This window comes from Stenotrophomonas sp. STEN147 (genome assembly GCF_056757995.1).
The window spans coordinates 1-57,671 of record NZ_JBRRCG010000021.1 but is presented as its reverse complement, the minus strand read 5'-3'; the positions used below and the strand labels follow the sequence as shown (position 1 = coordinate 57,671).

At 67.7% G+C, this 57,671-nt stretch carries 45 protein-coding genes (1 of these 45 running past the window's edge); 21 read left to right on the top strand and 24 right to left on the bottom strand.

Features of this window, described 5'->3' with window-relative positions; translation table 11 throughout:
- Positions 1-2,771 carry the 3' portion of an aminomethyl-transferring glycine dehydrogenase gene (gene gcvP / locus ACVOKU_RS16765; protein ID WP_481560437.1) on the top strand. 97 nt of this gene lie to the left of the window's left edge, so 2,771 of the gene's 2,868 nt are visible here — the last part of the coding sequence; its start codon lies beyond the left edge, outside the window; it ends in the stop codon at positions 2,769-2,771.
- 83 nt (positions 2,772-2,854) lie between these two features.
- Here the strand turns inward: gcvP and ACVOKU_RS16760 are convergent, their stop codons facing one another.
- From ACVOKU_RS16760 to ACVOKU_RS16750, 3 genes are all read right to left on the bottom strand, one after another.
- Positions 2,855-3,265, bottom strand: coding sequence for a VOC family protein (locus tag ACVOKU_RS16760; RefSeq protein WP_053519027.1), 411 nt, complete (start codon positions 3,263-3,265; stop codon positions 2,855-2,857).
- Positions 3,266-3,366: 101 nt separating this feature from the next.
- A complete protein-coding gene (locus ACVOKU_RS16755) occupies positions 3,367-4,737 on the bottom strand; it encodes an amino acid permease (RefSeq protein WP_065174823.1) in 1,371 nt (456 codons plus the stop codon).
- Positions 4,738-4,819: 82 nt separating this feature from the next.
- Positions 4,820-5,530 carry an AraC family transcriptional regulator gene (locus ACVOKU_RS16750; RefSeq protein WP_053519032.1) on the bottom strand — a complete coding sequence of 237 codons (711 nt, stop codon included), beginning with the start codon at positions 5,528-5,530 and terminating at the stop codon, positions 4,820-4,822.
- A 113-nt stretch (positions 5,531-5,643) separates the two neighbouring features.
- Between ACVOKU_RS16750 and ACVOKU_RS16745 the strand changes: the two genes are divergently transcribed.
- Both ACVOKU_RS16745 and ACVOKU_RS16740 read left to right on the top strand, forming a co-directional pair.
- Positions 5,644-7,734, top strand: a complete 2,091-nt coding sequence (locus tag ACVOKU_RS16745; RefSeq protein ID WP_481560436.1) for a catalase — start codon at positions 5,644-5,646, stop codon at positions 7,732-7,734.
- Positions 7,735-7,769: 35 nt separating this feature from the next.
- Entirely contained in the window at positions 7,770-8,135 is a 366-nt protein-coding gene (locus tag ACVOKU_RS16740) for a hypothetical protein (protein ID WP_481560435.1), read from the top strand.
- 100 nt (positions 8,136-8,235) lie between these two features.
- On the opposite strand, the gene ACVOKU_RS16735 is transcribed toward ACVOKU_RS16740, so the two are convergent.
- Both ACVOKU_RS16735 and ACVOKU_RS16730 read right to left on the bottom strand, forming a co-directional pair.
- On the bottom strand, positions 8,236-9,027 hold the full coding sequence (locus ACVOKU_RS16735) for a hypothetical protein (protein ID WP_481560434.1): 792 nt from the start codon (positions 9,025-9,027) through the stop codon (positions 8,236-8,238).
- A gap of 128 nt (positions 9,028-9,155) precedes the next feature.
- Positions 9,156-11,282, bottom strand: coding sequence for a methyl-accepting chemotaxis protein (locus ACVOKU_RS16730; RefSeq protein WP_481560433.1), 2,127 nt, complete (start codon positions 11,280-11,282; stop codon positions 9,156-9,158).
- Positions 11,283-11,517: 235 nt separating this feature from the next.
- On the opposite strand from ACVOKU_RS16730, the gene ACVOKU_RS16725 reads away from it, so the two are divergent.
- The gene (locus tag ACVOKU_RS16725; RefSeq protein ID WP_128988002.1) at positions 11,518-12,477 is read left to right on the top strand and encodes a L,D-transpeptidase family protein; all 960 of its coding nucleotides are present in this window, start codon (positions 11,518-11,520) and stop codon (positions 12,475-12,477) included.
- A gap of 4 nt (positions 12,478-12,481) precedes the next feature.
- Positions 12,482-13,129 (top strand): M23 family metallopeptidase, encoded by a 648-nt coding sequence (locus tag ACVOKU_RS16720; protein ID WP_481560432.1) that lies wholly within the window; start codon positions 12,482-12,484, stop codon positions 13,127-13,129.
- A 361-nt stretch (positions 13,130-13,490) separates the two neighbouring features.
- Here the strand turns inward: ACVOKU_RS16720 and ACVOKU_RS16715 are convergent, their stop codons facing one another.
- From ACVOKU_RS16715 to hflK, 5 genes are all read right to left on the bottom strand, one after another.
- Entirely contained in the window at positions 13,491-13,847 is a 357-nt protein-coding gene (locus tag ACVOKU_RS16715; RefSeq protein WP_481560431.1) for a hypothetical protein, read from the bottom strand.
- A 150-nt stretch (positions 13,848-13,997) separates the two neighbouring features.
- Entirely contained in the window at positions 13,998-15,290 is a 1,293-nt protein-coding gene (locus ACVOKU_RS16710) for an adenylosuccinate synthase (RefSeq protein ID WP_053518619.1), read from the bottom strand.
- A gap of 276 nt (positions 15,291-15,566) precedes the next feature.
- Complete coding sequence (locus tag ACVOKU_RS16705) at positions 15,567-15,752, bottom strand: DUF2065 domain-containing protein (RefSeq protein WP_053518621.1); 186 nt, start codon at positions 15,750-15,752, stop codon at positions 15,567-15,569.
- Between the two features lie 65 nt (positions 15,753-15,817).
- On the bottom strand, positions 15,818-16,681 hold the full coding sequence (gene hflC, locus ACVOKU_RS16700; RefSeq protein ID WP_053518623.1) for a protease modulator HflC: 864 nt from the start codon (positions 16,679-16,681) through the stop codon (positions 15,818-15,820).
- Positions 16,678-17,811: an FtsH protease activity modulator HflK gene (hflK, locus tag ACVOKU_RS16695; protein ID WP_481560430.1), complete on the bottom strand. Its 1,134-nt coding sequence runs from the start codon at positions 17,809-17,811 to the stop codon at positions 16,678-16,680. The genes hflC and hflK overlap by 4 nt, the downstream gene beginning before the upstream one ends.
- Before the next feature lie 151 nt (positions 17,812-17,962).
- Between hflK and ACVOKU_RS16690 the strand changes: the two genes are divergently transcribed.
- The gene (locus tag ACVOKU_RS16690) at positions 17,963-18,958 is read left to right on the top strand and encodes a YhdH/YhfP family quinone oxidoreductase (RefSeq protein WP_053518628.1); all 996 of its coding nucleotides are present in this window, start codon (positions 17,963-17,965) and stop codon (positions 18,956-18,958) included.
- Between the two features lie 88 nt (positions 18,959-19,046).
- A complete protein-coding gene (pilH, locus tag ACVOKU_RS16685) occupies positions 19,047-19,418 on the top strand; it encodes a twitching motility response regulator PilH (protein WP_053518630.1) in 372 nt (123 codons plus the stop codon).
- 118 nt (positions 19,419-19,536) lie between these two features.
- On the opposite strand, the gene ACVOKU_RS16680 is transcribed toward pilH, so the two are convergent.
- Complete coding sequence (locus ACVOKU_RS16680; protein ID WP_053518631.1) at positions 19,537-20,421, bottom strand: DnaJ C-terminal domain-containing protein; 885 nt, start codon at positions 20,419-20,421, stop codon at positions 19,537-19,539.
- A gap of 261 nt (positions 20,422-20,682) precedes the next feature.
- Here ACVOKU_RS16680 and ACVOKU_RS16675 point away from each other — a divergent pair, with 261 nt between their 5' ends.
- A complete protein-coding gene (locus ACVOKU_RS16675) occupies positions 20,683-21,165 on the top strand; it encodes a peroxiredoxin (protein ID WP_065182640.1) in 483 nt (160 codons plus the stop codon).
- Between the two features lie 29 nt (positions 21,166-21,194).
- On the top strand, positions 21,195-21,770 hold the full coding sequence (locus ACVOKU_RS16670; RefSeq protein ID WP_053518636.1) for a ferritin-like domain-containing protein: 576 nt from the start codon (positions 21,195-21,197) through the stop codon (positions 21,768-21,770).
- Positions 21,771-21,813: 43 nt separating this feature from the next.
- Here the strand turns inward: ACVOKU_RS16670 and pbpC are convergent, their stop codons facing one another.
- The 7 genes from pbpC to prpB form a co-directional block, all read right to left on the bottom strand.
- On the bottom strand, positions 21,814-24,195 hold the full coding sequence (gene pbpC / locus ACVOKU_RS16665) for a penicillin-binding protein 1C (protein ID WP_481560429.1): 2,382 nt from the start codon (positions 24,193-24,195) through the stop codon (positions 21,814-21,816).
- 49 nt (positions 24,196-24,244) lie between these two features.
- Entirely contained in the window at positions 24,245-29,152 is a 4,908-nt protein-coding gene (locus tag ACVOKU_RS16660) for an alpha-2-macroglobulin family protein (RefSeq protein ID WP_481560428.1), read from the bottom strand.
- Positions 29,153-29,331: 179 nt separating this feature from the next.
- Positions 29,332-30,792, bottom strand: coding sequence for a bifunctional 2-methylcitrate dehydratase/aconitate hydratase (locus tag ACVOKU_RS16655; RefSeq protein ID WP_481560427.1), 1,461 nt, complete (start codon positions 30,790-30,792; stop codon positions 29,332-29,334).
- 99 nt (positions 30,793-30,891) lie between these two features.
- A complete protein-coding gene (gene prpF, locus ACVOKU_RS16650) occupies positions 30,892-32,076 on the bottom strand; it encodes a 2-methylaconitate cis-trans isomerase PrpF (protein WP_481560426.1) in 1,185 nt (394 codons plus the stop codon).
- A 51-nt stretch (positions 32,077-32,127) separates the two neighbouring features.
- Positions 32,128-34,746, bottom strand: a complete 2,619-nt coding sequence (gene acnD, locus ACVOKU_RS16645; protein ID WP_481560425.1) for a Fe/S-dependent 2-methylisocitrate dehydratase AcnD — start codon at positions 34,744-34,746, stop codon at positions 32,128-32,130.
- Between the two features lie 98 nt (positions 34,747-34,844).
- Complete coding sequence (gene prpC, locus ACVOKU_RS16640) at positions 34,845-36,002, bottom strand: bifunctional 2-methylcitrate synthase/citrate synthase (protein ID WP_053518648.1); 1,158 nt, start codon at positions 36,000-36,002, stop codon at positions 34,845-34,847.
- Positions 36,003-36,038: 36 nt separating this feature from the next.
- Positions 36,039-36,932, bottom strand: coding sequence for a methylisocitrate lyase (prpB, locus tag ACVOKU_RS16635; protein WP_065182634.1), 894 nt, complete (start codon positions 36,930-36,932; stop codon positions 36,039-36,041).
- Between the two features lie 153 nt (positions 36,933-37,085).
- Between prpB and prpR the strand changes: the two genes are divergently transcribed.
- Positions 37,086-38,669: a propionate catabolism operon regulatory protein PrpR gene (gene prpR, locus ACVOKU_RS16630; RefSeq protein ID WP_481560424.1), complete on the top strand. Its 1,584-nt coding sequence runs from the start codon at positions 37,086-37,088 to the stop codon at positions 38,667-38,669.
- 47 nt (positions 38,670-38,716) lie between these two features.
- Here the strand turns inward: prpR and aacA are convergent, their stop codons facing one another.
- Positions 38,717-39,184 (bottom strand): aminoglycoside 6'-N-acetyltransferase, encoded by a 468-nt coding sequence (aacA, locus tag ACVOKU_RS16625; protein WP_481560423.1) that lies wholly within the window; start codon positions 39,182-39,184, stop codon positions 38,717-38,719.
- A complete protein-coding gene (gene pdxH / locus ACVOKU_RS16620; protein ID WP_481560422.1) occupies positions 39,181-39,780 on the bottom strand; it encodes a pyridoxamine 5'-phosphate oxidase in 600 nt (199 codons plus the stop codon). Before pdxH ends, aacA begins: the two co-directional genes overlap by 4 nt.
- 40 nt (positions 39,781-39,820) lie before the next feature.
- On the opposite strand from pdxH, the gene ACVOKU_RS16615 reads away from it, so the two are divergent.
- The gene (locus ACVOKU_RS16615; RefSeq protein ID WP_481560421.1) at positions 39,821-40,648 is read left to right on the top strand and encodes a kinase; all 828 of its coding nucleotides are present in this window, start codon (positions 39,821-39,823) and stop codon (positions 40,646-40,648) included.
- Between the two features lie 6 nt (positions 40,649-40,654).
- On the opposite strand, the gene ACVOKU_RS16610 is transcribed toward ACVOKU_RS16615, so the two are convergent.
- Positions 40,655-40,858: a dodecin family protein gene (locus ACVOKU_RS16610; RefSeq protein ID WP_053518657.1), complete on the bottom strand. Its 204-nt coding sequence runs from the start codon at positions 40,856-40,858 to the stop codon at positions 40,655-40,657.
- A gap of 98 nt (positions 40,859-40,956) precedes the next feature.
- Between ACVOKU_RS16610 and ACVOKU_RS16605 the strand changes: the two genes are divergently transcribed.
- The 5 genes from ACVOKU_RS16605 to mdtD all read left to right on the top strand — a co-directional run bounded on the left by ACVOKU_RS16605 (position 40,957) and on the right by mdtD (position 45,579).
- Entirely contained in the window at positions 40,957-41,499 is a 543-nt protein-coding gene (locus ACVOKU_RS16605) for a shikimate kinase (RefSeq protein WP_481560420.1), read from the top strand.
- Entirely contained in the window at positions 41,496-42,608 is a 1,113-nt protein-coding gene (aroB, locus tag ACVOKU_RS16600) for a 3-dehydroquinate synthase (RefSeq protein ID WP_128987990.1), read from the top strand. The genes ACVOKU_RS16605 and aroB overlap by 4 nt, the downstream gene beginning before the upstream one ends.
- A 120-nt stretch (positions 42,609-42,728) precedes the next feature.
- Positions 42,729-42,968 (top strand): WGR domain-containing protein, encoded by a 240-nt coding sequence (locus ACVOKU_RS16595; protein ID WP_053518663.1) that lies wholly within the window; start codon positions 42,729-42,731, stop codon positions 42,966-42,968.
- A gap of 36 nt (positions 42,969-43,004) precedes the next feature.
- Positions 43,005-44,078, top strand: coding sequence for a uroporphyrinogen decarboxylase (gene hemE / locus ACVOKU_RS16590; protein WP_053518664.1), 1,074 nt, complete (start codon positions 43,005-43,007; stop codon positions 44,076-44,078).
- Positions 44,079-44,169: 91 nt separating this feature from the next.
- Positions 44,170-45,579: a multidrug transporter subunit MdtD gene (gene mdtD, locus ACVOKU_RS16585; protein WP_481560419.1), complete on the top strand. Its 1,410-nt coding sequence runs from the start codon at positions 44,170-44,172 to the stop codon at positions 45,577-45,579.
- 21 nt (positions 45,580-45,600) lie between these two features.
- Here the strand turns inward: mdtD and ACVOKU_RS16580 are convergent, their stop codons facing one another.
- Both ACVOKU_RS16580 and ACVOKU_RS16575 read right to left on the bottom strand, forming a co-directional pair.
- On the bottom strand, positions 45,601-49,131 hold the full coding sequence (locus tag ACVOKU_RS16580) for a hybrid sensor histidine kinase/response regulator (RefSeq protein WP_481560418.1): 3,531 nt from the start codon (positions 49,129-49,131) through the stop codon (positions 45,601-45,603).
- Between the two features lie 96 nt (positions 49,132-49,227).
- Positions 49,228-52,776 carry a sensor histidine kinase gene (locus ACVOKU_RS16575; protein WP_481560417.1) on the bottom strand — a complete coding sequence of 1,183 codons (3,549 nt, stop codon included), beginning with the start codon at positions 52,774-52,776 and terminating at the stop codon, positions 49,228-49,230.
- A gap of 164 nt (positions 52,777-52,940) precedes the next feature.
- Here ACVOKU_RS16575 and ACVOKU_RS16570 point away from each other — a divergent pair, with 164 nt between their 5' ends.
- From ACVOKU_RS16570 to ACVOKU_RS16560, 3 genes are read left to right on the top strand one after another with little or no spacing between them, the layout of a single operon-like run.
- Complete coding sequence (locus tag ACVOKU_RS16570; RefSeq protein WP_053519879.1) at positions 52,941-53,585, top strand: YceI family protein; 645 nt, start codon at positions 52,941-52,943, stop codon at positions 53,583-53,585.
- Entirely contained in the window at positions 53,582-54,154 is a 573-nt protein-coding gene (locus ACVOKU_RS16565; RefSeq protein ID WP_481560416.1) for a cytochrome b, read from the top strand. Before ACVOKU_RS16570 ends, ACVOKU_RS16565 begins: the two co-directional genes overlap by 4 nt.
- 3 nt (positions 54,155-54,157) lie before the next feature.
- On the top strand, positions 54,158-54,730 hold the full coding sequence (locus tag ACVOKU_RS16560; RefSeq protein WP_481560415.1) for a YceI family protein: 573 nt from the start codon (positions 54,158-54,160) through the stop codon (positions 54,728-54,730).
- A 69-nt stretch (positions 54,731-54,799) separates the two neighbouring features.
- On the opposite strand, the gene ACVOKU_RS16555 is transcribed toward ACVOKU_RS16560, so the two are convergent.
- Positions 54,800-54,985, bottom strand: coding sequence for a thioredoxin domain-containing protein (locus ACVOKU_RS16555; protein WP_053519891.1), 186 nt, complete (start codon positions 54,983-54,985; stop codon positions 54,800-54,802).
- 141 nt (positions 54,986-55,126) lie between these two features.
- Here ACVOKU_RS16555 and ACVOKU_RS16550 point away from each other — a divergent pair, with 141 nt between their 5' ends.
- Together ACVOKU_RS16550 and ACVOKU_RS16545 are read left to right on the top strand one after the other, a co-directional pair.
- On the top strand, positions 55,127-56,509 hold the full coding sequence (locus tag ACVOKU_RS16550; RefSeq protein ID WP_074899552.1) for an L-serine ammonia-lyase: 1,383 nt from the start codon (positions 55,127-55,129) through the stop codon (positions 56,507-56,509).
- A 74-nt stretch (positions 56,510-56,583) separates the two neighbouring features.
- Positions 56,584-57,579, top strand: coding sequence for an alpha/beta fold hydrolase (locus ACVOKU_RS16545; protein WP_481560414.1), 996 nt, complete (start codon positions 56,584-56,586; stop codon positions 57,577-57,579).
- Positions 57,580-57,671: the final 92 nt, after the last annotated feature.

Here is a 57,671-nt window from a genome sequence, read left to right as displayed (position 1 = left end):
TCGACGTCGTCGGCCACGCGTCGCTGGATGCGATGACCGATGCCATCGTGCCGGCCAAGATCAAGTCGCCGGCAGCGCTGGCGCTGCCGGAGTCGATCACCGAAGTGGAGGCACTGGCGAAGATCCGCGCGATCGCCGACAAGAACACCGTGCTGCGCAGCTTCATCGGCCAGGGGTATTACGGCACCCACACGCCGAACGTGATCCTGCGCAACATCCTGGAAAACCCGGCCTGGTACACCGCCTACACCCCGTACCAGGCGGAGATCTCGCAGGGCCGCATGGAAGCGCTGATCAACTTCCAGACCCTGTGCGCCGACCTGACCGGCATGGAGATCGCCAACGCCTCGCTGCTGGACGAAGCCACCGCAGCGGCCGAAGCAATGACCCTGGCCAAGCGTTCGGCCAAGTCGAAGTCGGACACCTTCTTCGTGCACGATGCCGTGCACCCGCAGACCCTGGAGCTGCTGCGCACCCGCGCCGAGCCCATGGGCATCGTGCTGCGCGTCGGCACCCCGGCCGAAGCGCTGGAAGCGGACAGCTTCGGCGTGCTGCTGCAGTATCCGGATACGTTCGGCCAGGTGGCCGACTACCGCGCACTGGTCGAGGCCGTGCATGCACGCGGGGGCCTGGTCGCCGTGGCCACCGATCTGCTGGCGCTGACCCTGCTCGCCGCACCGGGCGAATGGGGCGCGGACATCGTGGTCGGCAACAGCCAGCGTTTCGGCGTGCCGTTCGGCTTCGGTGGCCCGCACGCGGCGTTCATGGCCTGCCGCGACGCCTACAAGCGCTCGATGCCCGGCCGCCTGATCGGCGTCTCGATCGATGCGCAGGGCAACCCGGCCTACCGCCTGACCCTGCAGACCCGCGAGCAGCATATCCGCCGCGAGAAGGCCACCTCCAACATCTGTACCGCACAGGTCCTGCTGGCGGTGATGGCCTCGATGTACGCCGTCTACCACGGTCCGGAAGGCCTGACCCGCATCGCCCGCCGCACGCACCGCCTGGCCGCGATCCTCGCCGCCGCACTGCGCAAGGCCGGCGTGCAGGTTGCTGGCGACTTCTTCGACACCCTGCACGTCACCGGCGTGCACGCCGATGAGATCCATGCCAAGGCGCGCGCCGCCGGCTACAACCTGCGCGCGATCGACAGCGACTCGGTCGGCATCAGCCTGGACGAGACCGCCACCCGCGCCGATGTGGTCGCGCTGGCCGCCGTCTTCGGTGCCGATGCCGATGTCGATGCACTGGATGCCAGCACCGCCGACGCGCTGCCGGCCGGGCTGCTGCGCCAGTCCGCGTTCCTGACCCATCCGGTGTTCAACACGCACCACAGCGAGCACGAACTGCTGCGCTACCTGCGTTCGCTGGCCGACAAGGACCTGGCGATGGACCGCACGATGATCCCGCTGGGCTCGTGCACCATGAAGCTCAACGCCACCGCCGAGATGATCCCGGTGACCTGGCCGGAGTTCTCGCAGATCCATCCGCTGGTGCCGGCCGACCAGGCACTGGGCTACAAGGAACTGATCGAGTCGCTGGAAGCGATGCTGGTCGAATGCACCGGCTACGATGCGGTCAGCCTGCAGCCGAACTCGGGTGCACAGGGCGAGTACGCCGGCCTGCTGGCGATCCGCGCCTACCACCGCTCGCGTGGTGAGGAGCATCGCGACATCTGCCTGATTCCGGATTCGGCCCACGGTACCAACCCGGCCTCGGCACAGATGTGCGGCATGAAGGTGGTGGTCACCAAGACCGATGCCAACGGCAATGTCGATGTCGAGGACATCCGCCTCAACGCCGAGAAGTACAGCGACCGCCTGGCCGCGATCATGATGACCTACCCGTCCACGCACGGCGTGTTCGAGGAGGAGGTGGTCGAGATCTGCGAGATCATCCACAAGCACGGCGGCCAGGTGTACACCGACGGTGCCAACATGAACGCCCTGGTCGGCGTGGCCAAGCCGGGCAAGTGGGGTTCGGACGTTTCCCACCTGAACCTGCACAAGACCTTCTGCATCCCGCACGGCGGCGGCGGCCCGGGCGTCGGCCCGTGCGCGGTCAAGGCGCACCTGGCCCCGTTCCTGCCGGGCAAGCTGGGTGACAACGGCCCCGTCGGCATGGTCAGCGCCGCCAGCTTCGGCAGCGCCTCGATCCTGCCGATCAGCTGGATGTACATCGCGATGATGGGCCGCGAGGGCCTGCGCAAGGCGACCCAGGTCGCGCAGCTCAATGCCAACTACATCGCCAAGCGCCTGGCGCCGCACTTCAGGACGCTGTACACCGGCCGCAATGGCCTGGTGGCGCATGAGTGCATCCTCGATGTGCGCCCGCTGGAGAAGAGCAGCGGCATCGGCGCCGAGGACGTGGCCAAGCGCCTGATCGACTTCGGCTTCCACGCGCCGACGCTGAGCTTCCCGGTGGCCGGCACGCTGATGGTCGAGCCCACCGAAAGCGAGTCGCTGCATGAGCTGGACCGCTTCATCGACGCCATGATCCAGATCCGCGAGGAAATCCGTGCGATCGAGGATGGACGCCTGGACCGCGAGGACAATCCGCTGAAGAACGCGCCGCACACCGCCACCGCGGTGACGGCCAGCGAGTGGACCCACGCCTATCCGCGCGAGCTGGCCGCCTTCCCGCTGCCCAGCCTGAAGCTGCAGAAGTACTGGCCGCCGGTGGCCCGCGTCGACAACGTCTACGGCGACAAGAACGTGATGTGCGCCTGCATCCCGGTCGACGCCTACAAGGATGATGAAGTCGAAGCGTGATTGACGGAACGGCCCGCGCAAGCGGGCCGTTTTCGTTTACGGTAGCGCCGGGCCATGCCCGGCGAGCGCAGCGGCTGAACCGATCACGGATCCGGCATCTGCCCCAGGCTCAACTGCCAGGACACACCGAACCGGTCCTGCACCCAGCCGTAGCGGTTGCTGAAATCGTAGTCGCCCACCGGCATCAGCCAGTGCCCGCCCTCGCCCAGCACGCGCGCCGCGCGCTCGAACTGTTCGGCGCCACCGCACTCGACGAACAGCGAGATCGACGGACTGAAGGTGAAGTCGTGCACATCCAGGCTGTCGAAGCACAGATAGTTGGTGCCGCCGAGCATGAAGGTCGCCTGCCGCACCTGGCCGGGTACTCCCGCCCCTGCGCCGTCGGGATGGCGTTGCAGGGCAAGCAGCCGGAAATCGGCGAACGCCTCGGCGTACAGGGCCAGGGCCGCCTCGGCCTGGCCGGTGAACATCAGGAACGGACGACTGCGCAACATGGGGTGCTCCAGTTCAGCGGGCCGATGACGGCCCCGCGAACAGGATGGCACGCAGGATGTATGCCCGCTGTAGAGCCGAGCCCACGCTCGGCAGTACGGGATCAGGCCTCGCGCATGCGGCGCGCGATGGCACTGCCGGCCGCGATCGTGGCGGTCAGGGCCACCATCGACAGGAACTGCAGGCGCGTATGCGCCTCGCTCAGCAGCAGGCCGAAGATCAGTGCCAGGATCGCCAGGGCGCAGCAGGTCAGCCACGGAAAACCGGCCATGCGGAACGGCAGGCGCGAGCCGAGGCGGTCCGCACGGCGGCGCAGCACCAGTTGGGAGAGCAGCGACAGCGTCCACACCAGCAGGCAGGTCGAGCCGACGATGTTCAGCAGCACCGGCAGCACCTTGTCCGGGAACAGCAGTTCCATCACCGTCGCGGCAAAGCCGAACAGCACGCTGGCCAGAACGGCGATCACCGGCACCTGCCGCGGGTCGGTCCAGCCGAGCACGGCCGGTGCCTCGCGGCGCTGCGCCAGCGAATACATCATCCGCGACGCGCCGTAGAGGTTGGCGTTGAGGGCCGACAGCAGGGCGATCACTGCGATCAGCGTGATGGCCGTGCCCGCCCCCGGGATGCGGGCCGCATCCAGCACCGCAGCGAACGGCGACTTCAGCGCTTCGCTGGTCCACGGCACCACCGCGATGATCACGCTCAGCGAGCCGATGTAGAACACCAGGATGCGCCAGGCCACGGTGCGGATGGCGCGGGCGATGCTGCGCTCGGGATCCTCGGTCTCGGCCGCGGCAACGGCCACGATCTCGGTGCCGCCGAAGGCGAACACCACCACCAGCAGGGCTGCGCCGATGCCGGCCAGGCCCTGCGGTGCAAAACCGCCGTGCGCGGTGAAATTGCTCAGTCCCGGAGAGGTCACCTGCGGCAGCCAGCCCATCAGCAGCGCGAAACCGATGGCGATGAACGCCAGGATCGCCACCACCTTGAGAATGGCGAACCAGAACTCGAACTCACCGAAATTCCGGACCCCCAGCAGGTTGATCGCGGTGAAGAACAGCATGAACGCCAGGGCGGCCATCGGCACCGGAATGGCAGGCCAGACCGTGGCCAGCAGACCCGCCGCTCCCACGGCCTCGGCGGCGATCACGATCACCAGCTGTACCCACCAGAGCCAGCCGACAGTGGCCCCTGCCGTGGCGCCCATGGCGTCGGCGGCATAGACCGAGAACGCGCCGCTGGTCGGCTTGGCCGCCGCCATTTCGCCCAGTGCGTTCATCACGATGATCACCAGTGCGCCGGCCACCAGGTACGACACCAGCACCGCCGGGCCGGCCGCCTGTACGCCCACACCGGACCCCAGGAACAGGCCCGCGCCGATGGCGCTGCCCAACCCCATCATGATCAGCTGGCGTGGCTTGAGCGAATGGCCCAGGCGGGAGGGCGAGGCAGGCGTAACGGGGCTGGCGGGCATCGGCAGGAGTGGGCGGCGGCTACAGGGGCGTCACCTTACCCTGTCCCGCGCCTGTGGGGATAGGCACAGTGCAGCAGGCCGCTCAGGCCAGCGCCGGCTCGCCGATGCGGGCGCGGTAGGCGCGCGGCGAGAAACCGGTTTCGGCCTTGAACTTGCGGGTGAACGCGCTCTGGTCACTGAACCCGCAGGCCTGGCCGATGCAGGCGATGCTGTCGTCGCCATGCAGCAGATGCATGGCCATCTGGATCCGCAGCCGCGTCAGCACCTGCTGCGGGGTCATCTGGAACACCTTGCGGAAGCTGCGCTCCAGCTTGGACAGCGAGAACCCGGTGATGTCCAGCAACGTCTGCATGCGCACGTTCTCGGCGTAGTGCGCGTTGAGATGGGCCAGGGCCAGCCGCAGCTGCTCGTACTGGGTTCCCAGGCTGTCTTTCTGGCCCAGGTCGCGCGAGATGCCGATCAGGCCCTCGATGCTGCCATCGACCACCAGCGGCCGCTTGCAGGTCAGGCACCAGCCCGGCTCGCGGTTGGCGAACAGGTGCAGCTCCATCAGGTTCTCGATCACCTCGCCGGACAACACGCGTGCGTCCTGGTCGACATAGTCCGCACTGAGGCCGGTCGGGTAGATCTCGGCCGCGGTACGCCCGATCACGTCCTTGCGCGCGCGCAGGCCCAGCCGCCGCAGCATGGTCTGGTTGACGTGGGTGTAACGGCCCTGGCGGTCCTTGATGAAGAACAGCACGTCCGGGATGGCGTCGAACAGGGCTTCGATGTCGGCGGGCTCGACTCGCATGCGCCAAGCATAGCCGAGGCGCCCTTGTCCGCGCGATCACCTGCGCGGGACCGGGGCTTAACGTCTGGCGAGCGAGGGTAGAGGTTGACTTCCCCGCTACAGGACCTGGACCCATGGCCGCCAGCAAGCCCACCGGCAAGCGCGCACCCGCCCCCTCCCCCGACCATCGCCGTGGCGACGGCGACGAACTGCACCTGCACGCCGGCGGCACGCACCCGCCGATGACCACGGCCCAGGGCATCCCCGTCGCCGACAACCAGAACTCGCTGCGCCAGGGCCCACGAGGCCCCACCCTGCTGGAGGACTTCATCCTCCGCGAGAAGATCACCCACTTCGACCATGAGCGCATCCCGGAGCGCATCGTGCATGCCCGCGGCAGCGCCGCTCACGGCTATTTCGAACTTAATCACTCGCTGGCCAAGTACACCCGTGCGCGCATCCTTGGCGAAGTCGGAAAGAAGACGCCGGTGTTCACCCGCTTTTCCACCGTGGCCGGCGGTGCCGGGTCGGTCGACACCCCCCGCGACGTGCGGGGTTTCGCGGTGAAGTTCTACACCCCTGAAGGCAACTGGGACCTGGTGGGCAACAACATCCCGGTGTTCTTCATCCAGGACGCAATGAAGTTTCCCGACCTGGTGCATGCGGTGAAGATGGAACCGGACCGCGCGTTCCCGCAGGCAGCGAGCGCGCACGACACGTTCTGGGACTTCATTTCGTTGATGCCCGAATCGATGCACATGATCATGTGGGCGATGAGCGACCGCGCCATTCCACGCTCGCTGCGCATGATCGAAGGCTTCGGCGTGCACAGCTTCCGCCTGTTGAACGAGGCCGGCGACTCCACCTTCGTCAAATTCCACTGGCGGCCGAAGCTGGGCATCCAGTCCACGGTATGGGACGAGGCGTTGAAGCTGCAGGCCGCGGACAACGATTTCCATCGGCGCGACCTGTTCGAGGCGATCGAGCGTGGCGACTTCCCCGAATGGGAACTGGCCGTGCAGCTGTTCACGGAAGAGGAGGCCGACGCATTTCCGTTCGATCACCTGGACCCGACCAAGATCATTCCCGAATCGCTGGTGCCGCTGAAGGTGATCGGGCGCATGGTGCTGGATCGCTGGCCGGACAACTTCTTCGCCGAAACCGAGCAGGTGGCCTTCTGCCCGGCCAACGTGCCGCCCGGCATCGACTTCAGCAACGACCCGCTGCTGCAGGGCCGGCTGTTCTCCTACCTGGATACCCAGCTGATCCGCCTGGGCGGACCCAACTTCCACCAGATCCCGGTGAATGCGCCGAAGTGCCCGTTTGCCAACCACCAGCGCGATGGGCATATGCAGATGCAGGTGCCCAAGGGCCGCGTGGCCTACGACCCCAGTTCGCTGGAGGACGACAGCCCGCGCGAGACACCGGCCGGATTCCGCAGCCATGCCAGCGCGGATGACGGACGCAAGGGGCGCACGCGTGCCGAGAGCTTCGCCGACCATTACAGCCAGGCACGGATGTTCTTCCGCAGCCTGGAAGCACCCGAGCAGGCCCATCTGGCCTCGGCACTGGTGTTCGAGCTGTCCAAGGTGGAAACGCTGAAGGTGCGGGTTCGTACCGTCAGCCACCTGCGCAACATCGACGAAACCCTCGCGCAGCGGGTGGCGGAAGGACTGGCGCTGCCCGCCCTGCCCGACCCGGCGCCCACTGCTACGCCGGCACAGGACATGCCCCCCGCACCGGAAGTCCGCGTGATTGGCCGCAACAAACCCACCCTGCAAGGGCGCTGCATCGGCATCCTGTTTGATGAAGGCTCCGATGCCGGTGTCATCAGCAGCCTGCGCAAGGCCGCCGAGAAGGCTGGCGCGGCGGTGAAGCTGGTGGCTCCCAAGGTGGGCGGCGCCACCCTGAGCAACGGCAAGGTGCAGGCGGCCGACGGCCAACTGGCGGGGACTCCATCGGCGGTGTTCGATGCGGTGGCGATCGTGCTCAGCGAGGAAGCCGGCAAGCGGCTTTCCAGGGACAGCGCGGGGCTGGAATTTGCCAGCACCGCGTGGGCACACCTGAAGGCCATCGGCAGCGATGAAGGCGGCCAGGTGCTGCTCAAGGCGGCGCGCGTCGGCAAGGACGCAGGCATCGTCGACGCGGGCGATGCCGGCGCTTTCCTCGCCGTCGCCGCCACCCGCCAGTGGGCCCGCGAACCGAAGCTGCGGCAACTGGCCTGACGGCCTCACCCCCATCGCCTGCAAGGAGACGTGTCATGCCCCGTGGAGACAAATCCGCCTATACCGACAAGCAGAAGCGCCAGGCTGAACACATCGAGGAAAGCGAGCGCGAGCGTGGTGCCAGTGAAAGCACCGCCGAGCGCATCGCGTGGGCCACCGTGAACAAGCAGGATGGGGGAGGCAAGCGCAGTGGCAGTGCCCGCAAGGGCGCCAAGAAAACTGCGAAGAAGGCGGCGAAGAAGGTCGCAAAGAAGGCAGCCGCGAAGAAGGCGCCCGCGAAGAAGTCCACCGCCAGCACGCGCAGTGCAGCCGCGAAGAAGGCAGCGGCAACCCGGGCGGCAAAGAAGGCGGCACGTTCGACCGCCGCGAAGAAGGCCGCGCGGACCCGCGCAGGCGGTTGAGATGCACCCGGCAGCGCAGCGGGCACACGGTGCCTGCGGCCCTGCACGGTGACGTGGCGCACGCGGGGCAGCATCAGCACCCGGCGGCGCCACGGCTCAGTCAATCGCCGGCCCGGCCCTTGGGCGCGGGTGCCGTCACGGCCACCGCCTGCAGCTTGCGCACCGCAGCGATCGGAATCGCTTCGGCCCGTCGCTGCTGCGGCCACCAGACGAACAGGAATGCGCTGCTGGAGCCCAGCAGGCGCGCGGTGCCGGGCAAGGGTGCCGCATCGCCGTTCAACTGCAGGCGGATCACTTCCCCACGTTCCTCGTTGCGGATCTGCTGCCCCCGCACCTGCACGTAGTTGGCCGCGCCGATGGCCATGAATGCGGCCACGGCCAGGGTCATCGCCGTCAGCGGCCGCAGACCTACGCCCTCCCAGCTGGTCAGTACCGAGCGCATGAGCACCGCCCGCCATGCCCAGTTGCGTGCGCGCAGTTGCTCGAGCTTGGCCGCATTGCGCATCCGCAGCGTTTCCGGCCAGCTCACCAGCAGCACCAGCAGCACGCCCGCAGCCAGCAGCAGTGCATAGGCCGGGTCACGGATGCCGGCCACCAGGAAATCGCTGGGCTGCATGTAATCCAGAATCGACAGCTCGAATCCCCGGTAGAACCAGAAGCTGCACCACAGCCCCAGCAGTGACACCAGCAGATAGGCGGTGGTGAACAGCAGTGCGGGCTCACGGCGCATGCGGGACAGCGCCTGCATCACCACCGAGTCATCATCGCCACGGGTCAGCGGCAGCATCGACCAGTCGGTCGCTGCTGCCGGCTCCGGTGGCGCCGCAGCCACCTCGATGCCCTGCACCCGCGGCACATCGCCATAGGTCCCTTCCGGTTCCCTGTTGTCCATGCCCGCTCCCCTTTTCAGCGAGCATCGCCGAAAAAGGTGCCGCGCGGTAGACCACCGGCCTGCGGCATACTCCACGGTGCCGCAGGACGCAGGGGAGAACCCGTCATGAGGCGACGGGCTGGCGTGGATCAGGCCGCGCGTGCTGCCACCGCGCGGACTGCACCGCTCTGCTCGATATGGAACACCGCGACCGACGCGGTCAGCGCATTGGCCTGCTCTTCCAGCGCGCGGCTGGCGGCAGTGGCTTCTTCCACCAGTGCGGCATTCTGCTGGGTCACCTGATCCATCTGCACCACCACCTGGTTGACCTGTTCGATGCCGGCCGCCTGTTCCTTGCTCGCCGCAGCGATGTCACTCATCAGCTGGTTGGTGCGTGCGCTCGCCTGTGCCAGGCGGGCAATGGCCGCTTCCGACTCGACGGTGACCGCCAGGCCGCTCTGCACCTTGCCTGCCGCCTCTTCGATGAGTTCCTTGATCTCCTTGGCGGCGATGCCCGCACGCTGCGCCAGGGTGCGCACTTCACTGGCGACCACGGCAAAGCCACGGCCCTGCTCACCCGCGCGTGCAGCTTCCACCGCAGCGTTCAAGGCCAGGATGTTGGTCTGGAAGGCGATGCCATCGATGACCGTGGAGATTTCCGAGATGCGCGCCGAGGACTGATCGATCTCCCCCATCACAGATGCCATCTGTGCCATTGCCTGTTCGGTGGCCCGCACCGCCGCGCCGGCAGCGTGTGCCTCGCTGTCGGCCTGGCGGGCCAGCTCGGCATTCTGGCGGACGGTCGAGGTCAGTTCTTCCATCGATGCCGCCGCTTCTTCCAGGTTGGCGGCCTGCTGTTCGGTACGGCGCGACAGGTCGCTGTTGCCGGCGGCGAGCTCCTGCGCGGCAGTGTTGATGCTGTCGGCAGCGTCCTGGATGCCGCGCACGATGCCGGTCAGCTGGGCCGTGGTGGTGTTGGCATCGTCGCGCATGCGGGCGAATACGCCGTCGTAGTGACCGTCCATGCGCGCAGTGAGGTCGCCCCCGGAGATCGCGCGCAGCACATCGGAGACGTCGGCGATGCTGGCCTGCGAACTGGCCATCATGCCGTTGAGCTGCTCGACCATCGCCTTGAACTGATACTGGAACGCACTGGCATCCCCACGCACGCTGAAATCTCCGGCGCGTGCCGCGCGGACCAGGTCGTCAATCTGGGTGTTGACTGCCAGCAGGCTCTGTTTCACTGCGGCCAGGGTGCGGGTCAGCGTACCCTTTTCGCCGGGATAGTCCGGAAGGTCGCGGCTGAGGTCGCCGATGGCATAGCGCTGCATGACCTCGGCCATCAGCAGTTCCACCTGCACGTGTGATTCCACCAGGCTGTTGGTGGCCTGCACCATGCGCCCGAAATCGCCCGGAAACGCGCTGGCGTCCATGCGATAGCGGATCGCACCCGCCTCGTGCTGCTCGGCCATGTGCATCTGCGCCCCGATGGCGGCCTGCACGCTCTGCCGCACGCTGGCCATCGCCTCGCCCAGCCGGGTCAGCTCGTCACGGCCGCCGAGGCGGAACTCCTGGTCCAGCTGACCCTTGGACAGGCGCTCGGCCAGGTTTACCGCACGTGCCAGCGGACCGGTCAGGCTGCGACCGATCATCACCGAGGCGGCGATGCCGACCAGCAGGGCCACGCCTCCCAGCGCCAGCAACTGCAGCAGACTGCGTTCGCCCAGACGGATCGCCTCGGCGGCCGCATCGCGGCTTTCCTTCTCTTCGAAGTCGACTCCCTCGGCCAACGCCTTGTTCCAGCCGTTGGCCGCGTCCTGCACCGGCCCCAGGGTCAGTGCCACGGCAGCGGGGTAATCGCCCTGCTCCATCAGTTCGCTGGTCTGCTTGTTGAGCGGGCGCGCAAGGGCGCGCTTGGCCGCGATGGTTTCAGCGATGGCCTTGCCCTCGGCATCGCCTGGCAGGGCCTGGTAGGCGGACCAACTCGCCTCGTAGCGCTTGACCAGGTCGGCAATGCGCTTCTCGTCGCTGCCGCGGTCTTCGCCCTCGCGGATCAGCATTTCGCGGCGCACCACCATCATCTGATTGTTGGCATCGAGCATCTGTGACAGCAGACGCACCTTGGCCACACTGACGTCGACCACCTGCTGCATCGCGCGCTTCTGCACGACACTGGCGGTGGCGCCGGTGGCCACCACGGCGGCGACCAGCAGCAGCAACAGGCCAAAGCCCAGCCCAAGACGCCAGGCAACCCTGACATTCCTCAAGTAATCCATGGGTACATCCAAAACGGGGGGATGCGCCCGTATCGGCCGCGCCACCGGCAATCTTGATCGGCAACATGCACGGGCGTCGGCAGCCGTTCACCTTGGTGAGGCCCCGCCCCTTACTTCTGCGACAAGGGCCTGAGCCACGCCGGGGCTGCCCTGCTCATGCCGGCATCAGGTTGCTTTCACGGAGGCTGCGCAGCCTCTGTGGGCAGGGTGGAGCTGCCATCTGCCGGAGATCTCCATGCCCGTGTACCGCCCCGCCCTGCTCGCCCTGTCCTTGCTGGTGTCGCCCGCCTTCGCGCAGGTACCGCCGCCGGCCCAGCTGCCGGAGCCCATTGCCGAGAAGGCCGGACCCGATACAGCGGCCCGCTCGCCGCTGCACGCCCAAGTGTTGCTGGATCGCGCCAATTTCTCCCCGGGCGAGATCGACGGTGAAGTCGGCAGCAACCAGCATCGGGCCGTGGCCGGCTTCCAGGCGGCACACGGCCTGACGGTGAGCGGAGAGCTGGACGACAGCACCTGGGAGGCTCTCCAGGCCGAGACGATCGCGCCGCTGGCCAGCTACACGCTGACGGCCGAGGATGTTGCCGGTCCGTTCCAGTCCATTCCCAAGAAACCCGCCGCACAGGCAAAGCTGAAGTCGCTGGGTTACAGCAGCGTCGAGGAAGCGCTTGGTGAACGCTTCCACGCGTCCCCCGCCCTTCTGAAGTTGCTCAACCCCGGCGTCGATCTGGCCAAGGCCGGCAGCCGCATCCAGGTGCCCAACATCGCCCCCGCGGCATTGCCGAAGGCGGCGAAGATCGTGGTCGACAAGTCCGATTCCACTCTTCAGTTGCTGGATGCGCAGGGCAAGGTGATCGCACAGGTGCCGGTTTCGTCCGGCAGCCAGCACGATCCGCTGCCGATCGGTGAATGGAAGATTCTCGGCGTCCATCGCGACCCGCCGTTCCACTACAACCCCAAGCTGTTCTGGGATGCGCGCAAAGGCGAGAAGAAGGCCACGCTGCCGCCCGGTCCGAACAATCCGGTCGGCCGGGTCTGGATCGATCTGTCCAAACCCCACTATGGCCTGCACGGAACGCCGGTACCCGGGCATGTCGGCAAGACCGAATCGCATGGCTGCGTGCGCATGACCAACTGGGATGCACTGCGCGTGGCCGATGCGGTGGATACCTCCGTCCCCGTGGTGATGCAGGAGTGAGCCGATGCGACTTTCGCAGTTGATCGTGCTGGGCGTGCTGGTGGGTGTGGGAATGGGCTGGTGGCTGCGCCGCGATGCGGGTGAGCCAGTAGCGGTTGCCCGGCCTGCAGCACCACCTGCGGTGGCTGCGGCGCCGGAGGTTGCGGCTGCAACGCCGCGTGTGCGCGCTGCGGCTCCCACGGCGGTGCCGCCGTCCAGCGCCACCGCCACCGATGCGCCAAGCGGCCTGCTGCTGCCGGTACAGGGCGTACTGCCTTCGCAGCTGCGCGATACCTTCACCGATGCCCGCAGCGAAGGGCGCGTGCATGATGCAATCGACATCATGGCCGACGCAGGAACCCCGGTGCTGGCAGTGGCCGATGGGACGGTGGAAAAGCTGTTCGACAGCAAGCGTGGGGGGCTGACGATCTACCAGTTCGAGCCGAGCGGGCACTGGTGCTACTACTACGCCCACCTGCAACGCTATGCCGATGGCCTGGCCGAAAAGCAGGTGATCAAGCGCGGCGAGGTGATTGGCTACGTAGGCAGCACCGGCAACGCCAGCGCCGAGGCCCCGCACCTGCATTTCGAAGTGCACGTGCTGGGGCCGGAGAAGCAGTGGTGGAAGGGGGAATCGATCAATCCGTACCCGCTGTTGCACGCGGGAGGCTAGCGCGTGTGCCGCGTGGCAGAGCCAGTCGCAGTGATGCCCGATTTGGGCACGATCCTACCCGTATTGGGTTTCTGACAAGTACCCCGCCGGGCATGGCCCGGCGCTGCCGGCGTCGCCACCGCCGCAGCGCGATGCTGGCGGTCGCCAGCCCGCCACCGGCAAGCAGTAACAGCAGTGCCAGGGGCTGCCGGAAGAAGAACGGCCACAGCCACATAGTCCAGTTCGGTCAGCTTGAGCACATCCAAGGGTGGCAGCAGTTCCACCGAGGCCGCCCGCCCGGCCAGCGTGGGATCGACCTCCAGCACGGTCAGGCGCAGCCAGGAACGCCCGCGCGGTCTGTCGGAGTTCATGCGGAAGGAGGTCAGGCCGGCCTGACTTCTCTGCAGACCCGCTCGGCAAGTTCGCGGCAGGCGAAGAACAGCCCTTCCACCCCACCTTCGTCCAGGTGCCTGCGCGGCGTCGCCATGGTGGCGCAACGGTTGGCCGCATGCAGCATCTCCACCGCGGTGAGGATGCCCACGGCCGCACGGTCGATCCGCGCCAAGGACTGACGTCGTCCGTCGGACAGGTTCTCCTCCGGCCACAACATGCCATGGGAGCCCTCGCCATCACGGATGCGGGTGAGGCAGCCCTGGAACGTGCTGAGATCGTCGGCGGGATTGGCGTCGTCGTTGATGGGCTCAACAACATGGAACGGCGGGGTCTTGCGAGCGGTCATGGTGTCGGCTTCCGTGGCTGTACTTGACAGCGCCACCGCCGAAAGATGAAACCGGCCCAAACTGAAGCGCCGCGACTCCACCGGGAGTCGCGGCGCTCTTTTTTCAATTGAACAGCGTTACCACCACGCCGGACATGGCCCGGCGCTACCTCAGGCGAACGGATCCTGCAGGACCATGGTGTGGTCGCGATCGGGGCCGGTGGAGACGATGCTGATCGGGCAGCCCGCCAGCTCCTCCAGCGAACGCAGGTAGGCGCGCGCGGCCGGCGGCAGGTCATCCCATTGGGTGATGCCGTGGGTGTTCTCGCTCCAGCCCGGGAACTCCAGGTACACCGGGGTGCACTCTTCCCAGCCCTGCGCGTCCAGCGGCGCGTACTCGGTACGCTTGCCGCGGTATTCGTAGGCGATGCAGACCTTCAGCTTCTCCATGCCGTCCAGCACGTCCAGCTTGGTGATGCACAGGCCGCTGATGCCGTTGATGGCCACGGCGCGCTTGAGCGCGACGATGTCCATCCAGCCGCAGCGACGCGGACGGCCGGTGGAGGCGCCGTACTCGGCACCGCGGTCGCGGATGCCCTGGCCGATCTCATCGTCCAGTTCGGTCGGGAACGGACCGCCGCCGACGCGGGTGGCGTAGGCCTTGGCGATGCCCAGCACGTAGTCGATCGCATCGGCACCCACGCCGGCACCGGCCAGTGCGCCGCCGACGGTGGTGTTGGAGCTGGTGACGTACGGATAGGTGCCGTGGTCGATGTCCAGCAGCGCGCCCTGCGCACCTTCGAACAGCACGCGCTTACCCTGCTTGCGCAGGTCGTGCAGGATGCCGGCGACATCGGACTTCATCGGCTCGACGTACTCGCCGAAGGCCAGTGCCTCGTCGTAGGTCTTCTGGAAGTCGATCGCGTCGGTGTTGAGGTACTTGGTCAGCACGAAGTTGTGGTAATCCAGCGCGGTGCGCAGGAGTTCTTCCAGCTGCTTGGGGTAATGCAGGTCGGCGATGCGGATGCCACGACGCGCCACCTTGTCTTCGTAGGCCGGGCCGATGCCACGCCCGGTGGTGCCGATCGCCTTGCCGCCGGCAGCGCGTTCGCGCGCCTGGTCCAGGGCGATGTGGTACGGCATGATCAGCGGCGCGGCCGGGGAGATCTTCAGGCGCGAACGCACTTCCACGCCGGAGGTTTCCAGCTCGGCGATTTCCTTCTGCAGTGCGGCCGGCGAGATCACCACGCCGTTGCCGATCAGGCACAGTGCGTCGTCGCGCAGGATGCCGGACGGGATCAGGTGCAGGACGGTCTTCTTGCCGTTGATGACCAGCGTGTGGCCGGCATTGTGGCCGCCCTGGAAGCGCACGACCGCGCCGATTTCCTCAGTGAGCAGATCGACGATCTTGCCCTTGCCTTCATCGCCCCACTGGGCACCCAACACTACGACAGACTGACCCATGACGGGCTCCTCGATTTGTTGCGGCCATCGGGGCCGCGGACGGGTAAACCGTGGCGGGGGTGGCCAGCGCGGTCATGGCGGCTCCAAACGGGGAGCAGCCGGCGATGGATGGCCCAGACACGGAAAAAGCCGAACGGGGGAGGCCCGTCCGGCTTTTGTGCATTATCCGGGTTTCCGGGGTCGGATGCCACCTTTCCGACGGACGGCTTCACCCAGCGGTCAGGGGCCCGAAACGGGGTCAGATCCCTTTCCTGCGGAAAGGAATATGACCCGCTGCTAATGCCGTGCCCACCACAGCAGGCTCAGGCCGGCCAGCAGGATCAGGCCGCCAAAGCTGCGCAGCGCCGGTCCAGGCAGGTCCAGCAGGCGCTCGGCCATGCGCTTCCAGGCCAGCGGGGCCGCGAACAGGAACAGGCCTTCCAGCACCGCGACCAGGCACACGGCCGCGAACAGGTCTTTCATCGGGAACTCCAGAAATGGCACGGGGCCCGGCATCTGGCCGGGCCCCGTGGGTAGTGCGTGCGACCTCAGCGATCGCTCTTGAGGTATTGCAGGAACGGGTCGTTCTTGTCGAGCACGATCACGCCGTTGCCGTCGGTCATGGAGCCACGGTAGGCCTCCAGGCTGCGGTAGAAGGCGTAGAACGCCGGATCGGCAGAACCGGCCTTGCCATAGATGCGCGCGGCATCGGCATCACCTTCACCGCGCAGGCGCTGGGCATCACGCTCGGCTTCGGCGATCAGCACGGTGCTGTCGCGGTCGGCCTGGGCGCGGATCGTCAGCGATTGTTCCTCGCCTTCGGCGCGCAGCTTGGCGGCCTCCTGCTTGCGCTGGGCGCGCATGCGCTCATACACGTCGTTGATGACCTGGCTGTCGGTCGGCAGATCGACCTGCTTGATGCGCAGATCGATCATCTGCATGCCCAGCCCCGCCACCGCCTCGTTGATCCCCTTCAGCTGCTCGGCGATCAGCTCGCTGCGGTCGCCGGACACCAGCTGCTGCAGGGTGCGCGAGTTGATCTGGTTGCGCAGCGAGTCGGTGATGATCGGTGCCAGGCGGGCATTGGCGATGCGCGGATCGCCGCCGGTGGCACGGAAGTAGTCACCCACGTTGGAGATGTAGCCGATCGCGAAGAAGTCGACGCTGACGTCCTTCTGCTCGGCGGTGAAGTAACGCGCAGGGGCGGTATCAAGCACCTGGAAGCGGCGGTCGAAGACCTTCACCGTTTCCACGATCGGCAGCTTGAAGTGCAGGCCCGGCTTGATGTCCGAGCGCACCACCTTGCCCAGGTTCAGGACCATGGCGGTCTGGTCCTCGCGGACCACGTACACCGAGCCCAGCAGGCCCAGCACCACCGCCACGATCACGGCGATCCAGATTGGACTCTTCATCGGCTGCCCTCCTCACGGCCGCTCGGTCGCCCGGTCGGGCGGCCCGTGGGCCGGCCCGGGTCACGGGAAGGTTCCGCCGCCGTGGTACCCGGCAACGAAGGCATCACCACGTCAGGATTCGGCACGCCGGCGGCCGGCGTCGCAGGACGGGTATCGCCGGTCATCGGCACGTAGATCAGCTGGCGGCCATCGCCGCCGATCACCTTGCGGTTCTCGCTCAGCACCTGCTGCACCGTTTCCAGCCACAGGCGCTTGCGGGTCACGTCCGGCGCATCCTTGTACTGGGCCTGCAGCAGGCTGAAGCGCTGCGCATCACCCTCGGCCTTGGACACCACGGCCTGCTTGTAGCCTTCGGCGGTGGTACGGGCGCGCGAGGCCTGGCCTCGTGCTTCCGGCACGACCTTGGCGGCGTAGGCCTGGGCTTCGTTGATCAGGCGTTCCTTGACCTGCTGCGCACCGTTGACCTCGTCGAAGGCCGGCTTCACTTCCTCCGGCGGACGGGCGTCCTGCAGGGTCAGGCCGGTGACGGTCAGGCCGGTCTTGAACGCGCGCAGCAGCGCCTGCAGGCGCTCCTCGGCAGCCGCGGCCAGCGGGCCACGGTTGTTCAGCACGGCGTTCAGATCGGCACGACCGACTTCCTCGCGCACGGCACTCTGGGCGGACTGTTCCAGCACCTGGTTGGCATCGACCGTGCCGAACAGGTACTGCTGCGGATCATCGATGCGGTACTGGACGTTCAACGACACGTTGACGATGTTCTCATCGCGGGTCAGCACCGGAACCTGGATCGAGAAGGTCTTGATCTCGGTCGCGTTGACCTTGGTGACCGACTCGATCGGCCACGGCAGCTTGAAGTTCGGTCCGGGCTGCAGGATGCGCGAGAACTGGCCGAAGCGCAGCACCACGCCACGCTGCTGCTCGCCGATCAGCTGGAAGCTGGAGAACAGCACCAGCAGCACCAGGGCTGCCACCACCCAGCGGACGATGCCGCCATCGAACAGATCCTTCAACGGCCCGGGCAGCCCGCCCCAGCCACCACCATTGCCACCGCCGCGCGACCCGAACGGCCCGCGTCGATTGTCCTCGGGGCCTTGTCCGCCCTTGTTGCCGCCGGGTGTATTCCAGGCCATGCACGCTCCATCAAGATATGGGCTGCGGCGCGGGCCCTTCCCGCGGCGCCAGCCGTGAACCATCACCGATCATACAAGATGGGGCGGATCGGCAGGATCGAAAGGGGGCGAACGGGGTAAGGTGGCGTTTTCCTCGAAGTCAGGCACGCCGATGGTCCCCACCACCCCGTTCACCGCCTTCCGCATCGAAAGCGACGACGCCGGCTACCGCAGCGGCCTGACCCGGCTGGGGGTCGACGACCTCAACCCCGGGCAGGTGCTGATCCGCGCCCGGTGGTCTTCGGTCAATTACAAGGACGCCCTGGCCGGCACCGGCAAGGGCCGGATCCTGCGCCGCTTTCCGCTGGTGGGCGGCATCGATGTGGCCGGCACGGTCGTGGCCTCCACCGACCCCGCCTGGCGCGAGGGCGACGCCGTGCTGGCCACCGGCTGCGGCCTGAGCGAAACCCGCGACGGCGGCTACAGCCAGTATGTGCGGCTGGAGTCGAGTGCGGTGATCGCGCAGCCGCCCGGGCTCAGCCCGCGCGAGGCGATGGTGCTGGGCACGGCCGGTTTCACCGCCGCGTTGGCGCTGCTGCGCCTGCAGGACAATCGGCAGACCCCGGATCTGGGCCCGCTGGCGGTGACCGGCGCCAGCGGTGGCGTGGGTGCCCTGGCGCTGTCGATCTTCAGCCGCGCCGGCTATACCGTGCACGCCGTCAGCGGCAAGCCGGAGCAGGCCCGCTTCCTGCGCGACATCGGCGCCAGCGAGGTTCTGCCACGCGAGGCGTTGGCCGATACCGGCCCGTTGCAGACCGGGCGCTTCGGCGGGGGCCTGGACAACGCCGGCGGCGACATGCTGGCCAGCCTGCTGGCGCAGACCGTGCCCTACGGCAGCGTGGTCAGCGCGGGCCTCGCCGCCAGCCCGAAGCTGGACATGACGGTGATGCCCTTCATCCTGCGTGGCGTATCGCTGTTGGGCGTTTCTTCGGCCAACGCGCCACGCGCCCTGCGCGAAACCGTTTGGGCGCGGTTGGGCGACGACTGGAAGCCGCAGCATCTGCAGCAGATCTGTACGGCGGAAGTCGGCCTGGAGGCGCTGCCGGAGGTGTTCGAGCGCATGCTGGCCGGCGGCTCGCTGGGACGCACGGTGGTACGGATCGACTGAACGTTGCAGGCAGGCGACGGACGGCAGGCGCCGCCCTCCCGCCGGTAATCCGCCCGCACTACACTGCGGGCATTACCTGGGGAACAACATGGCACGCATTCTGATCGTCGACGACTCACCGTCGCAGCTGTTGGGGATACAGCGCATCGTCGAGAAGCTCGGGCACCAGATCCTGACCGCCACCGATGGCGCCGCCGGGGTGGAAGCCGCCCGTGCCGAGCTGCCCGATCTGGTGCTGATGGACGTGGTCATGCCCAACCTCAACGGTTTCCAGGCGACCCGCACCCTCGCCCGCGACGAGGCGACCCGGCACATCCCGGTGATCCTGGTGACCACCAAGGACCAGGACACCGACCGTATGTGGGGCATGCGCCAGGGCGCCAAGGCCTACATCACCAAACCGTTCTCGGAAGATGAGCTGTCCGAGGTGCTGGAGCGGGTGTTCGCCGGGCAGGGCTGAAGCCGCAGCATGCGCGGGTAGCGCCGGGCCATGCCCGGCGAACGCAGCGGGTCAGGAGCCGCCGGGCATGGCCCGGCGCTACCCCTGGGTTGATTCGCCGAGGGCGCTGCACAGGGCGTCAGATTGATTCGCCGAAGGCCTTGGCGAGGTTGCGGTATGCCTTCTTCTGCGCTTCGTCGGTGGCGGCCGGGGCAATGATCTCCAGCTCGACGATCTGATCGCCATCGGGATTGCCCGGCAGGCCGCGGCCGCGCAGGCGAAGCTTGCGACCGGCTTCGGAATCGGCCGGAATCTTCAGCTCCACCGCGCCGCCCAGCGTGGGCACGCTGATGCTGGTACCCAGCGCTGCCTGCCACGGTGTGACCTGCAGCGAATACAGGATGTTGCGGCCATCGACCTCGAACTGCGGGTGTGCGGCGTACTCCACCTCCAGCAGCAGGTTGCCGCCGTGGTTGCCCTGCCCCGCCAGACGGATCACCTGGCCGGGACGGATGCCCTTGGGCACGCGCACATCCAGCTGCCTGCCGTTGACGGTGATGCGCAGGCTGTCGCCGTTGTAGGCGGCCTCCAGCGGCACCGACAGCTTGGCGCGGGTATCGCGGTTGGGTGCATGCCCCTGGCTGCTGAATCCCGGGCCCGGTCCCTGGCCACCGCGCTGGCGGGCGAACAGGCTCTCGAAGAAGTCGCTGAAGCCGCCATTGGGGCCACCACCGCCGAACACTTCCTCGAAATTGAAGCCACCGCCACCGTAGTTCGGCGGCACATTGAATTCCTCGCCCGGCCGGTAGCCCTGCGCGCGCAGCTGGTCATAGGCCGCGCGCTTTTCCGGATCGCGCAGCGCCTCATAGGCTTCATTGACCGCCTTGAACCTGTCTTCGGCCCCGGCCTCCTTGCTGACGTCCGGGTGGTACTTGCGTGCCAGCCGGCGGTATGCGGTCTTGATCTCCGCATCACCCGCACTCGGTTCCACCCCCAGGGTGGCGTAGTAATCCTTGAATTCCATCCAGCTACCTCGATTCGCTTCGGCCGCGCCGGTGGCGCCGCCCCGGGTTCATTCTACGCGCCGGCGATGCTACGCCGCCCCTCGTGCGGCCCCGGTGAGGCCGACTGATCCTGCGCAATGCGCCTGCCATCGGTCTGCGCCACGCTGTGGCTGGAACCCTGGCGCGTGCCCCCTGAAGATGGGGCCTGCACGCGGGGTTTCCAATGTCTTGACGCCCCTGTCCCATCCCGCCCACTAGCCTGCCCCAGCAAGGAGTCCATCATGACCATCCATGTCGGCGACCGCATTCCGGAAGTGACCCTCAAGCGCATCCGCGAGGGCATCGAGACGCTCGATACCCATTCGCTGTTCGACGCCCGCAAAGTGGTGCTGTTCGCCGTGCCCGGCGCCTTCACCCCCACCTGCTCGGCCCGCCACCTGCCCGGCTTCGTCGAGAAGTTCGAGGCGTTCCGCCAGCGCGGCATCGAGGTCTACTGCATGGCGGTCAACGATCCGTTCGTGATGAAGGCCTGGGCCGCTGACCAGCACGTACCCGAGGGCCTGCTGATGCTGTCCGACGGCAATGCCGAACTGACCCGCGCGCTGGGCCTGGAACTGGATGCCAGTGCTTCGGGGATGGGCATCCGCTCGCGCCGGTTTGCCCTGTACGTGGACGACGGCGTCGTCCGCGCGGCCTGGATCGAGCAGCCCGGCCAGTTCGAGGTGTCCTCGGCCGAGTACGTGCTGGAGCACCTGCCCACCTGATCTTCCACCGCAAGAGGAAACGGCCAGCCATGTCCAATACGCCAGCCAACGCCACCACGTCTGCCCACCCGCTTCCCGGCATCAGCGACCGCAAGGTCCTGCGCGAACGCGCGCGGCGCAATCTTGAAGATGGCGCGATCACCGAAAGCTACAGTGCCGACCGCAAGGCCGTGATCAAGCTGCTCAACGACGCCCTCGCCACCGAGTATGTCTGTGTGCTGCGCTACTACCGGCATTACTTCACCGCCAAGGGGATGCTGGCAGATGCGGTCAAGGCCGAGTTCCTTGAGCATGCGCAGCAGGAACAGGCGCATGCTGGCAAGCTGGCCGAACGCATCGTCCAGCTCGGCGGCGAGCCGGACCTCAATCCGGACACGCTGAGCGCGCGTTCGCATGCCGAGTACAAGGAGGGCAGCGACCTGCGTGACATGGTCCGCGAGAATCTGGTCGCCGAACGCATCGCCATCGACAGCTACCGCGAGATGATCGACTTCATCGGTGATCGCGACACGACCACCAAGCGCATCCTCGAGGAGATCCTGGCGCAGGAAGAAGAGCACGCCGATGAGTTCGCCGACCTGCTGGACGGGTGGATCGGGGAATAGCGCTGCGCGTATCGGATACCGCGTGCCGGCCGTGGGCCGGCACCTACCGGAGGACGTTGAAACGCACCTGCGTCCACGCGCCATCGGCAGCCAGCGCGGTCAGCGTATGGCTACCCGGTTCGGCGAACTCGCGCTGCATCAGCTGAGATCCCCGGGTCTGTGCGATCCAGCGGCCATCCAGCAGCCAGTCCACTGCCTGCTCGCTGCCCAGCGCGCGCAGCTGCAGGCGCACACCGTGTTCGGCATTGGGCGCGCGCGCCAGCGTGGCCCCATCATTCAGACCGTCCACGTGCAGCGCCACGCTGGCCTCACGGCCATCATCGCGGCAGTCCGGTGACAGCGCCGGCAGCTGCGACAGCTCCCGGGTCGCCTTCGGCAGCCACGGCGACAGCAGCGCCGGCCAACGGGCGATTTCGCGCGCCACCTCCTCATGGGGCAGACGACAATCGGCCGAGACGCGCAGACCGGTGCGTGCATCTGCCAGGTAGCGCTGACGGCCCGGTTGCCAACGCCGGGCTTCGCGCTCGGGGAACGTGAGCGGTACGGCGCCGTCGAGCAGGTACGCTGGCATCCGCCGCTGGCACACGGCCGGCGGCAATCCTTCGGCGCGTTCACCGGTCGGCCAGCAGATGTCGCCCTGGCTGACGCTGGCCGGCATTGGTGCCGCCGCCGAATCGCCACGCTGGCGCGGCAGACTGTCGACCACCTCGAACATCAGCGGCAGCGCGGTGACCGCGCCGTACTGGCCCGGCAGGGGCGTGCCGTCGGGCCGCCCCACCCATACGCCCACGGTGTAATGCCGCGTGCTGCCGATGGCCCAGGCATCGCGGTAGCCGTAACTGGTCCCGGTCTTCCAGGCAACACGGGGGCGCCCTCCCACATCGAAGGTGCCCACGCCATACCCCGGACGCGGGTTCGACTCCAGCATCTCGCGTACGATCCAGCTCGCCCCCGGCGACGCCAGCCGCCGCTCGATCATCGGCTCGTCATCGGAGTAGCGCACGCGGCCGGCGATACCGTTGCGGTTCAGTGCGGCGAATGCCCCGACCAGATCTTCCAGCCTCGCGCCGGTGCCACCGAGTATCAGCGAGAGATTGGGGGGGCTGCCCGCGGGAAAACGCAGCTGGATGCCGGCGTGTGACAGGCGCGCGGCAAAGCGCGCGGCGCCGACCCGCTGCAGCAGGTCCACCGAGGGTACGTTGAGCGACAGACGCAACGCACTGGAGGCGCCGATCGGGCCATTGAACGCCATGTCGAAGTTGCCCGGCCGGTAGCTGCCGAAGCTCTGCGGCGCGTCCACCAGCAGGCTCTCCGAGTGGATCAGGCCGTCATCCAGCGCCATCGCGTACAGGAACGGCTTGAGGGTCGAACCCGGCGAGCGCCAGGCCTGCACCATGTCGACGTGACCCAGGCGCTGGCGGTCGCCGAAGGACAGCGTCCCCACGTAGGCGCGCGCCTGCAGGGTCTGGTTGTCGACCACCAGCAGTGCCGCCGACGTCCGCTCCGGCAGGCTCGAGAAATAGCTGGCCACGCGCTCTTCCAGTGTGCGTTGCAGGCCGATGTCGATGCTGCTCCGGATGCGCGCCTTGCCGGGGTGTGCCGCATGCAGCCGCTGCGCCAGCAATGCCGCATGCAGCGGCGGTCGCAGCGACCGCGCCACCACGTTCTCGATGCGTGCATCCTCCACCTCATCCGGTGTCCACGCCCCCCGTTCGGCCATGCGTGCCAGCACCTTGTCACGTGCCTTCTGCGCCGCTTCCGGATGGCGGTCCGGGCGCAGGCGGCTGGGTGCCTGTGGCAGTACCGCCAGCAACGCGGCCTCGGCATGTGACAGCTGCGCGGCCGGCTTGCCCAGGTAGGCCCAGCTGGCAGCCTCCACGCCCTCGATGGTGCCGCCGTAGGGCGCACGCTCCAGATACAGGGCCAGGATCTCCCGCTTGGAAAGATGCGCTTCCAGCTGCAGGGCACGCAGCACCTGCTTGAGCTTGCCCCACGGGGTACGCGAATGCGGGTCGAGGATGCGTGCCACCTGCATGGTCAGGGTCGAGCCACCGGATACGATGCGGCCGCCGCGCAGCAGCTGGCCGCTGGCACGCAGGATCGCCAGCGGGTTGATGCCCGGATGGCGCCAGAACCAGCGGTCCTCATAGGTCAACAACGCCTGCAGGTACAACGGCGAGACGCTGTCGATCGAGGCCGGATAGCGCCACACGCCCTCGGCATCGGCGAACGCACGCAGTGGCGTGCCGTCGGCAGCCACCACCAGGGTGCTGGTGTCCCGCTGCTTCGGCAGTGGCGGCGGGAAAACGACGTCCAGTACCAGCAGCAGCGTCAGCAGACCCGCCGTTCCCCAGCGCAGCCACGGCCACAGCGGCCGCAGCCGGCGGCGCAGGTCCGCCCGCCGGGTCGTCATTGCGTTCTTCATTGCAGGTTGCCAGCAGGACGGGCCGCGCCGTCGCGGCCCGTCCGCGCGGTCACGGCTGCACCACCGTGATCGTGGTCGGGTTGCTGCGGCCGACGCCACGCAGCTGCGGCCGGTACATGTCTTCCACCAGCGGCGGCGGCACCGAGTAGGTGCCCGGGGTCACCGCACGCACCAGGTAGAACACATTGGCCTTTCCGCCGCGCGAGAGCTTGAGCGCTGCCACGTAGCGGTCGTCGCGGAACTCCTCATGCTTGGTATCGGCCGCGTCACCGCGGTCGCTGATGGTGATGCCATCGACGACCACGTCTGCCCACTGCTTGGCATCGCCCAGGTTGAAGTTCTCGATCTCCAGGCCGGCCGGCAGCAGATCGGTCAGCAGCGCATCCGGCATGGTGGTGTCGGCACTGACGGTGACCCGCACGATCAGCGCTTCGCCTTCCTTGAGCGGGCGCGGCGACCACGGCTTGCCGTCGGTACCGAAGTAGCTGCGTTCGACACCGATCACACCGTTGTCCGGCGCGGGCGCACTGCGCGGGATGCCCGCCACATCGATGCTGGCGAACATCGGCGGCTGGCCCTTCGGAGTGAAGCGCACTCCGCTGGCCAGCTCGCTGGCGCTGAAGGTGCGCCCGAACAGCTTGCGCTCGCCGATCGATTCACTGTTGCCACCGATCACCAGCTCGCCGGCCACCAGCGCCTTCTGGTTGGCCGCCAGCGCCTTGCCCAGGCGGGCAATGGCGACCTGCTCCTGCGTGCTCAGCCACATCCAGCCGGCGTTGCGGCGCGCATCCAGGCCGCGGCCGAGATCCACCGCACGCGCATCCCATGCCGGTTTCGCCAGCTTGTTCTCGTGGGTCAGCGCGATCATCAGCGCGTCATCACGGATCGCGCTGCCGTAGTCGCCGAAGTACGACGGGCGCTCGCTGCTGGACTTGGCGAAGGCAGCTTCCAACGCGGCCTGGCCTCGCTTGGCGTCGCCCTGCAGCGACAGCGCCACACCCAGGTGGACCAGCGACAGGCCGCCGACCGCCTTGCTGCGCTCGTTGTCGTACAGCGTGCGCAGCGTACCCAGCGGCGCACGGTTGACCCGGGCCAGCACGTAGCCGGAATACGCCTGGTTGGCGAACTTCAGTTTCTCGCGCTCGTCCTGGCCGTAGAACGGGTTGCCGCCGGACAGCAGATCCTCGCTGAGACGGTTCAGTGCCTTCTGCAGTACGTTGTCCGGTACGGCGAAGCCGGCATCCCGGGCATCAAGCAGGAACTCGGCGATGTACGGGGTCAGCCACGGGTTCACATAACCATCGTCGCCCCACATCGAGAAGTTGCCGTTGGCCACCTGCATCGACGCCAGGCGGCCGAACGCGCCCTCCATGCGTTCGCGGCGGGTCTTGGCGTCCAGGCCGTCTGCGCCGAGCATCGACGACGTGGCCTGATCCAGGATCAGCGCAGCGTAGCCCTTGCTGGTGGTCTGCTCGGCGCAGCCATACGGGTAATTCAGCGCGCCCTGCAGGGCACTGGCAAACGGAATCGGGGGCAGCGGGCTGACCAGCAGGCGCGCATTGACCGACTCGGACATCAGGCCATCGGCCAGACCGCTGTCGAGGCTGACCGCCGCCAGCGGGTCGAGCGTGCGTACCTGCGAGCTCAGCACCTGCGGCCATGCCGCACGCACCGGCAGGTCGTAGCGGCGGTCGGCCTTGAAGCCATTGCCTTCCACCCGCACCCGCACCTTGGCCACGCTGTGGCCTTCGCGTGCCGACAGCGGGAAGCTCAGCGTGGTCTTCGCATCGGCATTGAGCTGCACGCTGCGGCTGCCCTCGCCCAGCGCCAGCGGTCCCTCGCTGTCCACGCGCACGTTGAACTGGCCGGGCTTGCCGGTGAAGTTCTGCACGTCCAGCGTCACGGTGCTGCGGTCGCCCGGGGCGAGCACGCGCGGCATGCTGGCCTCGGCCAGGATCGGTGCGCGCACCACCGTTTCCACGTCGCGCTTGCCGTACTGGTCATCGCTGTACACCAGCGCCGACACGCGCAGCGTGCCGTTGAAGTCCGGCACCTTGAGGCGGATGCGGGCATTGCCCTTGGCATCAAGCTGTACCGGGCCGGAGAACAGATCCACGGTCTGCACGCGCGCGGTCGGCCGTTTGGCCTGAGGCAGGGACTGCAGCGCCATGTCACCGCCGAACTTCAGCTTGCCGGCGCCGCCGTCGAAGCTCTCGATCACCCGGCTGTAGATGTCATAGGCATCGATGCCGAGGCGGCGCTGGGCGAAGAAGTGCGCGCCGGCATCGGGCACGGGGAAACGGGTGATGTTGAGGATGCCCACATCCACCGCCGACACGGTGACGTGCGCGGCCTTGCCGGCCAGCTGCGGTGCGCTGACCGTCACCGGCAGATCCTGTTCCGGGCGCATCTGCTTCGGCGCCACCAGGCCGACGGCCACGGTGCGGCCCCTGCGGTCCATCGGTACGTGCACCACGCCGACAGCGCGCGCCGGGGTGATCTTGCTCGGCGCACTGCCGCCCCGGAACACCAGGGCGGTGATGTAGACATCGTGGCGCTCCCAGTCAGCGGTGACCGGGATGTTGAAGGTGGCACCGGGTTTGGCGTCGATGTCCTGCACGTACAGCATGCGATCGGTCTCGACCATCAGGATGCCCTTGCCGGCATGCGGCGGCGTCACCGTCACCTGCAGGGTATCGCCCGCCTTGTAGCCGGTCTTGTCCAGGCCCAGCTTGACCTTGTCCGGGCGTGCATCCAGACCGCGATTGTCATCACCCCAGCTCCAGCCGGCACGGAACGGATAGCGGCTGGTCAGGCCGGTGCCCGGATCGAACACGTCCACCCGGTACTCGCCCCACTCGACCGGAACATCGAACGCCACCGCGCTGCTGCCGGCATCGATCGTGCGGGTTTCCTTGTTCTCGAACCGACGGGTGAAATCGTAGTCCCAACGGTTGTCGTTGAAGGTCCAGTGATAGTCACGCAGCTCGCGTACCAGGGTGATCTTCAGGCCCTTGGCCGGCTGCGGCCGGCCGGCCGCGTCCACGCGCACCAGTTCAAAGCGGGCGTTGCTGTTGGAGTCGGCACCATCGTCGGGGTTGAACAGCGGACGCACGCCGACCAGTGCATTGGCCGGCCACATCACCCGCTTCAGGGTGCGGGTCACGGTCCGCCCACCGGTCTCGTACAGGCTGCCGGACAGCACCACCGCGATCGGCGCCTTGGCCTTGGCCGCTTCTTCCGGCAGCGTCACGTCCTCGCGCAGCTGGCCGTTGGCCGGCAGCGTCGTGTCGATCACGTCCTTGGCCTCGCGCGGCAGCTGCAGGGTCGGGTCGCCGAAGAAGTAGCCCGGCAATCCCTCGACCGGCTGCTGTTCGGCTGCCACGGCCAGGCGCGCGGTGAAGCGGTTGCCGTCAGCCGGCGCGCCGTACAGATACGCGCCATCGGCCTGCAGACGAAGATCCTCGCCCGGCTTGAGCGTCTTCTGCGGGCTGTCCAGGTCCAGCTTCATCCGTTCGGGCAGGAACTCTTCGATGCGCAGGGTCATGCCCTGGATCGCTTCCTTGCTGGCCGGATCGGTACGGAACTCCACCTGCCAGCGTCCTGTCGGCGCCTCGGCCGGGATGACCTGCTCGAAGGCGATGTAGCCCTGCTCGCCCGGCTGCAGGCGGGTCTCGCGGAAGGTCTTGCCGTCGGGCTGCTTCAGGCGCAGGAACACCGGCTGCGACTTGACCGGCTTGCCATCATTGTCGCGCAGCAGCGCGGACAGGCGCACGGTCTCGCCCGGCCGATAGAGGTCGCGGCCGGACCATGCGTAGACATCGAACCAGGCATTGTCACGGCCGGCAACGGCGAACTCGCTCAGGTCCAGGGCCGGCTGGTTGAAGGGCAGGAAGCTGGTGTCGCGACCACTGCTGGCCACCAGCACGTGGGTGGCGTCGAGCGTGTAGTTCAGCAGCGCATTGCCGTTGCCATCGGTACTGCCCTTGAGCACCACCTCGCCCTTGCCGTCGAGCACGCGCAGCTCGACGTTCTTCAGCGGTGCGCCGTCCTTCAGTCCGGCGGTGTGGACGAACAGCTTGTCCTTGTAGGCGCGCGTGTGCAGGCCGATGTCGCTGACCGAGAAGAACGCGGTGTCGAACTCACCCTCGTAATCGCCCGTGCGCTTGAGCAGTGCGAAGTACAGGCCCGGCTCCTGCAGCTCCTTGATGTCCTGGGTTGGCAGGTAGGTCAGCACGCGCTCGTTCTGCTTGCCGCCGAGGATGAAGCGGTTGACGTAGACCGGCTCGGCCAACGCATTGATCGGGCTGCGCTCGTAGTCGCTGCTCAGTTCCCAGCTGCCACGACGGCCGCCGCGCTGGTACTGGCTGAAGAAGGTCGGCAGATCCTTCTCGCGCACGCGCAGGAATTCGACGTCGACCTCGGGAACATTCACGGAGACAACGGGCAGGCCGCGGCTGTCCTTGGCCGGCAGCACGCTGCCCTGCGAGGCGAAGCCGGCCACCGGCTTCAATTCGCCACTGAACACCTTCTGCTTCAGCTCCTTGCCCAGCCGGCTGCCATCGGCGGCCAGCAGGTCCGGCGATACCACCAGGCTGAACTCCTTGCCGGCTTCGACGAACGGATAGCGCAGGGTCAGTCCGTCATCGGACAGGGTCCAGCTGCTGTCGTCGGTGCCGACCTTCTCCTCGAAGCGCACCAGCGTGTCGAAATCCTGCGTGCCGACCAGCGGGCGCGAGAACTCCAGCGCCAGCGACAGGCCGTCATTCTTCTGGTCCGGGTAGGCGCGCAGCAGGGTGAACTCCTTCACCTGCTCGGCCTGGGTGGTAATGGCCTCGCCACTGGCCTTGGGCAGCTGCCCGCTGTCATTGCGGCAACCGGCCAGACCCAGCAACAGGCCTCCTGCCAGTACCGCCGCCGCCCATCCCCACCGCTTGCGCCGTGCCGGACCGCTCATGTCGTCACTCCTTGATCGAGGCGGCCATTATAGGCGCGCCGCGTCAAGGTGTTGGCGCCGATCCGGCAGGAATACATCGGAACGGCAGCGCCGGGCCATGCCCGGCGGTCCCGGAAGCGACCAACCCTGGTTGGCGTTGGGCCCGTGCCAACCAAGGTTGGCACCTACCAGGGCGCGCCCTACCCCGGCCGGTACAGATCCACGTAGTCGGTCACCGGCATGGCCGCCAGCGCCACCGGGTCCAGCGAGGCCGCCAGGATGCGCTGCTGCTGGGTGGTGGGGAACCGATGGGCCAGATGCCGCCGGAACTTGTCCAGCAACAGGGGCATGCCCTCGTCGCGTCGCCGGGCGTGGCCGAGCGGGTACTCGACCAGGACCTCCGGCAGTTCGCTGCCGTCGTTGAAGCGGACGGTCAGGCCGTTGGCGATGCTGCGCTTGTCCGGGTCCAGGTAATCCGCGCTGAGCTGCGGGTCTTCGTGGCAGGTCATCCGCGCGCGCAGCGCATCGATGCGGGGGTCAGCAGCGACATCGTCCTCGTAGTCCTCGGCCACCAGCCGCCCATGCAGCAGCGCGATGGCGACCATGTACTGCACGCAGTGGTCGCGGTCGGCCGGATTGTGCAGCGGGCCGCGCTTGTCGATGATGCGCATGCAGGCCTCCTGCGTGCGGATGGTGATATGCGCGATGTCATCGACGCTGCGCCCGCCTGCCCGCAGCTGCGCGTGCAGCGCGACCGCGGCCTCCACTGCGGTCTGGCCGTGGAACTCGGCGGGAAAACTGATCTTGAACAACACGTTCTCCATCACGTAGCTGCCCAGCGGCCGCCCCAGCGTCACCGCCTGGCCGTGCATGGAGACCGCTTCGAAGCCCCAGGTGGGCGCGCTCAACACGCTGGGATACCCCATCTCGCCGCTGGCCGCCATCAGCGCCAGGCGCACGCCGCGGCTGGTGGCATCGCCGGCGGCCCAGCTCTTGCGCGAACCGGTGTTGGGCGCATGCCGGTAGGTCCGCAGCGCCTGGCCATCGACCCAGGCCAGCGACAGCGCATTGAGCATCCGCTCGCGATCCAGCCCAAGCAGGCGGGCGACCACGGCGGTGGTGGCGACCTTCACCAGCACCACGTGGTCCAGCCCGACCCGGTTGAAGGAATTCTCCAGGGCCAGCACGCCCTGGATCTCGTGCGCCTTGATCATCGCCACCAGCACATCGTGCACGGTCGGCGGCGGACGACGCAGGGCCACGGCATTGCGCCCCAGCCAATCGCAGACGGCCAGGATGCCACCGAGATTATCCGACGGATGACCCCACTCGGCGGCCAGCCAGGTGTCGTTGAAGTCGAGCCAGCGCACCATCGCGCCGATATTGAACGCCGCCTGCACCGGATCCAGCACGTAGTGCGTTCCCGGCACGCGCGCGCCGTTGGTCACGCTGATGCCCGGCACCAGGGGTCCGAGCAGCTTGCTGCAGGCCGGGAAGGACAGCGCTTCCAGGCCGCAACCGAGGGTATCCAGCAGGCAGTAATGCGCGGTCTGGAATGCCAGTGGCGAGTCGATGCGCACGTCGCGCACGTAATCGACGATGTCCTCCAGCAGCGCATCCCACGCGGCACGTTCGTTGGACGGGGTGTGGCTGTCGGACATCGTCTGTTCTCCGCTGACGCCGGACCACGCCCGGCGGTTCATGGGCGGGCCCTGCCGCGCTCGCCGGGCATGGCCCGGCGCTACCGCCATGGTCCCGCGTTACAAGGTGTCGGCCGGTACCCGCACGCTGCCTTCCATCAATACACGGGCGCTGCGGCTCATGATGGCCTTGGTCACTGTCCACTGGCCGTCAACGAGACCGGCCTGGGCGCCCACGCGCAGCGTGCCGGACGGATGCCCGAAGGTCACCGCCTCGCGCTGGCCACCGCCGGCGGCACGGTTGACCAGCGTGCCCGGAATCGCAGCAGCGGTACCGATCGCCACAGCGGCAGTGCCCATCATCGCGTGGTGCAGCTTGCCCATCGACAGCGCACGCGCATGCAGATCGATGGCCGATGCCGGGATTGCCTTGCCGCTGGACGATACATAGTCCTGTGCCGGTGCCACGAACGCCACTTTCGGCGTGTGCTGGCGGGTCGCCGCCTCTTCCAGCGTCGAGATCAGGCCCATGCGCAGCGCACCGTGTGCACGGATGCTCTCGAACTTCTGCAGGGCAGCCTTGTCGTCGTTGATCGCCGGCTGCAGCTCGGTACCGCTGTAGCCCAGATCGGCCGCATTGAGGAAGATGGTCGGGATGCCGGCGGTGATCATCGTCACCTCGAAACTGCCCACGCCCGGCACATCCAGGGTATCGACCAGGTTGCCGGTCGGGAACATCGCGCCTGCGTCGCCATCATCGGAGGGATCTATGAACTCAAGGTGGATCTCGGCGGCCGGGAAGGTCACGCCATCCAGCTCGAAATCACCGATCTCCTGCACCTCGCCATTGCGCATCGGCACGTGGGCGATGATGGTCTTGCCGATGTTGGCTTGCCAGATGCGCACGGTGCACAGGCCGTCGCGCGGCACCCGGGCCGGATCGATCAGGCCGTTGGCGATGGCGAACGGACCCACCGCAGTGCTGAGGTTGCCACAGTTGCCGCTCCAGTCGACGAACGCGGTGTCGATCGAAACCTGGCCGTACAGATAGTCCACATCGTGATCGGGCACGGACGCACTGGAGATGATCACGCACTTGCTGGTGCTGGACGTGGCCCCGCCCATGCCATCGGTGTGCTTGCCATAGGGATCGGGCGACCCGATCACGCGCATCAGCAGCGCATCACGTGCCGGGCCCGGCACCTGTGCGGCTGCGGGCAGGTCCTGCAGGCGGAAGAACACGCCCTTGCTGGTGCCACCGCGCATGTAGGTGGCGGCAATGCGGAGTTGCGGAAGAAAGCTCATGGAACGGTTCCTTGCAATGAAAGACGGCTCGTTGCCGGGCCGTCGGTTGTCTCATGCCACCCGGGCACCTTCGAGGAAATCCTGGGCGAAGCGCTGCAGTACACCGCCCGCTTCGTAGATCGCCACTTCCTCGTCGCTGTCCAGGCGACAGGTGACCGGCACGATGATGTCCTGCCCATCGCGGCGGTGGATGACCAGGCTCAGGTCGGCGCGCGGCGTGCGCTCGCCCACCACGTCGAAGGTCTCGGTACCGTCGATGCCCAGGGTCAGCCGGGTGGTGCCCGGCTTGAACTCCAGCGGCAGCACGCCCATGCCGATCAGGTTGGTGCGGTGGATGCGCTCGAAGCCTTCCGCCGCGATCGCTTCCACGCCGGCCAGGCGCACGCCCTTCGCCGCCCAGTCACGCGAGCTGCCCTGGCCGTAGTCGGCACCGGCGATGATGATCAGCGGCTGCTTGCGCTCCATGTAGGTCTCGATCGCCTCCCACATGCGCATCACCTTGCCCTCCGGCTCCACCCGCGCCAGCGAGCCCTGCTTCACGCTGCCGTCGTCGTTGCGCACCATCTCGTTGAACAGTTTCGGGTTGGCGAAGGTGGCGCGCTGCGCGGTCAGGTGGTCGCCGCGGTGGGTTGCGTAGGAATTGAAGTCCTCTTCCGGCAGGCCCATCTTCGCCAGGTATTCGCCGGCGGCACTGGAGGCCAGGATTGCGTTGGACGGCGACAGGTGGTCGGTGGTGATGTTGTCCGGCAGCACCGCCAGCGCGCGCATGCCCGCCAGCGTGCGTTCACCGGCCAGCGCCCCCTCCCAGTACGGCGGGCGGCGGATGTAGGTGCTCTGCGGGCGCCAGTCATACAGCGGACTGACCGCCGCCCCCTGCTCCACGCGCACGTTGAACATCGGGTTGTAGACGCTGCGGAACTGCTCGGGCTTCACCGCCGCCTTCACCACTGCATCGATCTCGGCATCGCTCGGCCAGATGTCCTTCAGGCGCACCTCGTTGCCGTCGGCGTCCACGCCAAGCACGTCCTTCTCGATGTCGAAGCGCATGGTGCCGGCAATGGCATAGGCGATCACCAGTGGCGGCGATGCCAGGAAGGCCTGCTTTGCGTAAGGATGGATGCGGCCATCGAAGTTGCGGTTACCCGACAGCACCGCGGTGGCATACAGGTCGCGGTCGATGATTTCCTGCTGGATCGCCGGATCCAGCGCACCGCTCATGCCGTTGCACGTGGTGCAGGCGAACGCGACGATGCCGAAGCCGAGCTTTTCCAGCTCCGGCAGCAGGCCGGCCTCTTCCAGATACAGCTGCACCGCCTTTGAACCCGGGGCCAGCGACGACTTGACCCACGGCTTGCGCAGCAGGCCGCGCTCGTTGGCCTTGCGCGCCAGCAGGCCGGCGGCGATCACGTTGCGCGGGTTGGAGGTGTTGGTGCAGCTGGTAATGGCGGCGATGATCACCGCGCCATCAGGCATCAGGCCCCGCAGCTGCTCGGCCTTGCCGGCATCGAGCTTGGCTGCGTCGGCGATGCCGCGCTCGGCCAGCTCGGCCACCGGCAGACGGCGATGGGGATTGCTCGGGCCCGCCATGTTGCGGACCACGCTGGACAGGTCGAAGCGCAGCACGCGCTCGTACTGCGCCGTGGCCAGCGCATCGGCCCACAGACCGGTGCTGCGTGCGTAGTTCTCCACCAGCGCCACCTGCGATTCCTCGCGGCCGGTCAGGCGCAGGTAATCGATGGTCTGCCCGTCGATGTAGAACATCGCCGCGGTCGCGCCGTATTCCGGGCACATGTTGGAGATGGTGGCACGGTCACCGATGGTCAGCGCGGCCGCACCCTCGCCGAAGAATTCAAGCCAGGCGCCCACCACGCGTTCCCTGCGCAGGAACTCGGCCAGGGCCAGCACCACGTCGGTGGCGGTGATCCCCGGCTGTGGCCGACCGGTCAGTTCCACGCCGATGATGTCGGGCAGGCGCATCCACGACGCGCGGCCGAGCATCACGTTCTCGGCCTCCAGGCCGCCGACACCGATGGCGATCACGCCCAGCGCATCGACGTGCGGGGTATGGCTGTCGGTGCCCACGCAGGTATCCGGGAAGGCCACGCCGTCCTGCACGTAGATCACCGGCGACATCTTCTCCAGGTTGATCTGGTGCATGATGCCGTTGCCCGGCGGAATCACATCCACGTTCTGGAACGCCCGCTTGGTCCAGTCGATGAAATGGAAGCGATCCTCGTTGCGGCGATCCTCGATGGCGCGGTTCTTCTCGAATGCCTGCGGATCGAAACCACCGCACTCCACCGCCAGCGAGTGATCAACGATCAACTGTACCGGCACCACCGGGTTGACCTTGGCCGGATCGCCGCCCTTGTCGGCGATCGCATCGCGCAGGCCGGCGAGATCCACCAGCGCGGTCTGGCCGAGAATGTCATGGCACACCACGCGCGCCGGGAACCAGGGAAAATCCAGGTCGCGGCGACGTTCGATCAGCTGCGTCAGCGAGGCGGTGAGCAGCGCCGGATCGCAACGCCGTACCAGGTTCTCGGCCAGCACGCGCGAGACATACGGCAGCGTGGCGTAGGCGCCGGGCTGGATCGCATCGACCGCAGCGCGCGCATCGAAGTAATCCAGCGGGGTGCCGGGGAGGGTCTTGCGGTAATCGGTATTCATGGGCTGGCGGAATGCTTGGGGCGGGCCGGATGCCGGCGAGCGGCAACGAAGGCATCCGGCCGGCACTGGGCCGACCGGATGGATGGATCACGCGGCGGTCAGGCGCGCTTGTCGATGGCCACGAACTCGCGATCTTCCGGGCCGATGTAGTTCGCGCTCGGACGGATGATCTTGCCGTCGATGCGCTGCTCGACGATGTGCGCGCTCCAGCCGGCGGTGCGGGCGATCACGAACAGCGGGGTGAACATCGCGGTCGGCACGCCCATCATGTGGTAGCTGACGGCGCTGAACCAGTCCAGGTTCGGGAACATTTTCTTGATGTCCCACATCACCGTTTCCAGGCGCTCGGCGATGTCGTACATCTTCATGCTCGACTGCTCTTCGGACAGCTCACGGGCGACGTCCTTGATCACCTTGTTGCGCGGGTCGGACACGGTGTACACCGGGTGGCCGAAGCCGATCACCACTTCCTTGCGCTCGACGCGGGCCTTGATGTCCTCTTCGGCCTCATCCGGGCTGTCGTAGCGCTTCTGCACCTCGAAGGCCACTTCATTGGCACCGCCGTGCTTGGGGCCGCGCAGCGCGCCGATGCCACCGCAGATCGCACTGTACATGTCGCTGCCGGTACCGGCGATGACACGGCAGGTGAAGGTGGACGCATTGAACTCGTGCTCTGCGTACAGGATCAGCGAGGTGTGCATCGCCTTCACCCACGAATCCTGTGGCTTCTCGCCGTGCAGCAGGTGCAGGAAGTGGCCACCGATGGAATCGTCATCGGTTTCCACGTCGATGGCGCGGCCGTTGTGGCTCCAGTGGTACCAGTACAGCAGCATCGAGCCGAGGCAGGCCATCAGCTTGTCGGCGATGTCGCGTGCACCCGGATGGTTATGGTCATCCTTTTCCGGCGCCACGCAGCCGAGCACCGACACGCCGGTGCGCATCACATCCATCGGGTGTGCCGACGGCGGCAGTTCTTCCAGCGCGGCTTTCACCGCGGCCGGGATGCCACGCAGCGACTTCAGCTTGGCCTTGTACGAAACAAGCTCGGCGCGGGTCGGCAGCTTGCCGTGCACCAGCAGGTACGCGATTTCCTCGAATTCGCTGGTGTTGGCCAGATCCAGGATGTCGTAGCCACGGTAGTGCAGGTCATTGCCGCTGCGACCGACGCTGCACAGCGCGGTGTTGCCGGCGGCAGTGCCGGACAGGGCGACGGACTTCTTCGGCTTGAAGGTCGGGGTTGCGGTCGTATCGTTCATGTTTCCCTCCGAAAACTTGATGGTGCAGGGTACTGCTTATTTCTTGGCGGCGAACAGTGCGTCGAGCTGCTGCTCGAACGCGTGGTAGCCGATGCGGTCGTACAGTTCTTCGCGGGTCTGCATGGTGTCGACCACGCTGCGCTGGTGACCGTCGCGGCGCACCGCCTGGTAGACGTTCTCCGCCGCCTTGTTCGCCGCGCGGAACGCCGACAGCGGGAACAGCTGGATGGCGACCCCGGCCGAGGCCAGCTCGTCGCGGCTGAACAGCGGCGTGGCACCGAATTCGGTGATGTTGGCCAGCACCGGCACCTTCACTGCATCGACGAAGCGGCGGTAGGTGTCTAGATCGTAGGCGGCCTCGGCGAAGATGCCATCGGCGCCCGCCTCTACACAGGCGATGGCGCGCTCGATGGCCTTGTCCACGCCGTCCACCTGGATGGCGTCGGTGCGTGCGATCAGGAAGAAATCCGGATCGGTCTTTGCATCAGCGGCGGCCTTCACGCGGTCGACCATCTCACCCTGCGAAACGATCTCCTTGCCGGGACGGTGACCACAGCGCTTGGCGCCCACCTGGTCCTCGATGTGGCAGGCGGCCGCGCCGGCCTTGATCAGCGACTTCACGGTGCGCGCGATGTTGAACGCGCTGGGTCCGAAGCCGGTATCGATGTCCACCATCAGCGGCAGGTCGCAGACGTCGGTGATGCGGCGCACGTCCACCAGCACGTCTTCCAGGGTGTTGATGCCCAGGTCCGGCAGGCCCAGCGAGCCTGCGGCAACGCCACCGCCGGACAGGTAGATGGCGCGGAAGCCGGCGCGCTTGGCCAGCAGGGCGTGGTTGGCGTTGATCGCACCGATCACCTGCAGCGGCGATTCGGCGGCCAGAGCCTCGCGGAAGCGGGCACCGGCGGAAGAAGGGGCGGAAGCGGTCATGCGGCAATCCATGTTGAGGAACAGGTGGACAGGCGCAAGCACCGTGCCAAGCTGCAAGCGATTGATTTCAAAGGCATGACCGGCAGACAGTGATGAAACATATGAAACATTGAAACGGATGTATCATGAAACACCCCGTACCGGTGTCCACCCATGTACCTGCCCCGCTCGCCCCTGCGCCATGCCGATGCCGACCCCGGTCGCCCGGTGATCTGGACGGTCAGCGTTTCGCGGCTGACCGGCCTGCTGGGTGACGTCATTCCCGAGTTCGACCGGCGCGCACGCATCGAGCAGATCAACCTCGGCTTCGAAGAGGCAGTGGAGGTGATCGGCCAGCGCCTGCGCCGCGAGCACTGCGACGTGGTGATTGCCGGTGGCTCGAACGCGGCCTGGCTGCGCAGTCGGCTCGACCTGCCGCTGGTGCCGATCCAGGCCAACGGCTTCGACCTGATGGAGGCTCTGGCGCGCGCGCGCCGCATCGCCGCACGCATCGGCCTGGTCACCCATGCCAGCGACGTGCCGGTGTTCAGCGGCTTCCAGCAGAGCTTCGGCCTGGATATCGAGCACCGCCGCTTCGTCACCCGCGAAGATGCGCGCGACTGCATCGCCGATCTGCGTGCCAACGGCATCGAAGTGATCGTCGGCACCGGGATGGCCATCGACCATGCCGAGCAGGCCGGGCTGCCGGGCGTGCTGCTGTATTCGGCCGACTCGGTACGGCAGGCCTTCGAGCATGCGCTGGAACTGACCCAGACCCTGGCACGATCGGTGGGTCCACGCCCCACCACGCGGCGCAGTGCCGCCGCGCGTGGCGATGCATACGCGCTGCTCGGCGACAGCGAGGCGATGGCACAGGTGCGCGCACAGATCGCGCTCTATGCACCGCACGACAGCACCGTACTGGTCACCGGCGAGACCGGTACCGGCAAGGAACTGGTGGCACGGCAACTGCACGCGGCCAGCGGCCGGCGCGGTCGTTTCGTCGCGCTGAACTGCGGCGCGATCAGCGAATCGCTGCTGGAAGCCGAACTGTTCGGCTACAGCGATGGCGCCTTCACGGGCGCACGTCGTGGCGGCCGGGTCGGCCTGGTCGAAGCGGCCGATGGCGGCACACTGTTCCTTGACGAGATCGGCGAGCTGCCCTTGCCGCTGCAGACCCGCCTGTTGCGCGTGCTGGAAGAACGCGAAGTGCTGCGCGTCGGCGCCACCGAACCAACCCCCGTGGACCTGCGGGTGGTGGCCGCGACGCTGCAGTCGCTGGAGCATCGCGCAGCAGCCGGCAGTTTCAGGCGCGACCTCTACTACCGGCTGGCGGCACTGCGCATCGCACTGCCCCCGCTGCGTGCCCGGCGCGCTGACATCCCGCTGCTGACCCGGCACTTCTTCCGCCAGCTGCGCGGTGTCGACGCCCCCCTGGACGAGGACGCGATGGCAGTGCTGGGTGCCGCCGACTGGCCGGGCAACGTGAGAGAACTGCGCAATCTGGTCGACCGCCTGCGCATCCATTGGCAGCCGGCAGACGGGATGATCGACGCTGGTCGCCTGCTGCAGCTGGCGCCGGAACTGGCGCGCGAAAGCACCCCGTCCCTGCGGCTGGAAAGCAATGGCAGGCGCCCGGCACGAGCCCAGCTGCAGGCGCTGCTGCAGGACCACCGCAATGACCGCGAAGGCATGGCCCAGGTGCTCGGCGTGTCACGCACCACCTTGTGGCGCTGGCTGCGCGCGGAAGGACTGTAGGCAGGCGCAGCGCGGACCACGTGGCGCGGCGCCGGCCAAGGTTGGCACTACCCCCGCGTGGCCGCGTCCAGCGGCATGCGGAAATAGACCACCCGCTCGGTCTCTTCAAAGCCACAGGCACGGTGTACCGCGTGCGCCTGTACGTCCTCCAGGCGGCTGTCCGAGGCCAGCTCGCTGCAGCCCGCGTCCCGCGTCCACGCCTGCACTGCCGTCAGCAGGGCGCGGCCGACAGCGCGCCCCTGCCATTGCGGCGTCACATACCAGCCTTCCAGGAACCCGACCGGCGAGGAACCGGTGCCGTTCACATAGTCGTGGCGCAGGCGTACCTCGGCGAAACCGACCGCCTCACCGTCAGCCGCGCAGGCCAGGAACACCGCACCTTCCGGATCGGCCAGCGATTGCGCCAGCGCCTCCAGCGGATCATCGGCGCCGGGCCACAGGCCCACGCGCAGCTGCGACCATGCAGCGGCATCGGCCGGTGTGGCCTGGCGGATCGTGGCCGCGCAGCCGCTCACGGATACAGCAGGCGCTTGCTCCAGCGCCCTTCAGCACCGGATTCATAGCACCAGCGCTCGTGCAGGCGGAACTGCGCGCCGTACCAGAACTCGATGCGGTCAGGCACCACGCGCAGGCCGCTCCAGCCGTCCGGACGCGGCACGTCCTTGCCCTCGAAACGTGCTTCGACCTCGGCCACGCGCGCATCGAACTCTTCGCGCGTTGCCAGCGTCTTCGACTGCTGCGAGGCCCACGCGCCGATCTGGCTCATGCGCGGACGGCTGGCGAAATAGGCGTCTGCTTCCGCATCGGCCACCTGTTCGACACGGCCTTCGATGCGTACCTGGATGCCGGCCTCGCGCAGGCTGCGCCACAGGAACAGCAGGGCTGCCTGCGGATTGGCCCGCAGCTCCTGGCCCTTGTGGCTGTCCAGGTGGGTGTAGAACACGAAGCCACGCTCATCGAAGGCCTTCAGCAGCACGGTGCGCGCCGAGGGACGGCCGTGCGTATCGGCAGTGGCCACGGTCATCGCGTTCGGCTCGACCTCGCGGCTCTGTTTGGCCTCGTCGAACAGGGCGGCAAACGTGGACAGGGCTTCGGTGTACAGGTCGCTCATGATTGCGTTCTTCTCACACGGATTGATCTATTGTGGCGGCATGGTCGCTGCTGCGTATATGCCCCAGGTGAAAGGATTTCCCGAAACATTGGCCGAGCAGGCACTGGATGATGCGCTGGGCAGCGGCGCGGCGGTTCCAGTATTGGCGATCAGCGGGCTGCAGGGCAGCGGCAAATCGACGCTGGCCGAGCAGGTGGTGGCGCGCGCCCGGAACCGGGGCCTGAACGCCGCGACCCTGTCCATCGATGATGTCTACCTGACCCGCGCGCAACGGCAGCGGCTGGCACGCCAGGTCCATCCGCTGCTGATCACCCGGGGGCCGCCGGGCACCCACGACCTGCCGCTGGTCCACGCGCTGCTCGATGCCGCCGCCGCGCGCGAACCACTGGCGCTGCCGCGCTTCGACAAGCTGGCCGACGAGCGCCTGCCACAGGCGCAGTGGCCACGGCTGGAAAAGCCGCTGGACCTGCTGGTGTTCGAAGGCTGGTTCCTGGGCACACCGGCGCAGGAGGAATCCGAACTGGCTCAGCCGTTGAACGCCCTTGAACGTGATGCCGACAGCGATGGCCGCTGGCGCCACTGGTGCAACCAGGCCCTGGGGCGCGACTACCCGGCATTGTGGCAACGCTGTGACCGCCTGTGGTTCCTACAGCCGCCGGACTTCTCGGTAGTACCGCGCTGGCGCTGGCAGCAGGAGCAGAGCCTGCAGGCGGCCCAGCCCGGCCGGCATGGCATGAGCCGGCCGCAGCTGGAGCGCTTCGTGCAGTACTTCGAGCGGGTCAGCCGGCAGGCGCTGCATGCACTGCCGGCCCTCGCCGACCGGGTGGTGGTGCTGGATGCGCAGCGCCAGATACAGGCACTGCGCTGAGGCCCCTCATTCCACCAGGAAGGTCACCCGCAGATTGACCCGCCATTCGGTGATCTCACCGCTGCCATTGGTGACCACCTTGGTCTCGTTGATCCAGGCCCCCTGGATGCCCTTCACGGTTCCGGAGACCTTCTTCAGGCCGCTGCGCACGGCATCCTCCACGCTCGTGGGCGAAGAGGCGGTGATTTCGATGACCTTGGCAACCGACATGGCCTGTACTCCGTTGAACGCGGGAATCCCCGCAGGAAGTCCCACCCTGACGTGAAGGACGTAAAGGCCGGGGCACGGAGGTGTTAGCATCAGGGCGCATGAATCCTGCTCCGAACCTGATCCTGATCGGCCCGATGGGCGCCGGCAAAACCTGCATCGGCCGCCGCCTCGCCGAGCGCTTCACGCTGGACTTCGTCGATGTCGACCAGTCCATCGTCGACGCCGCCGGAGCCAGCATTCCCACGATCTTCGAGCACTCCGGCGAAGCCGGCTTCCGCAGCCTCGAGCGCGACGCGCTGGCCCGCCTCCTGCAGGGCCACGGCCAGCTGGTCTCGACCGGCGGCGGAGCGGTACTGGACCCGGACAACCGGGCATTGATCGCCCGCCGTGGCTTCGTGGTCTACCTGCGCGTCAGCGTGACCGCACAACTGGAACGGCTGGCCCGCGACAAGGCCCGGCCGTTGCTGCAGCGCCCCGACCGCGAACAGGTGCTGCATGACCTGGCCGCCCATCGCGATCCGCTGTACCGCGAACTGGCCGACCTTACCCTTGATACCGACCCGTACACCGCTGCCGACGCCACCGCCCAGCTGGTCGTCAAGCTCGCCGCGCAATGGCAGCGCCAGGACCTGATCGCATGACTTCCCCCACTCCGCTGCAGGTCGCCGTTGGCGGTGACCGCCCTTACACCATCTCCATCGGCGCCGGCGTCCAGAGCGATGGCCCTGCCCTCGCCCGCCACGTGCGGGGGCGCCACGTCCTGCTGCTCAGCGACAGCGACGTCGCCCCGCTGTACCTGGCGCGGCTGAAGCAGACCCTGCTGGCCGCGCGTCCGGACCTGGTCGTCGGCGAACACGTGCTGGCTGCCGGCGAAGCCTCCAAGACCCTGGCCGAATTCGGCCGCGCCATTGAAGCGCTGGCAGCCCTGGGCGCCACCCGCGATGCCTGTGTGTTCGCGCTCGGTGGGGGCGTCGTCGGCGACCTGGCCGGCTTCGCCGCAGCCTGCTGGATGCGGGGCATCGACTGCGTGCAGCTGCCGACCACGCTGTTGGCGATGGTCGATTCGTCCGTGGGCGGCAAGACTGCCGTAGACATTCCTGCCGGCAAGAATCTGGTCGGTGCCTTCCATCCGCCGCGCGCGGTGGTGGCCGATACCGGCGTGCTGGCCACCCTGCCGCCGCGCGAACTGCGCGCGGGGCTGGCCGAAGTGGTGAAGTACGGCGCACTGGGCGATGCGGATTTCTTCGACTGGCTGCAGCACCACGCCGACGCGCTGTCCGCTGGCGAGGACGTGGTGCTGGCCGAAGCCATCGCCCGCAGCTGCAGGCACAAGGCCGCCATCGTCGAGCGCGATCCGTTCGAGAAGGGGGAGCGTGCCCTGCTGAACCTCGGCCACACCTTTGGCCATGCCATCGAAACCGAACAGGGCTATTCGGCGCCGGGCCGCGATGCGCTGAACCATGGCGAGGCGGTGGCAGTGGGCATGGTGCTGGCGGCCAGGCTGTCCACCGATCTCGGCCTGGCCGACGATGCCGACCGCGCGCGCCTGCAGGCGCTGCTGGAAAGGCTCGGGCTGCCGGTCGCGATCCCGGCCGGCCTGGATCCGCAGGCCCTGCTCGGCCGCATGCGGCTGGACAAGAAGAACGTGGCCGGTCGACTGCGCCTGGTGCTCTGGCGCGGCATGGGGCGCGCCGAGGTGGTGCCGGACGTGGATGAAGCGGCGGTATTGAAGGTGCTGGGCCAGGGTTGATCGCTTCCGCGTGCGCCGGGCATGGCCCGGCGCTACCGGGGTTTCCTGAGCGTCCGCCGGGCATGGCCCGGCGCTACCGCGTTGCGGCCGGGGTCACCCTGGCCCCGCTACAATCGGGCCATGCATGTCTACCTGCAACATCCCGAAGCCGGTGCGCAGGCACCGCGGTTCCTGCGCCTGAGCCTGCAGCCGGATCTTTTCGGCGGCTGGGAGCTGCTGCGCGAAAGCGGCCGCGTCGGTGGCCGCTCGCAGCTGCGCCGCGAGCTGTTCCTGCAGGCCGACGAAGCCCGCCACGCCTTCGAGAAGGCGCGCGATGCCGAACTGCATCGTGGCTTCCAGATCCTTTCGCACGGCGACTGACGCCGCTGCCCACCTTCGATCCAAGGAACGTTCAACGTGACCAGCCCTCTCCGCAATGATCGCCTGCTACGCGCTCTGCGCCGCGAACCGGTGGATTGCACGCCCGTCTGGCTGATGCGCCAGGCCGGCCGCTACCTGCCGGAGTACCGCGCGACCCGGGCCAAGGCCGGCAGCTTCCTGGCGATGGCCAAGAACCCGGAGATCGCCTGCGAAGTCACCCTCCAGCCGCTGCGGCGTTTCCCGCTGGATGCCGCCATCCTGTTCTCGGACATCCTCACCATCCCCGACGCGATGGGACTGGAGTTGTACTTCGTCGAAGGCGAAGGCCCCAAGTTCCGCCACCCGGTGCGTGACGAAGCCGCCATCGCCAGGCTGGCGGTGCCGGACATGGAGCAGGACCTGGGCTACGTGATGGATGCGGTGCGCCTGATCCGACGCGAGCTGGATGGCCAGGTACCGCTGATCGGTTTCTCCGGCAGCCCATGGACACTGGCCTGCTACATGGTGGAAGGCGGCGGCAGCAAGGATTTCTCGCGCATCAAGGCCATGGCGCTGAACCACCCGCAGGCGCTGCACCGCCTGCTGGAGGTCACCACCGACGCGGTCATCGCCTATCTGGGCGCACAACGTGCGGCGGGCGCGCAGGCCCTGCAGGTCTTCGACACCTGGGGCGGCGTGCTGTCGCCGGCGATGTACCGCGAATTCTCGCTGCGCTACCTGCAGCGGATTGCCCAGGGCCTGGACCGTGGCGAAGGCAGCGAGCGTACGCCGCTGATCCTGTTCGGCAAGGGCACCGGCCTGCACCTGGAAGCACTGTCGCAGACCGGTGCGGATGCACTGGGCCTGGACTGGACGCTGGACCTGGACGAAGCGCTGCGCCGCACCGGTGGTCGCGTTGCCCTGCAGGGCAACCTCGACCCCACCACGCTGTACGCTTCGCCCGATGCGATCGCCGCCGCTGCCGCGCGCGTGCTCGATACCTATGCCGCCGGCAATGGCGGGTCGCGCGAGGGCCACGTGTTCAACCTGGGCCATGGCATGTCACCGGATATGGACCCGGCCCACGTGCAGGTACTGGTCGACGCGGTGCACGCGCACAGCCAGCGCTGAGCAGTGCGCATGCGGTTGCGGCGCGGCGTTGATCGCGCCGTGACCCGCAGTGCGCGATCATGGCGCCCCCACGTTGCACCGGCCACACCCCATGTCCACATCGCCATCGACCTACAACCGCCAGCGCCCCCTGCTGTGGCTGGTGTCCCTGGCGATCTTCATGCAGATGCTGGACTCGACCATCGTCAACACGGCGCTGCCGGCGATGGCGGCCAGCCTGGGCGAGAGTCCGCTGCAGATGCAGTCGGTGGTGTTCAGCTATGCACTGGCGGTCGCCACGTTCATTCCCGCCTCCGGCTGGATCGCTGACCGCTACGGCACCCGGCGCACCTTCCTGGTGGCGATCATCCTGTTCACCCTCGGCTCGCTGGCCTGCGCGCTGGCCCAGCACCTGCATCAGCTGGTGGGTGCCCGCGTGCTGCAGGGCATCGGCGGTGCGATGCTGCTGCCGGTCGGCCGCCTGGCGGTGATGCGTTCGGTGCCACGCGAGGACTTCCTGCGTGCGATGAGCTTCATCGCCATCCCCGCCCTGATCGGCCCCTTGATCGGCCCGACGCTGGGCGGCTGGCTGGTCGAGATCGCCTCCTGGCACTGGGTCTTCCTGATCAACCTTCCGATCGGCGTGATCGGCTTCATCGCTGCGATGAAGATCATGCCGGACCATTACGCCAGCCACCGCACCCGCTTCGACCTGCGCGGCTACATCATGCTGGCCTTTGCGATGGTGGTGCTGTCGCTGGCGCTGGATGGCATCTCCGGGCTGGGTACGCCGCACGCGCTGGTGATGCTGATAACCGTGGCGGGACTGGCCGCACTGGTGGGCTATTGGCTGCATGCGGCCAACTCGACCGCGCCGCTGTTCTCGCTGGCGCTGTTCCGTGTGCCCAGCTATCGCATCGGCATCCTCGGCAACCTGTTCTCACGCATCGGCAGCAGCGCCATGCCGATGCTGATTCCGCTGCTGCTGCAGGTGGGCCTTGGCCTGGGACCGATGAACGCCGGCCTGATGATGGTACCGGTGGCCGCGGCCGGCATGGTCTCCAAGCGGCTGGCGGTGAAGCTGGTCGAACGCTACGGCTATCGGCGCGTGTTGATGATCAACACCGTGCTGGTGGGCCTGGCCATGGCCAGCTTCATCCTGATGACGCCGGGCCAGCACCTGGGCTGGCGCCTGCTGCAGCTGGCCTTCTTCGGTGCGGTCAATTCGCTGCAGTTCACCGTGATGAACACCGTGACCCTGCGCGATCTGGATCGGGAGTTCGCCAGTTCGGGCAACAGTCTGCTGTCGATGGTGATGATGCTGGCTGCCGGCTTCGGCGCGGCGGCGGCGGGCAGCCTGCTGGCGGCCTTCGGCACGCACCTGGAGGGCCACGGCGCGACGGCGGCGTTGCATGCCACGTTCCTGTGCGTGGGTGCGATCACGCTGACCTCGACGATGATCTTCTGGCAGTTGCCGGACACCAAGCCCGAACCCCGCCAGGTCGAACACGTCGCGGAGTAGCCTGCCGGACTGTGCCCGGCCTCAGCGTCCCAACACCTTGGCGATGGCCTCCACCAGCAGCTCGCCCGTGACCGGTTTGCGCAGGAAACCGCCGATCCCGGCCGCTTCCACCTGCTTCTGCAGGTCCGGGTCCGTGCGCGCGGTCACCGCCAGCAACGGCAGCGTGTACCCCTGGTTGCGCAGATGCTCGGCCAGCTCGAAGCCGCTGAGGCCCGGCAGGTCCAGGTCAAGCAGGGCCACATCGAAATCACTCCCGCTGATCTCGCGCAACGCCGCCAACGCATGCCCGGCATGCACCACCTCATGGCCGCGCGCACTCAGAAGACCCTGCACGACATCGGCCACCGTCGCGTCATCCTCCACCAGCAGCACGCGCAGGGGGGGCATGTTCGCTACTGCATCCTCGCTCCGCGCGGCGCTGTCCGCATCGGCGTCGGCGTCCACTTCCAGCGGCAGGGGCAGCATCACTCCAAAGCAGGTTCCGCGCCCCAACTGGCTTTCGACCTGGATCCGGCCCTGCATCGCCTGCGCCAGCTCGCGGCAGATCGCCAGCCCCAGGCCGCTGCCACCATACTGCGCCGCGGTACGTGCACCGTCAGCCTGCTCGAACCGGCGGAACAGGCGCAGCTGCTGTTCCTGGCTGATGCCCGGCCCGGTGTCACGCACTTCGAACTGGAGTGCACGCATCGCCTCATCGCACCGGGCATGCAGGGTGATGGTGCCACGGCTGGTGAACTTCACCGCGTTGGACAGCAGGTTGAGCAGGATCTGCCGCACCCGGACCGCATCGCCGGTGGCCTGCAGGCCGGGCGGCAAGCGATTGTCCAGGACGAAGCGCAGTCCCTTCTGCGCGGCCAGCGGCCCCATCAGCGCGGCCAGGTCCTGCAGCAGGCAATGGAGCGCGAACGGCCGGGACTGCAGTTCCAGGCGCCCCGATTCGATCCGCGCCAGGTCCAGCGCATCGTTGACCAGATGCAGCAGATGCTCGCCCGCCTGGCGGATGGACTGGGTGTAGCCGCGCTGCTGAGGATCCAGCGGCGAGGACAACAGCAGCTCGCTCATGCCCATCACACCGGTCATCGGCGTGCGGATCTCATGGCCCAGATTGGCCAGGAAGCGTGTCTTGGCCGCCGAAGCCTGCTCGGCCAGCTCCTGCTTGTGCAACGCCAGCTGGTAGGCGTGGCGACGCTGCAGGCGGCGACGGTACAGCCACGCGAACCAGCTGGTCAGCAGCAACGCGATCGACGTCAGCACCAGCAGGCCCGACAGGCTGCGCCACCACGGCGGCTGCACGCGGAACTCCAGGGTCTGCACCCGCGACCAGACGTGGTCGGCCGAGCGCGCCTGCACTTCCAGACGATAGCTGCCCGGCGGCAGCCGCGAGAACAGGCGTTCACCGGCAGGCCCGACCTCGACCCAGTCCGGGTCATAACCGGCCAGGCGGTAGCGATACGAATTGGAGGCCGAATCGGCAAAGGACAGCAGGCGCGCCACGATGCGCAGATCGCGGTCGCCGTCGGCGATCAGCAACGGTGTGTCGTGGGTCAGGTCCAGCACCTGCTCGTTGCGGCGCACCTCCACCCGCTCGATCACCAGCGGTGCGCGGCGCACCGAAGGCCGCACCTGTTCCGGATCGAACACCACCACGCCGGCCGGGGTGCCTGCCACCAACCGTCCCGAAGACGTCGCGATCAAGGTATGCGCGCGGAACTCCTGGCTGGGCAGGCCATCGTGCACGCCGTACAGGCGCACGTTCTGGCCGTCCGCGCCGACCCGGACCAGGCCGCGTGCGCTGGTGGCCCAGGCCACACCCTGCGCATCGACCACCAGACCGGTAGCGGAAACCGCTGGATATCCCTGTTCGGCACCAATGACCCCCTGCCGCTCCAGACGCCCCTGGCTCCATCGATAGCGCGACAACCGGCCGTCCTCGGACAGCCACACCTGGCCGTCGCTGCCGGTATACGCCGCGTACAGTGCCGTTGCCGGCGCGCCGGGCACCGGCTGGAAGCGCTGCTGCTCAGGCTGCCACTGCAGCAGCCCGCGGCTGCTGGCCAGCCACAGCTGCTTCTGCGGACCGCATACCAGATCCTGGTTCAGCTGGCCGTTCTGCAGTCCGTTCTGGCCATTGTCCAGTTCGAGCAGCAGCCGACCTTCCAGATCGCGCTGCTGCAGGCCGGCGGGCATCATCAACCACAGGCTGTTGCTGTCGCAGATCATCAGTGCGTCGACATCGCCCTCCATCGCGGCATCGGCAGGCGCGTCGCGCCCCCAGCGGCGCAGCTCGTCGCGCGCCGGGTCATAGCGCAGCAGCGCTCCGGACGAACCGATCCAGACCCGGCCATGGCGGTCCTCGCGAACCGAGGTCAGCCAGTGGATGCCATTGACGCCACGCCGGAACTGCTCGATCTGGCCGGTACGGGGATTGAAGCGATCCAGCGCGCCGTGGCTGCCGACCGTCCAGACACCTCCGTTGCTGGACGCACTGGTGCCGAGTACGTAGGCGTTGCGCAGTGATGATGCATCGTCCTCCAGACGCGAGAACACCGAGAACTGCCACCACCGCGGCAACAGGTGCCAGAGACCGGCATTGGTGCTGGCCAGCCAGATGCCGCCCTCGCGATCCTCGTAGGCACCGGTCCAGTTCGGCCGCACCTGGCCGCGGGCGATCGCGCTGTACAGCGGCACCGTCTGGTACTGGCCATCGACCGCTCGGCCGAGTCCGCTGCGGGTGTCCAGCCAGTAGCCCCCCTGCTCATCGCGCAGCATCATGCCCAGCACCTCGTCGCCGGCCGGCACCGACCAGGGTTGCCGCTCGAAGCGACCATCCGGCCGGCGCACGAATGCGCCGGACAGCGTGCTGATCCACAGGCTGCCGTCAGGCTCGGCGCTCAGACCGTTGATCAGCTGGCCGGGCACCTGCTCGTCGCCGACCCGTTCGAAATCGCTGCCGGTCCAACGCGCCACGCCATGCTTGGTGCCCACCCACAGGCTGCCGTCGGGCAGCGTGGCCAGATAGGGCACCGCAGCAGCCGGCAGGCTGCGCGGATTGTTCGCCTCGGGCAGGAAGCGCTGCACGCGATCATTGCCATCCACCCGGTACAGCCCGCCTTCGTGGGTACCGAACCAGATCGAGCCATCGGGGGTGGCGGCCAGGCTCCAGATCGTATTGGTGCTCATCAGCGGCTGGCTGCTGCGGTCGAAGAACCGCAGCTGCCGGCGGTCGGCCGACATCCTTACCAGGCCGGCATTCTCGGTGCCGATCCACAAGCGGTTGCGGGTATCGACCAGTACGGTCCAGATGCGGTTGTCGCGCAGGCCGTCCTCGGAGCGCCAGACCCGGTAGTTGCGACCGTCGTATCGTGCCAGCCCGTCATTGGTGGCGATCCACAGGTAGCCGTAGCGGTCCTCCGCCATGCGGTTGACGGTGTTGGACGGCAGGCCATCGAACACCGTCACCTGCCGGGGCGTGGGCGGTACCGGCTGTGCAGCAGCGGGCGCCAGGCAGCACAGCAGAAGCATCAGCAGCATCGCCGCCCGCAGATACGCCACTGATCGCCTCCTCACGCGTTCCCAGATGGTGCCCGTCGTGCGGGCGTCGGCATGGTAAACCGAAAGTCGCGCCGTTCACGCCCGGCGCCGGCGCAATCAGCCCTCACCCTGGCGCTTGCTGCGAGCCTGCACGATGGCCGCCACCAGCATGTCGCCCGTGACCGGCTTGCGCAGGAAACCGTCGAAACCGGCGGCCAGCACCTGCGCCTCCGCATAGGCATCGGACCGCGCGGTCACCGCCACCAGCGGCAGCTCATAGCCCATGGCGCGCAGCTGACGGGCGATCGCGGTTCCGTCCAGCGCCGGCAGATCCAGGTCGAGCAGACCGACATCGAACCCCTCGGTCGCGATCTCCGACAAGGCCCCCAGGCCGTGCAGCACATGCACTACGTCGTGGCCACGACCGCGCAGCAGGCCGGCGATGACGTCCGCTACCGTGGCGTCATCTTCGACCAGCAGGATGCGCAGCGGCGGCAGCGGCGGTGGCGACGCCCTGTCCGAACCACTGTGGGCAGCCTGGCGGGTCCACGGCAGCGGCAGCTGCACGCGGAACCGCGCGCCCCTGCCCGGCTGGCTGTCGACATCGATGCGCCCCCCCATCGCCACGGCCAGTTCCTGGCAGATCGCCAGGCCCAGCCCGCTGCCGCCATAGCGCGATGCTGTCCGCGGGCCATCGGCCTGCTCGAAGCGATGGAACAGACGCTGCTGCTGTTCGGCATTGATGCCGGGGCCGGTATCGAACACCTCGAAGCACACCCCGCCGCCATCCTCCTGCAGCCGCACGCCCAGGCCGACCTGGCCGCGCTCGGTGAACTTGATGGCATTGCCGAGCAGGTTCAGCAGGATCTGGCGGATGCGCATTTCATCGCCACTGACGCTGATCGGGCCGGGCAAGGCATCCTCGCGTACAAAATCGAGCTGGCGCTGCTGCGCCATCGGCCGCATCAGCATCTGCACCTGGTCCAACAGCGCGGCAAGATCGAACGGACGCAGGTCCAGCTCCAGCCGCCCGGCTTCGATCCGGGCCAGGTCCAGGGCATCGTTGACCAGACGCAGCAGATGGCTGCCCGCCTGCTGGATCGATCCGGCATAGCTGCGCTGTACCGGATCCAGTGATGTGGCCAGCAGCAGTTCGCTCATGCCCAGCACGCCGGTCATCGGCGTGCGCACTTCATGACCCAGCGTGGCCAGGAAGTGGCTCTTGGCCTGCGAGGCCTGCTCGGCCAGTTGCTGCTTGTGCACAGTCAGCTGCCACTGCTGGCGCCTTCTCAGACGGCTGCGGATCGCCCATGCCAGCACCAGCAGCAGCAACGAGCCCAGCAGCAGGTAGCCGAAGATCGCCATGCCGCTGCGCCACCAGGGCGGCAATACCTTCACCTGCAGTTGCTGCGACGGCGTCCACGGACCACTGTCGGTGGCCGCCTGTACTTCGATCACGTAGGCACCGGGCGCGAGGCGCGACAGCGTGCGCTGGCCGTCGCCGCCCTGCTCCACCCAGTTCTGGTCATAGCCCTGCACACGGAACCGATAGCGGTTGCCCTGCGGGTTGCCGTACGAGAGCAGCCGCGCGTCGATCTGCAGATCACGGTCATCCGGACCCAGCAGCAGCACCCCGGTGGTCGGCAAGGGTTGCCAGCCGCGCGCATCGTCGCGACGTACGCGCACCTGCGCGATCACCAGCGCGGAGGATGGCAGTGGGGTGTCGGCGGCATTGACGTCGAAACCGACCGCGCCGGTCTGGGTCACCGCGAGCACGCGGCCATCGGCGTTCACCGCAGGCGGTCGGCCGGTGAATTCGGCATCGGGCAGTCCGTCGCGCTCGGTGAACTGCCTCAGCCGCTTCGTTTTCGGATCCCAGCGCAGCAGACCGCGCGGCGTGGTGGCCCACAGTCGGCCATCGTCGGCCAAGGCCAGCCCACCCATGCTCAGGGGTGGCACGCCGGCGGCAGCATCGACGCGCTGCACCAGGCGCAGGCTCATGCCGTCCCACTGGTAGCGCTCAAAGGCGCCCTGGCGGGCGAGCCACAGCTGCTGCGGATCGATCCACACCAGGTCGTAGATCGATCCCCGCGAGACGCCCGGAACCGCCTCGAAGCGCTCACCCTGCTGGCGCCAGAGGCCCATGTCACCCATCACCCAGGCCTGCCCGCGCGGATCGAATCGAATCTGCTCGATCGGCGCATCGCCCAGGCCGCGGAATCCCTCGACGGGGAAGCTGCGCAGCACCCGGCCATCGTCCAGACGCTGCTGCACGCCGACATTCATCACCGACACCCAGGCGGTGCCATCCGGCGCCTGCCGCATCAGGTCGATGCGCTGGCGCAGGTCGGAGCCGCCGTCGATGCGCCAGTCCCGGGTTGCGCGGGTGGCCGGGTCATAGACGGTGATGCGCCCGGCGCGGCCCAGCCAGAGACGGCCGTCCGGCCGCGGCAGTACCGACCAGACCGCGCCACTGCCCAGTTCGCGATCACTGGCGAGCAGACTCAGCACACCCTGCGCATCGATCCGGTACACGCCGTGTGCCGAACTCACGTAGTAATTCCGGCCATCGGTGGCCGCACTGAGCAGGTACTGGCTGTCCAGCGGTTTGCCGTCGAGCTGGTTCCAGGTGGAGAAGCGGCGCCAGTCCGGCGGCAGATAGGCCAACCCCTGGCTCAGCAGGGCCACCCAGACCCCGCCCTCGTGGTCCTGCAGCAGATCGAGCACGCCACTGTGCGCGGTCAGGAAGCCGCTGCCGCGATCGCCCTCCAAGCGCCGCAGTGTCTGCGCATCACCGCGCAGCAGTCCATCCGAGGTACCTGCCCAGTAGCCTCCCTGCCGGTCCGCCAGCACCAGTGCCGAGCGCAGGCGATCACTGCCGGCCCAGCGTGGACGGCTGACGCGGTCCTGGGCATCGATGCGGAACAGGCCTTCGTTCTGGCTGCCGACCCAGATCGATCCATCGGGGTCGCGGCTGAGACGCAGCACGCTGACCGAGCCCAGCTCGCGCGGCGCGATGGCCTCGAAGCCGTTGCCGTTCCAGCGGGCGACACCGGCCTCGGTGCCGACCCACAGGCGGCCCTGCGCGTCAACCAAGCTGCTGAAGATGGTGTTGCTGGGCAAGCCGCCGGGGCGCTGCGGATCATGCTGGAAGAAGCGCAGGCTGCCATCCTCGCCGAAGCGGCATACGCCATGGCCGCTGGTGCCGATCCACAGCGCATCGTCCGCATAGGCCAGTGTCCAGAACTGGCTCTGGCATTCATTGTTCACCGTGTCGAAGCTGGAGAAGCGCTCGCGATCCGCGTCCAGCCGGGCGATGCCCTTGCCGTTGATGCCGACCCACACCCGGTCCAGCGGATCCACCAGCAGGGTCTCGATCTCGTTGCCCGGCAGCGAACCCGGTCGCTCCGGTTCATGCTGCCAGACCCGCAGCGTCGTGCCGTCGTAGCGGGCCAGCCCACCATCGGTAGCCGCCCAGATGTACCCCTGGCGGTCTTCGGCCAGGGCCACGACCATGCGCGACGGCAAGCCCTCGGCGGCGCCGAAGCGGCGCAGCCGTGGTGTCTCCCCAGCCATGTCCAGAGTCGCGGCCACCGTGGCGCTTGCCAGCAGCAGCAGACCCGTTACTGCGATGCCTCGGCACCACAGACGCCAGCCACTCGTCATCCTGAACCCCCGATCCAGCCGCGATTGTCACACAGCCCAGGCTTCACGACTGCAACAGCCCGTTTCCAGTGGCATCGCCACCACGAACTGTTGCAGCCATGCACGCAGCGTTGTCAGGGGGCTGTGCGTATGATCGCAGCGTCCCTTCCCGGAGCCCGCCATCGATGCGACCCCGCCTGCTCCTGCTGCCCTTGCTGCTCGCCGCTGCACCCGCCTGGGCACAGCTCGATACCTACCGGCTGGATCCGGTGCACACGCGGGTGCTGTTCACGATCGATCATGCCGGCTATTCGCAGGCCATGGGGACGGTTTCGGGCAGTGAGGGCCACCTTCAGTTCGATCCCGACAACTGGCGCGAGGCAACCCTGCAGGTCGATGTGCCGGTGGCCCGGCTGGATCTGGGTGATGCCAAATGGAACCAGGCCACGCTGGCCCGCAGCCTGCTTGATGGCGAGCGGTTTCCCAGCGCCCGGTTCGTATCGTCGCGGGTCGAACCGATCGATGCGAACCACGCCCGTGTGTTCGGAACGCTGACCCTGCGCGGGGTCAGCCAGGAGGTCGCGCTGGATGTGACCCTCAATGCCATCAAACGCTATCCCTTGCCGCCGTTCCGCCGCACCGCCGGTTTTTCCGCCAGCACCACGTTGAGCCGCCGCGCGTTCGGCATCACCGCCTGGCCCGGGGTGATCGGCGACGCGGTACAGGTACGGATCGAGGCCGAGGCCTTCCTCGACCGCAGCGACAGGCCGGGAACTCCTGCCCCGGTTCCCCACTCCGACAGCAAGACGGCCCCCAAGGACCCCGCATGACCGCCAAGAACTCCCCTGCCGCCTGGGGCAGTGTCAGCCAGACCCTGCACTGGTTGATCGCACTACTGATCCTCGCCCTGGGTGTGATCGGCCTGACCATGGGCGAACTGCCCAGGACGCCCAAATACTTCTGGGTCTACACCGCGCACAAGTCGATCGGCATCACCGTGCTGGCCCTGGTGCTGCTGCGCCTGGTCTGGCGCCTCTACGCCGGTGCGCCCAAGCCGGTGCCGGGTGTGCCCAGCTGGCAGGAGCGCATCGCCAGCGCCACCCACGTGCTGCTGTACGTGCTGATGTTCGCCATTCCGCTTTCGGGCTGGCTGTACGACTCTGCCAGCGGGCTGCGGCCCTTCCGCTGGTTCGGCCTGGTCGATGTGCCCAAGCTCAGCGGGCCGGATCCGCAGGTCGTCGCCGTGTCGCATGCAATCCATGAGTACGGCTTCTGGCTGCTGATCGCTGTGGTGCTGGCCCATGCCGGCGCTGCCCTTTACCACCACCTGTTCCAGCGCGACGACACGTTGACCCGCATGCTGCCGCGCGGCTGGCTTGCCTCTCCCCAGAAGGACTGACCGATGAACCTGAAACTGACCACCCCGGCGGCCGTGGCCGCTGCCCTGGCCGGCATGCTGGCCATCGCCCCGGCGTTCGCCGCGGACTATGCACAGGCTCCCGGCGCGGGCTCGATCCTGGTATTTGCCAGCAAGTACGACGGCGAAGTGTTCACCGGCAGCTTCCCGGGCTTCGCCACCAAGCTCAGCTTCGATCCCGCCAATCCGGCGGCCGGCTCACTCGACGTCGTGATTCCGCTGGCCGGCGCCAGGAGCGGCAACAGCGATCGTGACTCGACGCTGCAGAGCGCGGACTTCTTCAATGTCGGCAAGTTCGCCACCGCGCGTTACACCGCGAAGGGCTTCCGCGCCATCGGCAATGACCAGTTCGCCGCCGATGGCACGCTCGAGCTGCGTGGTGTCAGCAAGCCGGTGACGCTCACCTTCACCTGGAAGCCGGGCACGCAGCCGGTGCTGACCGGCAAGGCCACCGTCAAGCGCCTGGACTTCAGCGTCGGCGCCGGCGATTGGGCCGACACCAAGACCATCCCCGACGAAACCGCGATCAGCACGATCGTGAAGTTCGACGCGAAGTAAGCCACGGGCCATGCCCGGCTGCACCTGGGAACGGTGATACAGGGTAGCGCCGGGCCATGCCCGGCGGCGTCACCCCGCAGCCAGCCAGGCCCGCACCCGCGCCGCATCGAAGGGCCAGTCCAGTTCGCGGCCGCCCGCCTCGTCGCGCAGCACCGGTACCCGCGCGCCGTAGTGCGCCTCCAGCGCTGGATGGTCATCCAGGAACACCGATTCGAACTCGGGCGCGCGTGCCTTGGCCAGTTCGGCCAGGGCCATATCGCACAGGTGGCAGTCGTCACGCTGGAACAGGGTCAACACCGGCTTGCCTCGCTTGGCGGAAATGCTGCGCCGCAGCCATCGGAGGGCCCGGCAAGCCGCTAGAATAGCCGCTTGTCCGGTACCCGCAGTTTGGCATCCATGGCTGTCAGCACGTTCGACGTCTTCAAGATCGGCATTGGCCCGAGCTCTTCCCACACCGTCGGACCGATGAAGGCCGCCGAGCGGTTCATCCATCGCTGGCTGCTCGACCCCGGCCGCCTGCACGAGGTCGCACGCATCCGCGCCGACGTCTACGGTTCGCTGGCGCTGACCGGTCGCGGCCATGGCACCGACAAGGCGATCCTGCTTGGCCTGGAAGGCCAGCGCCCCAACCTGATCGATCCGGACATCATTCCGTCCACGCTGGAGCGCATCCGCAGCAGCAAGCGCATCCAGCTGATGGGCCAGCATGAGATCGCCTTCGACGAGAAGCGCGACCTCGGCATGAACAAGCGGCAGAAGTTGCCGTACCACACCAACGGCATGCGCTTCACCGCGTACAACGCCGACGATGAAGTGATCGCCACGCGCGACTATTACTCCGTTGGCGGTGGCTTCGTGGTCAACCAGGACGACGCGGCCGATGACCGCATCGTGCCCGACGAAACCCCGCTGCCCTATCCGTTCAAGAGCGGCGACGAGCTGCTCGCGCAGACCGCGCGCAGCGGCCTGAGCATCGCGCAGCTGATGTTCGAGAACGAGAAGTGCTGGCGCAGCGAGGACGAGATCCGCGCCCAGCTGCGCGAGATCTGGAGCGCGATGCAGTCGTGCGTGACGCGCGGCATCCGCGAGGAAGGCGTGCTGCCGGGCGGCCTGAAGGTCGGCCGTCGCGCGCCGGCGCTGTACCGCGAGCTGTCATCGAAGCCGGAAGCGGCGATGCGCGATCCGCTGACCACGCTGGACTGGGTCAATCTGTACGCGCTGGCCGTGAACGAGGAAAACGCCGCCGGTGGCCGCGTAGTAACCGCGCCGACCAACGGTGCGGCCGGCGTGCTGCCCGCGGTGCTGCATTACTTCGACCGGTTCTGCCCGGGCGCGAACGAGCAGCGTGTGTTCGACTTCCTGCTGACCTCGGCCGCGATCGGCATCCTCTACAAGGAGAATGCTTCGATTTCCGGTGCCGAAGTAGGCTGTCAGGGCGAAGTGGGCGTGGCCTGCTCGATGGCGGCCGGCGGCCTGGTCGCGGCGCTGGGTGGCAATCCAAGCCAGATCGAGAATGCCGCGGAAATCGGCATGGAACACAACCTCGGCCTGACCTGCGACCCGATCGGTGGGCTGGTTCAGATTCCCTGCATCGAGCGCAACGCGATGGGCGCGGTGAAGGCGATCAATGCCTCGCGCATGGCGATGCGCGGCGATGGCAAGCACAAGGTGTCGCTGGACAAGGTCATCAAGACCATGCGCGACACCGGCCGCGACATGCAGGACAAGTACAAGGAAACCAGCCGCGGCGGCCTCGCGGTGAATGTCATCGAGTGCTGATGACGGGCATCTGCCGGACGACACCGTCACCGCGTTCCGGTTAGGCTCGGGCATCCCCTGTCACGGAATGTCCCATGCGCGTGATCGCCGCCGCACTGCTGGCCTGCCTGCCCCTCACCGCCGCTGCCGCTCCCGCCTATGGGCCGCGGCTGGAGGGCTTCGATTACGGCTATCCGGTACAGACCTTCACCCTGGAATCGCAGCAGCAACCGCTGCAGATGGCCTATCTGGACATTGCGCCGACGACCGCGCCGATCGGCGTGGTGGTGCTCCTGCATGGCAAGAATTTCTGCGCGGCGACCTGGAAGGAAACCATCCCTCCCCTGCTCGCCGCCGGTTACCGCGTGATCGCACCTGACCAGGTCGGCTTCTGCAAATCCAGCAAGCCGGAGCGCTACCAGTATTCATTCGGCCAGCTCGCCGCCAACACCCATGCACTGCTGCAGCAGCTGCAGCTCGGCGGCCTGCCCGTGCACCTGGTCGGCCATTCGATGGGGGGCATGCTGGCGGTGCGCTATGCACTGACCTATCCGCAGGAACTGCGCAGCCTGTCGCTGGTCAATCCGATCGGCCTGGAGGACTGGAAGGCGCTGGGCGTGCCGTGGCGGAGCGTCGATGCCTGGTATGCCGGCGAGCTGAAAACCAGTTACGAGAGCATCCGCCGCTACCAGCTGGACGTGTACTACGACGGCACCTGGAAGCCTGCCTATGAAACCTGGGCACGCATGCAAGCGGGCATGTACGAGGGCGACGGCAGGCAGGCGGTGGCCTGGAGCCAGGCGCTTGCCTCGGACATGGTGTTCAACCAGCCGGTGGTATACGAGCTGAAGAATCTGAAGGTGCCGACCGCGCTGTTCATCGGCCAGAAGGACCGCACCGCGATCGGTCGTGACCTGGCACCGGCAGAAGTGAAGGCGCGGCTGGGCAACTATCCGGCGCTGGGCAAATCGGCCGCTGCGGCGATTGCCGGCGCGACGCTGGTCGAATTCGCCGAACTGGGCCATTCGCCGCAGGTACAGGACCCCAGGCAGTTCAATGCCGCGCTGCTGAAGGTGTTGAAAGGGCGCTGATGCGGATCCGCCGGGGGGGGGCCCGGGCGCCCCGGGCGCGCCCCCCAAAACACGGGTTGAGGGGGCCAAGCCCGGCGGCCGCACGCGGGGGG

Bases quoted from the DNA above. Each gene is read 5' to 3' on its own strand.
- ACVOKU_RS16760 (WP_053519027.1), bottom strand. From the start codon at position 3,265: ATGTTGCGCAGTCGTCCGTTCCTGATGTTCACCGGCCAGGCCGAGGCG.
- ACVOKU_RS16655 (WP_481560427.1), bottom strand. From the start codon at position 30,792: ATGTCCGACAGCCACACCCCGTCCAACGAACGTGCCGCGTGGGATGCG.
- ACVOKU_RS16660 (WP_481560428.1), bottom strand. From the start codon at position 29,152: ATGAGCGGTCCGGCACGGCGCAAGCGGTGGGGATGGGCGGCGGCGGTA.
- pilH (WP_053518630.1), top strand. From the start codon at position 19,047: ATGGCACGCATTCTGATCGTCGACGACTCACCGTCGCAGCTGTTGGGG.
- aroB (WP_128987990.1), top strand. From the start codon at position 41,496: ATGACTTCCCCCACTCCGCTGCAGGTCGCCGTTGGCGGTGACCGCCCT.
- ACVOKU_RS16710 (WP_053518619.1), bottom strand. From the start codon at position 15,290: ATGGGTCAGTCTGTCGTAGTGTTGGGTGCCCAGTGGGGCGATGAAGGC.
- acnD (WP_481560425.1), bottom strand. From the start codon at position 34,746: ATGAATACCGATTACCGCAAGACCCTCCCCGGCACCCCGCTGGATTAC.
- pdxH (WP_481560422.1), bottom strand. From the start codon at position 39,780: ATGAGCGACCTGTACACCGAAGCCCTGTCCACGTTTGCCGCCCTGTTC.
- pbpC (WP_481560429.1), bottom strand. From the start codon at position 24,195: ATGAAGAACGCAATGACGACCCGGCGGGCGGACCTGCGCCGCCGGCTG.
- ACVOKU_RS16705 (WP_053518621.1), bottom strand. From the start codon at position 15,752: ATGAAAGACCTGTTCGCGGCCGTGTGCCTGGTCGCGGTGCTGGAAGGC.
- ACVOKU_RS16755 (WP_065174823.1), bottom strand. From the start codon at position 4,737: ATGCCCGCCAGCCCCGTTACGCCTGCCTCGCCCTCCCGCCTGGGCCAT.
- ACVOKU_RS16750 (WP_053519032.1), bottom strand. From the start codon at position 5,530: ATGCGAGTCGAGCCCGCCGACATCGAAGCCCTGTTCGACGCCATCCCG.
- hflK (WP_481560430.1), bottom strand. From the start codon at position 17,811: ATGGCCTGGAATACACCCGGCGGCAACAAGGGCGGACAAGGCCCCGAG.
- ACVOKU_RS16545 (WP_481560414.1), top strand. From the start codon at position 56,584: ATGCGCGTGATCGCCGCCGCACTGCTGGCCTGCCTGCCCCTCACCGCC.
- ACVOKU_RS16740 (WP_481560435.1), top strand. From the start codon at position 7,770: ATGCCCCGTGGAGACAAATCCGCCTATACCGACAAGCAGAAGCGCCAG.
- ACVOKU_RS16550 (WP_074899552.1), top strand. From the start codon at position 55,127: ATGGCTGTCAGCACGTTCGACGTCTTCAAGATCGGCATTGGCCCGAGC.
- prpF (WP_481560426.1), bottom strand. From the start codon at position 32,076: ATGAGCTTTCTTCCGCAACTCCGCATTGCCGCCACCTACATGCGCGGT.
- ACVOKU_RS16555 (WP_053519891.1), bottom strand. From the start codon at position 54,985: ATGGCCCTGGCCGAACTGGCCAAGGCACGCGCGCCCGAGTTCGAATCG.
- ACVOKU_RS16720 (WP_481560432.1), top strand. From the start codon at position 12,482: ATGCGACTTTCGCAGTTGATCGTGCTGGGCGTGCTGGTGGGTGTGGGA.
- ACVOKU_RS16570 (WP_053519879.1), top strand. From the start codon at position 52,941: ATGCGACCCCGCCTGCTCCTGCTGCCCTTGCTGCTCGCCGCTGCACCC.
- ACVOKU_RS16715 (WP_481560431.1), bottom strand. From the start codon at position 13,847: ATGACCGCTCGCAAGACCCCGCCGTTCCATGTTGTTGAGCCCATCAAC.
- ACVOKU_RS16595 (WP_053518663.1), top strand. From the start codon at position 42,729: ATGCATGTCTACCTGCAACATCCCGAAGCCGGTGCGCAGGCACCGCGG.
- prpB (WP_065182634.1), bottom strand. From the start codon at position 36,932: ATGACCGCTTCCGCCCCTTCTTCCGCCGGTGCCCGCTTCCGCGAGGCT.
- ACVOKU_RS16745 (WP_481560436.1), top strand. From the start codon at position 5,644: ATGGCCGCCAGCAAGCCCACCGGCAAGCGCGCACCCGCCCCCTCCCCC.
- ACVOKU_RS16670 (WP_053518636.1), top strand. From the start codon at position 21,195: ATGTCCAATACGCCAGCCAACGCCACCACGTCTGCCCACCCGCTTCCC.
- ACVOKU_RS16615 (WP_481560421.1), top strand. From the start codon at position 39,821: ATGGTCGCTGCTGCGTATATGCCCCAGGTGAAAGGATTTCCCGAAACA.
- prpC (WP_053518648.1), bottom strand. From the start codon at position 36,002: ATGAACGATACGACCGCAACCCCGACCTTCAAGCCGAAGAAGTCCGTC.
- mdtD (WP_481560419.1), top strand. From the start codon at position 44,170: ATGTCCACATCGCCATCGACCTACAACCGCCAGCGCCCCCTGCTGTGG.
- ACVOKU_RS16730 (WP_481560433.1), bottom strand. From the start codon at position 11,282: ATGGATTACTTGAGGAATGTCAGGGTTGCCTGGCGTCTTGGGCTGGGC.
- ACVOKU_RS16560 (WP_481560415.1), top strand. From the start codon at position 54,158: ATGAACCTGAAACTGACCACCCCGGCGGCCGTGGCCGCTGCCCTGGCC.
- ACVOKU_RS16725 (WP_128988002.1), top strand. From the start codon at position 11,518: ATGCCCGTGTACCGCCCCGCCCTGCTCGCCCTGTCCTTGCTGGTGTCG.
- prpR (WP_481560424.1), top strand. From the start codon at position 37,086: ATGTACCTGCCCCGCTCGCCCCTGCGCCATGCCGATGCCGACCCCGGT.
- hflC (WP_053518623.1), bottom strand. From the start codon at position 16,681: ATGAAGAGTCCAATCTGGATCGCCGTGATCGTGGCGGTGGTGCTGGGC.
- ACVOKU_RS16680 (WP_053518631.1), bottom strand. From the start codon at position 20,421: ATGGAATTCAAGGATTACTACGCCACCCTGGGGGTGGAACCGAGTGCG.
- ACVOKU_RS16610 (WP_053518657.1), bottom strand. From the start codon at position 40,858: ATGTCGGTTGCCAAGGTCATCGAAATCACCGCCTCTTCGCCCACGAGC.
- ACVOKU_RS16605 (WP_481560420.1), top strand. From the start codon at position 40,957: ATGAATCCTGCTCCGAACCTGATCCTGATCGGCCCGATGGGCGCCGGC.
- ACVOKU_RS16690 (WP_053518628.1), top strand. From the start codon at position 17,963: ATGGTCCCCACCACCCCGTTCACCGCCTTCCGCATCGAAAGCGACGAC.
- ACVOKU_RS16735 (WP_481560434.1), bottom strand. From the start codon at position 9,027: ATGGACAACAGGGAACCGGAAGGGACCTATGGCGATGTGCCGCGGGTG.
- ACVOKU_RS16575 (WP_481560417.1), bottom strand. From the start codon at position 52,776: ATGACGAGTGGCTGGCGTCTGTGGTGCCGAGGCATCGCAGTAACGGGT.
- ACVOKU_RS16675 (WP_065182640.1), top strand. From the start codon at position 20,683: ATGACCATCCATGTCGGCGACCGCATTCCGGAAGTGACCCTCAAGCGC.
- ACVOKU_RS16565 (WP_481560416.1), top strand. From the start codon at position 53,582: ATGACCGCCAAGAACTCCCCTGCCGCCTGGGGCAGTGTCAGCCAGACC.